Annotated in this window: 52 protein-coding genes and 2 pseudogenes (2 of these 54 running past the window's edge); 36 read left to right on the forward strand and 18 right to left on the reverse strand. The window is 72.4% G+C overall.

All coding sequences use genetic code 11. From position 1 onward, the window contains the following. Positions 1-573, reverse strand: a pseudogene (locus AC069X_RS13200) (APC family permease) (it extends 1,024 nt beyond the left edge of the window). A 108-nt stretch (positions 574-681) separates the two neighbouring features. Between AC069X_RS13200 and AC069X_RS13205 the strand changes: the two are divergent. Next, positions 682-1,278 carry a TetR/AcrR family transcriptional regulator gene (locus tag AC069X_RS13205; RefSeq protein ID WP_478728055.1) on the forward strand — a complete coding sequence of 199 codons (597 nt, stop codon included), beginning with the start codon at positions 682-684 and terminating at the stop codon, positions 1,276-1,278. 201 nt (positions 1,279-1,479) lie between these two features. After that, a complete protein-coding gene (locus AC069X_RS13210) occupies positions 1,480-2,076 on the forward strand; it encodes a dihydrofolate reductase family protein (protein ID WP_478728057.1) in 597 nt (198 codons plus the stop codon). 87 nt (positions 2,077-2,163) lie between these two features. Here the strand turns inward: AC069X_RS13210 and AC069X_RS13215 are convergent, their stop codons facing one another. Continuing rightward, positions 2,164-5,151, reverse strand: coding sequence for a bifunctional [glutamine synthetase] adenylyltransferase/[glutamine synthetase]-adenylyl-L-tyrosine phosphorylase (locus AC069X_RS13215; RefSeq protein WP_478728059.1), 2,988 nt, complete (start codon positions 5,149-5,151; stop codon positions 2,164-2,166). Between the two features lie 193 nt (positions 5,152-5,344). Between AC069X_RS13215 and AC069X_RS13220 the strand changes: the two genes are divergently transcribed. From AC069X_RS13220 to AC069X_RS13230, 3 genes are all read left to right on the forward strand, one after another. Then, positions 5,345-7,762, forward strand: coding sequence for a PIG-L family deacetylase (locus tag AC069X_RS13220; RefSeq protein WP_478728061.1), 2,418 nt, complete (start codon positions 5,345-5,347; stop codon positions 7,760-7,762). Between the two features lie 203 nt (positions 7,763-7,965). Beyond that, the gene (locus tag AC069X_RS13225) at positions 7,966-10,044 is read left to right on the forward strand and encodes a PIG-L family deacetylase (protein WP_478728063.1); all 2,079 of its coding nucleotides are present in this window, start codon (positions 7,966-7,968) and stop codon (positions 10,042-10,044) included. 56 nt (positions 10,045-10,100) lie between these two features. Continuing rightward, positions 10,101-10,775 (forward strand): hypothetical protein, encoded by a 675-nt coding sequence (locus AC069X_RS13230; RefSeq protein ID WP_478728064.1) that lies wholly within the window; start codon positions 10,101-10,103, stop codon positions 10,773-10,775. Between the two features lie 55 nt (positions 10,776-10,830). Here the strand turns inward: AC069X_RS13230 and AC069X_RS13235 are convergent. Then, positions 10,831-10,917 (reverse strand): annotated as a pseudogene (locus AC069X_RS13235) (glutamine synthetase); the annotation flags it as partial. 323 nt (positions 10,918-11,240) lie between these two features. Between AC069X_RS13235 and AC069X_RS13240 the strand changes: the two are divergent. Then, positions 11,241-12,596, forward strand: a complete 1,356-nt coding sequence (locus tag AC069X_RS13240; RefSeq protein WP_478728066.1) for a hypothetical protein — start codon at positions 11,241-11,243, stop codon at positions 12,594-12,596. A gap of 187 nt (positions 12,597-12,783) precedes the next feature. On the opposite strand, the gene AC069X_RS13245 is transcribed toward AC069X_RS13240, so the two are convergent. From AC069X_RS13245 to AC069X_RS13260, 4 genes are all read right to left on the reverse strand, one after another. Beyond that, complete coding sequence (locus AC069X_RS13245; protein WP_478728068.1) at positions 12,784-13,236, reverse strand: cytidine/deoxycytidylate deaminase family protein; 453 nt, start codon at positions 13,234-13,236, stop codon at positions 12,784-12,786. After that, complete coding sequence (locus AC069X_RS13250; protein WP_478728070.1) at positions 13,233-13,916, reverse strand: RibD family protein; 684 nt, start codon at positions 13,914-13,916, stop codon at positions 13,233-13,235. Before AC069X_RS13250 ends, AC069X_RS13245 begins: the two co-directional genes overlap by 4 nt. A 42-nt stretch (positions 13,917-13,958) precedes the next feature. Beyond that, positions 13,959-15,401, reverse strand: coding sequence for a helix-turn-helix domain-containing protein (locus AC069X_RS13255; RefSeq protein ID WP_478728072.1), 1,443 nt, complete (start codon positions 15,399-15,401; stop codon positions 13,959-13,961). Between the two features lie 228 nt (positions 15,402-15,629). Next, positions 15,630-16,007 carry a GntR family transcriptional regulator gene (locus AC069X_RS13260; RefSeq protein ID WP_478728074.1) on the reverse strand — a complete coding sequence of 126 codons (378 nt, stop codon included), beginning with the start codon at positions 16,005-16,007 and terminating at the stop codon, positions 15,630-15,632. 779 nt (positions 16,008-16,786) lie between these two features. Here AC069X_RS13260 and AC069X_RS13265 point away from each other — a divergent pair. The 17 genes from AC069X_RS13265 (at position 16,787) to AC069X_RS13345 (ending at position 29,977) form a co-directional block, all read left to right on the forward strand. Next, entirely contained in the window at positions 16,787-17,257 is a 471-nt protein-coding gene (locus tag AC069X_RS13265) for a transcriptional regulator (RefSeq protein WP_478728076.1), read from the forward strand. Between the two features lie 81 nt (positions 17,258-17,338). After that, positions 17,339-17,635 carry a hypothetical protein gene (locus tag AC069X_RS13270; RefSeq protein ID WP_478728078.1) on the forward strand — a complete coding sequence of 99 codons (297 nt, stop codon included), beginning with the start codon at positions 17,339-17,341 and terminating at the stop codon, positions 17,633-17,635. Next, on the forward strand, positions 17,632-18,231 hold the full coding sequence (locus tag AC069X_RS13275) for a hypothetical protein (protein WP_478728080.1): 600 nt from the start codon (positions 17,632-17,634) through the stop codon (positions 18,229-18,231). Before AC069X_RS13270 ends, AC069X_RS13275 begins: the two co-directional genes overlap by 4 nt. Further along, positions 18,228-18,872, forward strand: coding sequence for a GGDEF domain-containing protein (locus tag AC069X_RS13280; protein ID WP_478728081.1), 645 nt, complete (start codon positions 18,228-18,230; stop codon positions 18,870-18,872). The genes AC069X_RS13275 and AC069X_RS13280 overlap by 4 nt, the downstream gene beginning before the upstream one ends. After that, positions 18,872-19,975 (forward strand): conjugal transfer protein, encoded by a 1,104-nt coding sequence (locus AC069X_RS13285; RefSeq protein ID WP_478728197.1) that lies wholly within the window; start codon positions 18,872-18,874, stop codon positions 19,973-19,975. The genes AC069X_RS13280 and AC069X_RS13285 overlap by 1 nt, the downstream gene beginning before the upstream one ends. Before the next feature lie 100 nt (positions 19,976-20,075). Further along, entirely contained in the window at positions 20,076-22,268 is a 2,193-nt protein-coding gene (locus tag AC069X_RS13290) for a cell division protein FtsK (protein WP_478728083.1), read from the forward strand. Positions 22,269-22,408: 140 nt separating this feature from the next. Continuing rightward, positions 22,409-22,660 carry a hypothetical protein gene (locus AC069X_RS13295; RefSeq protein ID WP_478728085.1) on the forward strand — a complete coding sequence of 84 codons (252 nt, stop codon included), beginning with the start codon at positions 22,409-22,411 and terminating at the stop codon, positions 22,658-22,660. A 27-nt stretch (positions 22,661-22,687) separates the two neighbouring features. Next, entirely contained in the window at positions 22,688-22,885 is a 198-nt protein-coding gene (locus tag AC069X_RS13300; RefSeq protein WP_285542273.1) for a hypothetical protein, read from the forward strand. Positions 22,886-23,046: 161 nt separating this feature from the next. Further along, positions 23,047-23,235, forward strand: coding sequence for a hypothetical protein (locus tag AC069X_RS13305; protein WP_478728087.1), 189 nt, complete (start codon positions 23,047-23,049; stop codon positions 23,233-23,235). A 10-nt stretch (positions 23,236-23,245) separates the two neighbouring features. Next, positions 23,246-23,695, forward strand: a complete 450-nt coding sequence (locus tag AC069X_RS13310) for a hypothetical protein (protein ID WP_478728089.1) — start codon at positions 23,246-23,248, stop codon at positions 23,693-23,695. Positions 23,696-23,717: 22 nt separating this feature from the next. Then, complete coding sequence (locus tag AC069X_RS13315; RefSeq protein WP_478728091.1) at positions 23,718-24,188, forward strand: hypothetical protein; 471 nt, start codon at positions 23,718-23,720, stop codon at positions 24,186-24,188. Positions 24,189-24,272: 84 nt separating this feature from the next. Beyond that, positions 24,273-25,010 carry a DNA methylase gene (locus AC069X_RS13320; protein WP_478728092.1) on the forward strand — a complete coding sequence of 246 codons (738 nt, stop codon included), beginning with the start codon at positions 24,273-24,275 and terminating at the stop codon, positions 25,008-25,010. After that, complete coding sequence (locus tag AC069X_RS13325) at positions 25,007-25,636, forward strand: methyltransferase domain-containing protein (protein ID WP_478728093.1); 630 nt, start codon at positions 25,007-25,009, stop codon at positions 25,634-25,636. The genes AC069X_RS13320 and AC069X_RS13325 overlap by 4 nt, the downstream gene beginning before the upstream one ends. Beyond that, the gene (locus AC069X_RS13330) at positions 25,633-26,475 is read left to right on the forward strand and encodes a bifunctional DNA primase/polymerase (protein ID WP_478728095.1); all 843 of its coding nucleotides are present in this window, start codon (positions 25,633-25,635) and stop codon (positions 26,473-26,475) included. Before AC069X_RS13325 ends, AC069X_RS13330 begins: the two co-directional genes overlap by 4 nt. Continuing rightward, a complete protein-coding gene (locus AC069X_RS13335; protein WP_478728097.1) occupies positions 26,476-27,951 on the forward strand; it encodes an ATP-binding protein in 1,476 nt (491 codons plus the stop codon). A 487-nt stretch (positions 27,952-28,438) separates the two neighbouring features. Then, positions 28,439-28,642, forward strand: a complete 204-nt coding sequence (locus tag AC069X_RS13340) for a helix-turn-helix transcriptional regulator (RefSeq protein ID WP_478728198.1) — start codon at positions 28,439-28,441, stop codon at positions 28,640-28,642. Between the two features lie 69 nt (positions 28,643-28,711). After that, positions 28,712-29,977 carry a tyrosine-type recombinase/integrase gene (locus tag AC069X_RS13345; protein WP_478728099.1) on the forward strand — a complete coding sequence of 422 codons (1,266 nt, stop codon included), beginning with the start codon at positions 28,712-28,714 and terminating at the stop codon, positions 29,975-29,977. Between the two features lie 75 nt (positions 29,978-30,052). Here the strand turns inward: AC069X_RS13345 and AC069X_RS13350 are convergent, their stop codons facing one another. Continuing rightward, positions 30,053-31,414, reverse strand: a complete 1,362-nt coding sequence (locus AC069X_RS13350; protein WP_007263785.1) for a glutamine synthetase family protein — start codon at positions 31,412-31,414, stop codon at positions 30,053-30,055. 173 nt (positions 31,415-31,587) lie between these two features. Between AC069X_RS13350 and AC069X_RS13355 the strand changes: the two genes are divergently transcribed. From AC069X_RS13355 to AC069X_RS13365, 3 genes are all read left to right on the forward strand, one after another. After that, the gene (locus AC069X_RS13355; RefSeq protein ID WP_478728101.1) at positions 31,588-31,962 is read left to right on the forward strand and encodes a hypothetical protein; all 375 of its coding nucleotides are present in this window, start codon (positions 31,588-31,590) and stop codon (positions 31,960-31,962) included. A gap of 72 nt (positions 31,963-32,034) precedes the next feature. Beyond that, entirely contained in the window at positions 32,035-32,685 is a 651-nt protein-coding gene (locus AC069X_RS13360) for a DUF3105 domain-containing protein (protein ID WP_478728102.1), read from the forward strand. Then, a complete protein-coding gene (locus AC069X_RS13365) occupies positions 32,682-33,341 on the forward strand; it encodes a DUF305 domain-containing protein (protein WP_478728104.1) in 660 nt (219 codons plus the stop codon). The genes AC069X_RS13360 and AC069X_RS13365 overlap by 4 nt, the downstream gene beginning before the upstream one ends. Positions 33,342-33,353: 12 nt before the next feature. On the opposite strand, the gene AC069X_RS13370 is transcribed toward AC069X_RS13365, so the two are convergent. Then, positions 33,354-34,208, reverse strand: a complete 855-nt coding sequence (locus AC069X_RS13370) for an alpha/beta fold hydrolase (RefSeq protein WP_478728106.1) — start codon at positions 34,206-34,208, stop codon at positions 33,354-33,356. Next, the gene (locus AC069X_RS13375) at positions 34,205-34,942 is read right to left on the reverse strand and encodes a DUF998 domain-containing protein (protein WP_478728108.1); all 738 of its coding nucleotides are present in this window, start codon (positions 34,940-34,942) and stop codon (positions 34,205-34,207) included. The genes AC069X_RS13370 and AC069X_RS13375 overlap by 4 nt, the downstream gene beginning before the upstream one ends. A 359-nt stretch (positions 34,943-35,301) precedes the next feature. Here AC069X_RS13375 and AC069X_RS13380 point away from each other — a divergent pair, with 359 nt between their 5' ends. After that, positions 35,302-36,927, forward strand: a complete 1,626-nt coding sequence (locus tag AC069X_RS13380) for a hypothetical protein (RefSeq protein WP_478728109.1) — start codon at positions 35,302-35,304, stop codon at positions 36,925-36,927. A 91-nt stretch (positions 36,928-37,018) separates the two neighbouring features. Further along, complete coding sequence (locus AC069X_RS13385; RefSeq protein WP_478728111.1) at positions 37,019-38,773, forward strand: NAD+ synthase; 1,755 nt, start codon at positions 37,019-37,021, stop codon at positions 38,771-38,773. Positions 38,774-38,851: 78 nt separating this feature from the next. On the opposite strand, the gene AC069X_RS13390 is transcribed toward AC069X_RS13385, so the two are convergent. Continuing rightward, a complete protein-coding gene (locus tag AC069X_RS13390; protein ID WP_478728113.1) occupies positions 38,852-39,880 on the reverse strand; it encodes an endonuclease/exonuclease/phosphatase family protein in 1,029 nt (342 codons plus the stop codon). 306 nt (positions 39,881-40,186) lie between these two features. Between AC069X_RS13390 and panB the strand changes: the two genes are divergently transcribed. The 3 genes from panB (at position 40,187) to AC069X_RS13405 (ending at position 43,114) form a co-directional block, all read left to right on the forward strand. Then, positions 40,187-41,047, forward strand: coding sequence for a 3-methyl-2-oxobutanoate hydroxymethyltransferase (gene panB, locus AC069X_RS13395; RefSeq protein WP_478728115.1), 861 nt, complete (start codon positions 40,187-40,189; stop codon positions 41,045-41,047). 190 nt (positions 41,048-41,237) lie between these two features. Then, on the forward strand, positions 41,238-42,269 hold the full coding sequence (locus AC069X_RS13400; protein ID WP_478728117.1) for an ATP-binding cassette domain-containing protein: 1,032 nt from the start codon (positions 41,238-41,240) through the stop codon (positions 42,267-42,269). Further along, the gene (locus AC069X_RS13405) at positions 42,266-43,114 is read left to right on the forward strand and encodes an ABC transporter permease (protein WP_478728119.1); all 849 of its coding nucleotides are present in this window, start codon (positions 42,266-42,268) and stop codon (positions 43,112-43,114) included. Before AC069X_RS13400 ends, AC069X_RS13405 begins: the two co-directional genes overlap by 4 nt. Positions 43,115-43,177: 63 nt before the next feature. Here AC069X_RS13405 and AC069X_RS13410 read toward each other — a convergent pair whose 3' ends face one another. Further along, positions 43,178-46,846 carry an AfsR/SARP family transcriptional regulator gene (locus tag AC069X_RS13410; protein ID WP_478728121.1) on the reverse strand — a complete coding sequence of 1,223 codons (3,669 nt, stop codon included), beginning with the start codon at positions 46,844-46,846 and terminating at the stop codon, positions 43,178-43,180. Between AC069X_RS13410 and AC069X_RS13415 the strand changes: the two genes are divergently transcribed. Further along, positions 46,845-47,648: a site-2 protease family protein gene (locus AC069X_RS13415; RefSeq protein ID WP_478728123.1), complete on the forward strand. Its 804-nt coding sequence runs from the start codon at positions 46,845-46,847 to the stop codon at positions 47,646-47,648. The genes AC069X_RS13410 and AC069X_RS13415 overlap by 2 nt on opposite strands. Before the next feature lie 31 nt (positions 47,649-47,679). On the opposite strand, the gene AC069X_RS13420 is transcribed toward AC069X_RS13415, so the two are convergent. Continuing rightward, on the reverse strand, positions 47,680-47,865 hold the full coding sequence (locus tag AC069X_RS13420) for a hypothetical protein (RefSeq protein ID WP_478728125.1): 186 nt from the start codon (positions 47,863-47,865) through the stop codon (positions 47,680-47,682). Between the two features lie 209 nt (positions 47,866-48,074). Then, positions 48,075-48,779 (reverse strand): NADPH-dependent F420 reductase, encoded by a 705-nt coding sequence (gene npdG, locus AC069X_RS13425; RefSeq protein WP_478728127.1) that lies wholly within the window; start codon positions 48,777-48,779, stop codon positions 48,075-48,077. Between the two features lie 61 nt (positions 48,780-48,840). Between npdG and AC069X_RS13430 the strand changes: the two genes are divergently transcribed. Next, entirely contained in the window at positions 48,841-49,446 is a 606-nt protein-coding gene (locus AC069X_RS13430) for a hypothetical protein (protein ID WP_478728129.1), read from the forward strand. Positions 49,447-49,529: 83 nt separating this feature from the next. On the opposite strand, the gene AC069X_RS13435 is transcribed toward AC069X_RS13430, so the two are convergent. Beyond that, positions 49,530-49,772 (reverse strand): hypothetical protein, encoded by a 243-nt coding sequence (locus AC069X_RS13435; RefSeq protein WP_478728131.1) that lies wholly within the window; start codon positions 49,770-49,772, stop codon positions 49,530-49,532. A gap of 108 nt (positions 49,773-49,880) precedes the next feature. On the opposite strand from AC069X_RS13435, the gene map reads away from it, so the two are divergent. Continuing rightward, positions 49,881-50,738 carry a type I methionyl aminopeptidase gene (gene map, locus AC069X_RS13440; RefSeq protein ID WP_478728133.1) on the forward strand — a complete coding sequence of 286 codons (858 nt, stop codon included), beginning with the start codon at positions 49,881-49,883 and terminating at the stop codon, positions 50,736-50,738. Between the two features lie 158 nt (positions 50,739-50,896). Continuing rightward, positions 50,897-51,544 (forward strand): biliverdin-producing heme oxygenase, encoded by a 648-nt coding sequence (locus tag AC069X_RS13445; protein ID WP_478728134.1) that lies wholly within the window; start codon positions 50,897-50,899, stop codon positions 51,542-51,544. A gap of 156 nt (positions 51,545-51,700) precedes the next feature. On the opposite strand, the gene AC069X_RS13450 is transcribed toward AC069X_RS13445, so the two are convergent. From AC069X_RS13450 to AC069X_RS13460, 3 genes are all read right to left on the reverse strand, one after another. Beyond that, entirely contained in the window at positions 51,701-52,351 is a 651-nt protein-coding gene (locus AC069X_RS13450) for a PhzF family phenazine biosynthesis protein (RefSeq protein ID WP_478728136.1), read from the reverse strand. A gap of 53 nt (positions 52,352-52,404) precedes the next feature. Next, positions 52,405-53,892: an HtaA domain-containing protein gene (locus AC069X_RS13455; RefSeq protein ID WP_478728138.1), complete on the reverse strand. Its 1,488-nt coding sequence runs from the start codon at positions 53,890-53,892 to the stop codon at positions 52,405-52,407. Positions 53,893-53,953: 61 nt separating this feature from the next. Then, on the reverse strand, positions 53,954-55,387 hold the full coding sequence (locus tag AC069X_RS13460; protein WP_478728140.1) for an HtaA domain-containing protein: 1,434 nt from the start codon (positions 55,385-55,387) through the stop codon (positions 53,954-53,956). A 156-nt stretch (positions 55,388-55,543) separates the two neighbouring features. On the opposite strand from AC069X_RS13460, the gene AC069X_RS13465 reads away from it, so the two are divergent. Continuing rightward, positions 55,544-56,560 carry the 5' portion of a heme/hemin ABC transporter substrate-binding protein gene (locus AC069X_RS13465; protein ID WP_478728142.1) on the forward strand. Its footprint extends 21 nt past the window's final position, so only the first 1,017 of its 1,038 coding nucleotides appear in the window; the start codon lies at positions 55,544-55,546; its stop codon lies beyond the right edge, outside the window.

Genomic DNA, 56,560 nt, shown 5'->3' on the forward strand with positions numbered 1-56,560 from the left:
GGTTTCGGCGACGAGGAGGACGCCGAGGAGTTTCGCGCCGAAGTCGATGGAGCGGTAGCCGCCGTACCAGATGAGGAGGAGGCCGGCGAGGGAGACGGGCAGCCAGGGGGTGTCGGTCCCGGCGAGGGCGCGGCCGGTGTCGGCGGTGGTGGTGCCGAGGAGTCCGTAGACGCCGATCTCCATGCCGTTGTAGCCGATGAGGGCGAGGAGGGCGGCGCCGATGCCGACGCGCTTGCCGAGGCCGCGGGTGATGTAGGCGTAGAAGGCGCCGCCGCTGCGGACGTGGCGGCTCATGGTGGTGAAGCCGACGGCGAAGACGGCGAGGGTGATGCCGGCGAGGAGGTAGCCGGCGGGGGCGCCGGTGCCGCCGAGGAGGATCGCGATGGGGGCGACGCCGGCCATGACGGTGAGGGGGGCGGCGGCGGAGACGACGAAGAAGGAGATGTCGGCGGTGCCGAGGGCGGCGCGGCGCAGGTCGGGGGCGGCCGGGGCCGCGTCGGGCGCGGGTGAGGCGGGCGCGGGTGAGGGCTCGGGTGCTGCGGGCGCGGGTGAGGGCTCGGGTGCTGCGGGCATGGCGGGGCCCTTCTGCTGGGGAGGCAGAGAAACCTAAAGGCTTTCGGTTCGCGGCAATGTAGCCTCCGGTTCTGGCGTACGGGAAGACCTCACCGCGGGAGAGAACCGATGGCACGGCCACGCACCCCCCTGATCGACCGGGAGCGGATCGCTGCCGCCGCCCTGCAACTGGTGGCGGAGCAGGGCGAGTTCAGCGTTCCCCAGGTGGCCCGGGCGCTGGGGGTGCAGACGGCTTCCCTGTACCACCACGTGGACGGCCGGGCGGGCGTGGTGGAGCTGATACGGGAGCGGGTGTGCTCCGCGATCGACGATTCCACGCTGGCGGGCTCACCGTGGGACCGGGCGCTGGAGGAGTGGGCCCGCTCGTACCGGTCGGCGTTCGCCGCCTATCCGCGCGCGATCCCGCTGCTGATGACCACCCCGGTCCGGGCCCCGAAGGTGCTGGCGCACTACGAGCGGGCGGTGGGTCTGCTGCGTGCGGCCGGGTTCGCCGAGCCGCAGGTGATGCCGCTGCTGACGGGCCTGGAGAACCTGGTCCTGGGCTCGGCGCTGGACCTGGCCGCCCCGGAGGCCATGTGGGAGCCCTCGGAGCGGACTCCGCTGCTGGCCTCCGCGCTGGCGAGCGTCGGCCCGCGCCGCGCGGACGCGGCCTTCGACATGGCCCTGGAGGCGTTCCTGGCGCACGCGCGGACCCTGCTGGGGTAGGGGCGTGCGTTCACCTGCATTCATTGCAATGACCTGCCCGCCGCGGACTTGCGTTCAGTGCAGATCCGTTGCAACGATTTTCGCCATCTGACCAGCATCTTGGGTCACTTGAGAGGTTCTTTCGATTGCCTGGAGCCTGAACGCTCCATAGCTTTCCCCTGTCACACACGCACCCGAGGGATCAGGAAGCGAGGCATTCCCATGCGCATCGTGCTGGGTGAGTTCATCAGCCTGGACGGAGTCGTCCAGGCACCAGGTGGCCCGGAGGAGGACACCGACGGGGGCTTCGCCCACGGCGGGTGGACGCACCCGTTCTTCGACCCGGAGGTGATGGGCGGGGCGATGGCCGAATGGGCCGCCGCCACCGACGCCCTGCTGTTCGGGCGCCGCACCTGGCAGGTCATGGCCGGGGCGTGGCCGGGGCGGACCGGCGACCCCTTCTCCGACCACATGAACGCCGTCGCGAAGTACGTCGTGTCCGACACCCTCGGCGAGTCCGACCTGACGTGGAACAACACCACGCTCATCCCGGCCGACGAGGCCCTCGCGCGGATCCGCAAGCTCCGCGAGGGCGAGGGACGCGACCTGGTGGTCATGGGCAGCGCCTCGCTCGCACGGACCCTGCTGGCCGAGGACCTGGTCGACGAACTCCGGCTGATGATCATGCCGGTGCTGCTCGGCGGCGGCAAGAAGCTCTTCCCGGACGACGGCGTGCTGCGCACGTTCGAGCTGGCCTCGACGGTCACCACCGGCACCGGCGTCCACGTCTCCACCTACCGCCGGGCGGCGGAGGCGTAAGGCGGCCGCGGCCGGCCGCCCCCCGGCGGGGGCGGCCGGCCCGCACCGGGGCCCCGCACCGGGGCCCCGCCCGCGTCGGGGCCGGGCCTACGACCCGTAGAAGAGGTCGTCCACCACCGCGCGGGCGCGGCGGGTCGTGCGCCGGTACTCCTCCAGCATCTCGCCGACGCGGCCCTCCGGGTAGCCCAGGTAGCGGCCTACGGCGGCCAGTTCGCGGGCGTCCGAGGGGAAGGTGTCGCCGGCCCGGCCGCGGACCAGCATGACGGCGTTGCGGACGCGGGTGGCGAGTACCCAGGCCTCGTCGAGGATCTGCGCCTCCTCGGTCGGGATCAGCCCGGCGGCGTGGGCGGCGGCCAAGGCCTGGCGGGTACGGGTGGTGCGCAGGCCCGGTTCGGCCCAGGCGTGCCGCATCTGGAGCAGCTGGACGGTCCACTCGACGTCGCTCAGCCCGCCGCGGCCCAGCTTGGTGTGCAGGGTGGGGTCCGCGCCGCGCGGCAGGCGTTCGGACTCCATGCGGGCCTTGAGGCGGCGGATCTCGCGGACGGCGTCCTCGCCGAGGCCTTCGACGGGGTAGCGCAGCGGGTCGATCAGCTCGATGAAGCGGCTGCCGAGGTCGAGATCGCCGGCGACGGGCTCGGCGCGCAGCAGGGCCTGGCTCTCCCAGGTCAGGGACCAGCGCCGGTAGTACGCGGCGTAGGAGGCCAGGGTGCGTACGAGGGGTCCGGAGCGGCCCTCAGGACGCAGGTCGGCGTCGATGAGCAGCGGCGGGTCCGCGGTGGGCAGCTGGAGCAGCCTGCGCATCTCGGCGATGACGGTCTGGGCCGCCTTGGCGGCCTCCTGTTCGTCGACGCCCTCGCGGGGTTCGTGGACGAAGAGGACGTCGGCGTCGGAGCCGTAGCCCAGCTCGTGGCCGCCGAAGCGGCCGACGCCGATGACGGCGAAGCGGGTGGGCAGGGTCTCGCCCCAGTGGTCGCGCACGGCGGCGCGCAGGGCTCCGGCGATGGTGGCGGCGGTGAGCTCGGAGACGGCGTCGCCGACGCGGTCGACGAGGGCGCCGCAGTCCTTCTCGGCGGGGCTGTCCTCGGTGCCGTAGGAGGCGATGATGTCGGCGGCGGCGGTGCGGAAGAGTTCGCGGCGGCGGACCCCTCGGGCGGCGGCGACGGCGGCTTCCCCGCTGTCGGCGCGGCCGACGGCGGCGAGCACCTCCTGTTCGAGGGCCTCGTGCGTACGGGGCTGGAGGCCTTCGGGGTCGCCGAGCAGGGCGACGGCCTCGGGCGCGCGCATGAGGAGGTCGGGGGCGAGGCGTCCGGCGGAGAGCACGCGGGCGAGGTTCTCGGCGGCGGCTCCCTCGTCGCGCAGCAGGCGCAGGTACCAGGGGGTCTTGCCGAGGGCGTCGGAGACCTTGCGGAAGCCCAGGAGTCCGGCGTCCGGGTCGGCGGAGTCGGCGAACCAGCCGAGGAGGACCGGCAGCAGGGTGCGCTGGATGGCGGCCTTGCGGCTGACGCCGGAGGCGAGGGCCTCCAGGTGGCGCAGGGCGGAGGCCGGGTCGGCGTAGCCGAGGGCTTCGAGGCGCTGGCCGGCGGCGCGGGGGGAGAGCCGGGTCTCGCCGGGGGCGAGCTGGGCGACGGCGTCGAGCAGGGGCCGGTAGAAGAGCTTCTCGTGGAGGCGGCGCACGACGGAGGCGTGCCGGCGCCAGGCCTTGTTGAGTTCGGCGACGGGTTCGGTGCGCAGGCCCATGGAGCGGCCGAGGCGGCGCAGGTCGGCGTCGTCCTCGGGGACGAGGTGGGTGCGGCGCAGCCGGTAGAGCTGGATGCGGTGCTCCATGGCGCGCAGGAAGCGGTACGCGTCGTGCAGCTGGGCGGCGTCGGCGCGGCCGACGTAGCCGCCCGCGGCGAGGGCGTGCAGGGCGTCGAGGGTGGTGCCGGAGTGCAGGGTGGCGTCGGTGCGGCCGTGGACGAGCTGGAGCAGCTGGACGGCGAACTCGACGTCGCGCAGGCCGCCGGGGCCGAGCTTGAGTTCCCGGTCGACCTGGGCGGCGGGGATGTTGTCGACGACGCGGCGGCGCATCTTCTGGACGTCGGCGACGAAGTTCTCGCGTTCGGCGGCCTGCCAGACCAGGGGCGTTATGGCCTCGACGTACTGGGCCCCCAGGTCGGGGTCGCCGGCGACGGCGCGGGCCTTGAGGAGGGCCTGGAACTCCCAGGTCTTGGCCCAGCGCTGGTAGTAGGCGAGGTGGGAGGAGAGGGTACGGACGAGGGGGCCGTTGCGGCCCTCGGGGCGGAGGTTGGCGTCGACGGGCCAGATGCTGCCCTCGACGGTGGTCTCCGAGCAGATCCGCATCAGGTGGGAGGCGAGGCGGGTGGCGGCCTGGAGCGCCTTGTGCTCCTCCGCCCCGCCGACGGCCTCCCCGACGAAGATCACGTCGACGTCGGAGACGTAGTTGAGCTCGTTGCCCCCGCACTTGCCCATGGCGATGACGGCGAGGCGGCACTGGACGGCGTCCTCGGGGGCGGCGGCGGTCGCCATGCGCAGGGCCGCGCGCAGGGTGGCGGTGGCGAGGTCGGCGAGTTCGGCGGCGGTCTGGGCGACGTCGGTGGTGCCGCAGACGTCGCGGGCGGCGATGGAGAGCAGGCAGCGGCGGTAGGCGATGCGCAGCGCGACGGGGTCGTGGGCGTCGGCGAGGCCCTGCTCGAACTCGGCGAGCCCGGGGTGCAGGTCGGCGGCCTCGTAGGTGACGAGGGCCTGCCAGTCGCGGGGGTGGCGGGTGAGGTGGTCGGCGAGGGCTTCGGAGGCGCCGAGCACGCCGAGGAGCCGGTCGCGCAGGGGTTTGGCGCTGACGAGGGTGTCGAGGAGCAGGGGCAGCTCCTCGGGCGGCTGGGCCTCTGCGAGGCGGACCAGGCCGTGGAGGGCGAGGTCGGGGTCGGCGGTGGCGCCGAGGGCGTCGAGGAGGACCGGGTCGGCGCGTACGGCGGCCAGCGCGTCGGCGTCGAGGAGCCGGGCGGCGTGCGTGGGGTCGGTGAACCCGCTGCGCAGCAGCCTGATGAACGTGCTGCTCCTGCGTCCCGGGACTGTCATCCCGCCGCCTCCCGAGTGTCTCGCGCCCGCCGGTGGGTCTGGCCGGCCTGGGGGCGAGCCTAGCCGGAGCAGGCGTTCGACTCACCGGGCACCGTGGCCGATATCATGAGGCGGATTATCGGATTATCTGCTTACTTGTAGATCTATGCCTGAGGGGGCCCGGTCCCCACCCGACCGGCCGCGAGGAGCCCCCATGTCCGACGGACCCGTCCGCTCCGCCGCGACGCCGTCCCCCTCGCCAGAACCCGACCTCCCCTCGACCGGGCCTGCACGCGTCCCCCAGCAGCGCGCGTCCTCCGCCCTCCCCGAGGCCCCGGAGGACGGCACCGACGCGGCGGCGGAGCGCGGGACCGCGGCGGCTGCGGAGCCCGGGACCGCGGCGGAGGAGCCCGGTCCGGCTGCGGAGGGGCCCGGCCCGGCGGAGGGGCCCGGCCCGGCTGCGGAAACCCCCGCGGGCGGGGCCGTCGCGGCGACGGCCCGGCCGGCTGCGGCCGCCCGTCCGGCCGGGGGCCACCCCACCGCGCGGAAGGTCGTCAAGGCCGTCGGCTTCGTCGCCGCCACCGTCGCCGGCAGCATGCTCATGATCCGCGGCAACGAGGCCCTCGCCGCCCTCGGCACACCCACCACCGCCGACTCCAGGGCCACCACGGCCACCGCCGTGGACGCCCCCGACCCCGGCCGGGTGCTCCAGATCGTCGCCCACCCCGACGACGACCTGTACTTCATGAACCCGGACCTGCGGTACTCCATAGCCGCCGGCCACCCCGTCACCACCGTCTACCTCACCTCCGGCGAAGCCGACGGCATCAACGCCGGCGCCGCCAAGCACGCCTCCACCCCGCCCGACAAGCCCGCGTACGCCGAGGCCCGCCAGAACGGCATCCGCGCCGCCTACGCCAAGATGGCCACCGGCGACCGCACCAGCGCCTGGAAGCGCACGGTGGTCCCGACCAAGGGCGGCGGACACGCCGAGGTCGACATCCTCGTCGCCAAGCCCGAGGTCAACCTCGTCTGGCTCCAGCTCCGCGAGGCCGGCAACGTCTACGCCGACGTCCCCGACAGCCTCCACGGCCTGTGGGACGGCCGCGTCCCGCACCTGGAGTCGGTACTCGCCTCCGGCTCCCCGGTCCGGCACGGGTTCACGTACACCAAGGACCAGGTCGTCCGGACCATCGAGGGAATCCTGGAGCGGTACCGGCCCACCACCATCCGCGCCCAGGACCCGACCCCCGGCCGCTTCCCGGACACCAAGCGGTACACGGACCACCAGGACCACTTCTACGGCGCCCGGTTCGCGCAGCTCGCCACCGCCGCCTACGCGGAAGAGGTCAAGGACCGCCCGCACTTCACCGTGCAGAACTACATCGGCTACTTCAACGGCTCGCTCCCCAGCACCCTCGACCCCGGCGAGGCCAAGGAGAAGCTGGACATCCTGGACACCTACGCCTGGCTCGACCAGCAGAACCACTGCGGCAGCGAGGCCGGCTGCGGCGACCTGAAGGTCGCCGACCGCCCCTCGGGCAACCGCTGGACGCAGACCGTCAACTACGCGCGCGGCACCAGCACCTCATGGCTGGCCTCCGACGGCGACCACGGCCTGTGGGCCTTCAAGGTGCTCGACGGCCAGGTCGCCGTCTGGCACCGCAGCGGCCTCATCGGCAGCTGGACCGGCCCCCGCCTGCTCCCCGGAACCGGGATGGACCAGGGCATATCCACCGTCACCCTGAAGGACGGCCGGATCGCCGCCTTCGGCACCCGCACCTCCTTCGGCGACAAGCCGGCCGACTACCGGCGCGAGGTCGTGTACGCGGTCCAGCACGCCCCCGGCTCCGGCGAGTTCGGCCCCTGGCAGTCCCTCGGCACCCCGGAGGGCGCCGACGACACCTGGACCTCCGACATCAGCGCCCCCGCCGTCTCCGTCGACGGCACCGGCGCGCTCGCCGTGTACGTGCGCGACGGCGCCGCCACCCTGCGCGGCCGCGTCCAGCGCCCCGACGGGGAGTGGGGCCCCTGGGACAGCCTCGGCGGCTCCGACCTGCACGGCACCCCGGCCACCGCGACCGACGCGGCCGGGCGGCGGATGGTCTTCGCCGCCACCACGAAGACGGTCACCGCCTGGGCGCAGCCGGAACCGGGCGCCCCGCTCGGCCCGGCCACCCCCACCGGACTGCCGGACACCACGCTCCCGCTGACGGCGCAGGGGCGCGAGGGCGGCGTGCGGCTGCTGTTCCGCAAGCCGGGCTCGGGCAACGTGCGCTCCGCGCTGGTGACCGCCGACGGTGGCCTGAAGGTGACCAACCTGACGGACCTGGGCGGGCTCCAGGGCTTCGGCCCGGTGACGGCGAGCGGGCACGTCCTGGCCGGCCGCTCCTCGGGCGGGCAGCTCGGCTCCGACGTCGGCCCCGACGGGGCGTGGCAGCGCTCGCCGCTGATGTTCGTCGGGGCCCCGTCCAGCACGATGACCGGGAAGAACCTGGTCAGCCTGGCCGTGGTCGGCCTCGACGCACGGCTGTACGTGACCTCCTCGGCGGACGACTCCGACGCGCACCTCGCGCCGTGGCAGCCGGTGGGACCCCGCAACACGGGCACGGCGCCCGCGCCCTCGTCCTGAGCCCCGTCGGCCCGGGCGCCAACGGGGTCCACGATCCGGACGGTTCGCCCCCGGCGGGACCTGCGCGGGGCACCATCACATCCGGTCGTTCTCGGAAAAGCGCGCGTCATCGGCGAATTCGGTGAACCAACTCCCCCGATTCGGCCTCTCAGTGACTGCACAGCGCTTCTTCCTGCCCGAAGCGACCTCAAGAGGCCGTGACCATGCCCCTTTCCCGCCGCCGCTTCCTCCTCGCGGCCGTGCTGCCCATGCTCACCGTGGGCGCCTCCGGTGTCCTCTCCCTCGCCTCCGGCCAGCAGACCGCGGCCGAGACCGGCGAGGGGAAGAACCCGGCCGCCGCCCTCCCCGCGAGCACCACGTCCGGCACCGTCGTCCAGATCGTCGCGCACCCCGACGACGACCTGTTCTTCATGAACCCCGACCTCAGCCGCTCCCTGCTCGCCGGGCTCCCCGTCACCACCGCCTACCTCACCTCCGGCGAGGCCGACGGCCGCAACGAGGCGCGCGGCGGCGAGGCCAAGGACCCGGAGCAGCCCGCCGACCGCGCCCAGTACGCGGAGGCCCGGCAGAACGGCATACGCTCCGCCTACGCCCAGATGGCCACCGGGGACCGCACCAGCGCGTGGAAGCGCACGGTCATACCCACCGCCGGCGGCGGACAGGCCGAGCTCGACGTCCTCGTCGCCCGCCCGCAGGTCAACCTGGTCTGGTTCCAGCTGCGCGAGGCCCGCAACCCGGCCGCCGAGAACCCGGACAGCCTGCGCGGCCTGTGGAACGGGCGGATACCGGCGCTGGAGTCGCAGCTCACCACGGGCACCCCGGTCAAGCAGCAGTTCTCGTACACCAAGGACCAGGTGGTCCAGTCGATAGCCGGGATCCTGGAGCGGTACCGGCCGACGACGATACGGATGCAGGACCCGACGCCCAACCGGTACGCGGACACCGGCAAGTACACCGACCACCAGGACCACATGTACGGGGCCCGCTTCGTGCAGGCCGCCACCGCCCTGTACGCCGAGCGGGTCGCGGACCGGCCCCGCTTCTCCGTCCAGAACTACCTCGGCTACCACAACGGCACCCTCCCGCACGCGCTGGACCCGCAGACCGCCGAGACGAAGACCGGCTTCCTGAGGACGTACGCCTGGCAGGACCGGGCCGACTACTGCGGCGGCTCCCCCTCCGGCTGCGGCGACCGCAAGGTGGCGGGCAGCCCCACCGGCCGCCACTGGGCGCAGTCGCTGCGCTACGCACGCGCCGACACCTCCGCCTGGCTCACCGAGGGCACCCCCGGCCGGCTCTGGGCCTTCGCCGCGCTGGACGGCCGGATGGCCGTCTGGAACCGCGACCCGGCCGGCGCCTGGACCGGGCCCGCGCTGCTCCCCGGCACCGGCATCGACCCCGGCGCCACCACCGCCCGCCTCCCCGACGGCCGCGTCGCCGTCCTCGCCACCCGCACCACGCTCGGGCCCCGCCCCGCCGACTACGGGCGCGAGGTGGTGTACGCGGTCCAGTCCGCGCCCGACGGCCCGTTCGGGGCGTGGATCCCGCTCGGCACCCCGGAGCCGGACGACGACTCCGGCACCTCGGCCATCAGCGCCCCCTCGGCCGCCGTCGACACCGAGGGCCGCCTCACCGTCTACCTCCGCGACACCCGCCGCACCCTGCGCGCCCGCGTCCAGCAGGCTTCGGGGGCCTTTACCGACTGGCAGCGGCTGGGCGGCGAGGACCTCCAGAGCGACCCCGTCACGGCGGTGGACTCCGCCGGCCGGCGCCACGTCTACGCCAGCACCACGAAGTCCGTCCTGGCCTGGACGCAGCCCGCCCCCGGCGCCCCGCTCGCCGGCCCGTTCCCCACCGGACTCCCCGCCACCACGGTCCCCCTCTCGGCGGCCCGGGACGGCGCGGGCATCCGGCTCTACTTCCGCCGCCCCGACTCCGGGGTGGTCCGCAGCGCGCTCGTCACGGCGGGCGCGGGCGCCCCGCAGGTCTCCAGCGTCTCCGAGTCCGGGGGCCGGGCGGGCTACGGCGCGGTCGGCGTCGCGGGCCGCACGGTGACGGGCCGCGCGGACACCGGCACCGTCGCCGCGACCACCCTGGGCGGACCGCCCGCCTGGACGGAGTCCCGGATGCTGTACGCGGGCGCCCCCTCCGCCGTCCTCGACCCGTCCGGCACCACGACCACGGCGGTCCTGGGCCTGGACGCCCTGCTCCACACCACGACCACCCGCCCCGCCTCCGCCCACCCCACCTGGCACCCGGCCGTCCTCCCGCCGACCGCCTGACCCGCCGATATCCTGGGAGGAGCATCGAGGGCTTTCCCACCACGGAGGGCAGCACGATGAACCGGCACCGCCACCTCACGCTCCTCGCCGCCCCGCTCCTCCTCACCTCGGCCGCCGTCGCCTTCGCACCCCCGGCCGCCCCGGCACCCCTGCCGGCCGCCTCGTGCGAGCTGGTCGCCACCGGGAAGGGCGGGGGCGGCCCGTACACCCTGGTCCTGAAGGGCTTCGAGCCGAACCAGTCCGTCACCGTCAACGGTCCGCAGGGCAGCCAGCGCACCCGGGTCGGCGACGAGGGCACCCTCGACAAGCAGGGCGCCCGCTACGGCAAGTACAGCGTCAGCTCGAAGGGCCACCGCATCGGCTGCCTGACCCCGCCGCGCGGCCAGCAGGGCAAGGTGCAGGTCACCAAGGTCGAGGTCATCACCCTCACCAAGCCGGGCACGGTCGTCGACTGCACGAAGCCGAGCAGGGCCGAGTTCGACGGCAAGATCACCGCGACGGGCAAGGGCCAGGTCCGCTACCACTGGACGTACGCGTCCAGCTCCGACCCCATCGACGCCGGCACGGTCACCTTCACGGGCACCACCCAGAGCCACTCCCTCCTCAAGGTGGTCACCTTCCCCGCGTCCGTGAACAACGTCTCGCCGAGCGTCTTCATGACCCTGCACGTCCCGTCCGCGAACCTGTCCGCCCGCAGCGACCAGGTCACCCTCACCTGCGCGAAGCCCTGAAACACCTCCGGGCCCCGGTCGAAGACCGGGGCCCGGAGGAACGACGCGGGATCCGCTACAGCACCGGCAGGTTCTTCCGGAGCTCGAAGGCGGTGACCTCGGAGCGGTACTCCTCCCACTCCTGCTTCTTGTTGCGCAGGAAGTCACGCCGAGCACGGGCCACCTGCGGCCCGCACCATCTAGCCTGTGCCCAACCGGGTTTCAGAGGTCGCAGTTGGTCAATGCGGGCCGTGCCTGGGCGCCCTCCGACGGCCCAGGCACGGCCCAGACCGTGGTCCAGTTCGGCTGCAAGCATGTCGCCCCGCACCCTCTATCGAGAGGGTCGGACGGTGAGCCACTCGTCGATCGACGGGACGGTTCCTCCTGCCCTGCGGGCATGCTCCGGCGCCCCCGGCCAGCTCAACATCCATATCCCGTGCATGGATAGCGAATGACTAGTAGAGTCAAGCAATCACATTCATAGGGGTGGAGATGGAAGAATCAATTCCGACAACGTCTGACCTCGTGGCATCCCTGACCGATGACGATGCACGAGTCGAACTGAAAAAGAGATGCGACGAAGCCGGGCTCGAAGCCGAATGGACTTCCCCCGCCGGTAGAGCCTCCCTTCACCTCTCCTTTCCAAACGGAAGAGCGAAACGCAAGTTCCCCGTACTCCCGCTCCAGGCTCACGCCCTTCTGAGATACGACATTTCAAGCGCAACATTCCTCGGCGACTTCGATGCAATCCTATTTAGAGACACTCAAATGATCGAAGCGTCGATCGTACACTTCGGCCCACCCGGGCCGACAAGATGGCCCTCCTATTTTGAACTTCCCGGGGTTGAACGCCACGAGACCGACGGATTCGACCCCACAAGCGATGAGGCATCTCTAAGCTATGGAAACCACGGCGATTGGACTCTGCAACTAACACCCAACGAAGGCGATCTACACGGCATTGAAATTGGCTCCAGCAGCGAAAAATTCGAAGCCTTCAGCACTCGCAACTCGATGTTTTCGCGCCCGGCGTCCCGTAATCGAATGATAACCCTGCGCCTGAGCAACATCACATCTAAGCGCCACGACGACGCACTCGAAATCCTCAAGAGGATCTCAGACGCATCATTCTTCGAGCTCGATCTGAGATTTGGCATACCACCCAGACTCGCACCAGCGCGTTTTGCCCGTCGAGGGCAATACAGGCGCCCGGTCGGCGCTGGTTCAAACTCGCCAATCAGGTCTCCACGAAATCGCTACGCAGAGAAACCTCTAAGTTTGTACTGGTACGCGAGGTCGGCACAAGGGACGCCCTTGCTGGAATACCTCGCCTACTATCAGGTCCTCGAATACTACTTCCACACGTACAGTCGACGCGACATACTAGACAAACTCCGACGAGAACTGATAGATCCCAGATTCAATGCCGGCGACGACGAACATCTCAGCAGACTACTCTCCCTTTCATCGCAGCAGGGCAGCGGTTTCGGAACCGAGCGCGAGCAGCTGCAAGCGACGGTCAGTGGCTGCGTGAACGAGGCCGACGTCCGCGACTTCATCCTCAGCAACCCTTCCCTCGCCGAATATTTCGCATCAAATCCGGTAAAGGGTGCAGCCCCAATTGGACTGCAAGACAAAAGGGCGAATCTTTTGAGTCAGGTCGCCAACCGGACGTACGACATTCGATGCCGAATAGTACACACCAAGGGAGACTCCGGAGGTGCCACAGAAAGCCTCCTACCGTTCTCCGCCGAAGCCGAGATAATGGGGCCAGACATTGAATTGATCAAGTTCTTGGCGCAGAAATGTCTGGTTGCCGGCTCCACTCAGGCATCGACCTAGCCCACTTTGAGGTGTTCGGAGGAAGTAGCCAGCGCCACAGGCCCCGGGGATAACCCCACCCAGTCCGCAAGTTCGTATCGTCCGACGCAAGGAACGTGGGGCGGGGTCTGAACACGCACCATCCTGCAATGTGGTTCCAATCTCCCTACTCCAGGGCACTGAGCTTAAACGCCCAGAGGATTTGAGCTCAGGGCAGCAGATGAGAGTTTACTGTGCGGGCTTGGCCCGCCAGGGTCGCGAGTTCCGTTACCTCAACACCTTCGGCGCGAAGAGTTTCAACTCCCACGCAGTCAGCCACCAGCAGGCTCGGCTCCCGCCAGGCGATAACAACTCGGCGGATCGGAGAGCGGAGGATCAGCTGCGTGCAGGTGAGGGGGCGGGAGCGGCGTTCGGAGCAGGGCTCCAGGGTGCTGTAGATGGTGGCGCCGTCCAGACGCGGGTCGTCCACCGGGAGCTTGGCCAGGGCGGATTCCTCGGCGTGGACGTGGGCGTCCGTCTCGCGGGAGTAGCCGTTGGCCAGCTCCTCGCCTTCGGCGCTCACGATGATGGCGCCGACCGAGAACGCGCCCTCCGCCGGCGGGCACTTGCGGGAGAGCTCGATGGCCCGCTCCATCCACATCACGTCATCGGCGTGCGTCACGCGGATCCCTCCTGCTTGGGCAGGTAACGGAGCAGGACCACATCGCCGATGGTGGTGGCCTCGGCGAGGTGCATCCGGCGGGTGGAACCGCCCGGGTAGCTGGCGGGGTTCAGGAAGCGGGGGGCACCCGGGTCGCCGACGACCAGGGGAGCGATGGCGAGGTGGATCTCATCGGCCAGGCCCTGGGAGAGGAACGCCGTGTGGATCTGGCCTCCGCCCTCCACCATCAGCCGCTCTATGCCGCGGGCGCCGAGGTCGTCCAGCAGGGCCCCGAAGTCGATGGTCGAGCCCGTGGAGACCACGTCCGCGAGGCCGGCAAGCCGCTCGCGGAGCTTCTCCTCGCCCGCGTCCGTGGTGTAGGCGAGCTTCTCCCCGCCGTGGTGCCAGAACTTCAGGTCGGCGTCCAGGTCCCCGCTCGCGGAGATGGTCACCTTGAGCGGGTAGGCCGGCTTCCCCGCGGCCATCCGGGCCTCGCGCCGCTCCTCGCTGTTCACCAGCAGCCGCGGGTTGTCTGCCCGCATGGTGCCTGCGCCGATCAGGATGGCGTCCGACTCGGCCCGCACCTGGTCAACGCGGTCGAAGTCCTCGCTGTTGCTCAGCAGGAGCCGCGTGGTGCTGGTGTCATCGATGTAGCCGTCCACGGACGTGGCCACGCTCAGCAGGACGTACGGGCGGGGCATCGGGGTTCTCCTTCGATCGCTGGTCAGTACAGAGGAGTCAGGTCAGGCCTGGCGCAGTACGGCGTCCGTCAGCGAGTCCTTGAAGTCGGTCACGCCAGGGACCGTACGCCATTGATCAAGAACACCGTCGAGCTGGGCCAGCTCCCGCGAGATCCGGTCCGAGCCGGTCTCCTTCGCGATGCTGAGGGCTTGCAGTCCGACCGTCGCCGCCTGCTCCGCCTCCCCCGCCCGTGCCAGGGAGACGGCCTCGCGCCCTAGGTACACCCCTCGGTCGCGGTGGAAGCCGGCGGGCAGACGACCGATGGCGTTCCGGAAGCCCTCGGCGGCGCCCCGGTGGTCGCCCAGCGCAGCGAGGCTGTGCGCCCTCTGCACGTCGATGTACGCCGCGTCCAGCCACACACCCCAGGGGGAGCGCGGATCCGGGTCCATGGCGGCGTGGAGCTCCAGGGCGTGTTCGTACGCTCGCTGGGCTGACAAGGGATCGTTCCTCAGGGCGTGGCCGTGCGCCCCGTACGTCGCGGCCACGGCGGCCAAGCGGCTCCTCGGAGCGGCGCGGTCCTCGGCCGCCTCGGCTACGTCCACCGCCTCGATCGGGTCGTTCATGTCCCCGGCCAGCTGGCTGCGGCGCGCCAGGATGTAGGTGGTGAGTTCGTCGTCCCCCGCCATGTGCGAGGCCTCTAGCGCCTCCCGCATCCAGTGCTGGGCGGCGCGGAAGTCCCCGAGGTCCTGGTAGAGCCAGCCGCAGAGTTCGGAGTACTGCGTCTGTAGCTGGAGGAGCTGCCGACGGTCGGTTCCACGGCGGTCCGCCCGGAGCTCCTTGATGGCGGCGATCTGCTGCTGGACGGTCGGTATCACCTTGTGGGGCCCGAACAGGTTGTCGTTGTCGATCAGCACTCTTCGGGTGGCCTGGAGAAGCTCGATCGGGTCGGCCCCGGATGCGACGAGATCGGCGCGTGGGGCGGGGCTCGCCGCAGCCGAGAGGTCGGAGGTTGCGGCTATGGCTGCGCCTGCGCCGAGCGCGCCGATCAGAGCCCTTCGGGAGAGCGACACGAAGATGATCCTTCCGTCATCGGAACGTACGGGGACGGACATCCCCTCCTCCGACGGTGCCTGAATGCCCGATTCGCCAGCCAGGGCCACAGAGCCATTGGCCACATGGGGCTCTCGATTAGCCACATCCCCCCGGGGAAGGGCGTCCAGGCTGACCCCTTCGAGGATCGAGGCGTGGAGCCGGACCAGCGACCCGCTCGCGCCGAGCGCGTCGTCGTACGCCCGGACCAGATCGGCGGATGCGGCTTGGCCCCCGCGCTCGACGCGGGCCATGTAGCTGGCGTTGAACAGGATGGATCCGCTGAGCTTGCCCAGGGATAAGCCCCGGTGCGTGCGCCAGGCGCGCATCTCGGCACCGAGGTAGTGCTGAGGGCTTGCATGCGGTGTCAGATCGTTCGGACGCTGCCCCACTCCATCCCCCCTCATGCGGCTCATGTGGCCGCCCTCGGGCGGCCACATGACAGGTCTGCCGAACAGTCAATTGCCCTCGCTACAAAGGATGCAGAAGAGCGGCGACCAGCCTAGCGACGCAGGTCGGAGCCCTCCATCCGATGCCGGCGAAAGGACGGGATTGTGACAACGGCAGCGACTCGGCGACCGATGAACCAGCGTGCGCAACACCCGCTCGGCGGCCATGGCGTCGGGGAGGGCGCACGCCAGGAATCACTTCTCCTCCAGCTCCGCGACTCGCTCACGAAGCTCGACCACTTCGCCCTGGAGTCGAGTGAGCTGGTCGCGAAGTTCTGCGATCGCGCTCTCGGGGCTGGCGAGCTTGGCAGCGTCCGAGGCCGCCGCGGTCAGGAACGCCCCCTTGCCCTGGTGGCTCACCACGAGGCCGTCCGTCTTGAGCTGACGGATGGCGTCGCGGGCCACGGTCACCGTGACGCCGTACGTCGCCTGGAGGTCTGCCAGAGACGGCAGCTTGCCGGTCTCCGCGAACTCGCCGGCCGCGATCCTCCCCCGCAGCTGCTCCGCAACCTGCTGATAGGCGGGCTTGCCCGTCCACTCGACCATCTGCACCTCAAGTCTCTTCGCGGTCACTGCCTCAGTGTGCCTAAGCGGCACAGGCAGGACCAGCGCTCCCGCGGCTCTTACTCCGAGGGGACTTGCGCAACTCTGCCTCACAGTGCACTCTGAGGCAGAGCCGAGATTCGCCCTGAAGCTCGGCCCAACCGGCCGCAACTGCCCTGCGGGCAGCCGCGATCGGGCCTGCACTGCCGCGCCCGGAGGGCCCTCGAAAGGGGTCTGAAGGAAGCACTCGTTCCTTGAGAACTGAACAGCGTGCCAAGCAAGACGAGACGGGGCGTGATCCCCGTCCCCATGACGACGGGTTGTCGTCGGCGGCCACTTCTTCCGCGTGCTGGCTCTGGAGAACACCCCTCGGGGTGCCACCCGGTGCGCGCCGCCCTGCTGGCGTCAGAGCAGTGACGATGACGCGCCCGATTCTCAGGCTCGGGGCCGGAGCGCCGTGGCAACGGCGTGCCGGTGAAGCCTCGCCCCTCCGGCTTGGAGGCTGCCTTGTTCCTTCGACATCTGTGGGCGCCCGCCGTACTGGACCGGCACGGCCGGCCGCGCCCTTCGCGTCACCGCACGACGGCCGTGCGGGGCGGCTCCGGACTTCGCACCCGGCCCCGCTCGCACGGCCCGTTCACCCTTCCGCAGCGCTGACTGCGCTCCGGCCGGCTGCCTCCTCCACCCGTCACGTACGGGTGGGGTCGCAGGGAGCCGCGACGCTCGCGCTTCCCCCCGGGCTGGTCGCCTCTCGCCAAGGACCGCGACCACCCCCACCACCACTTCCCTTCGGTACCGAGGAGCCCCTCGTGGATGCTGGAACGTTCGCCGCCGTGTTCGCCGCCCTGTACGTCGCTCACAGCGTGGGGGACCACTGGGTGCAGACCTCCCGGCAGTCGGCCGACAAGGGCAAGGCGGGGTGGACCGGCCGTCTGGCCGATGCCCGCCACGTCGCCACCCTGACCGCCACCAAGCTCGCCTTACTCCTTCCCGTCGCGCTGCTGCTGGGCCTGGACCTCTCGGTCCTGGGGCTGGCTGCCGGGCTGGGAGTGGACGCGGTGACGCACTGGTGGGCGGACCGCCGCAGCACCCTCGCCTGGCTGGCCGAGGTCACCGGCCAGACGGAGTTCTACCGGCTCGGCACCGGCGCCCACCCGCTGCACCCGGTCACCGCCGAGGGCAAGCCCGCGGCCCACCTCGGCACCGGCGCCTACGCCCTGGACCAGTCCTTCCACCACCTGTGGCTGCTGGTCGCTGCCTTGCTCATCGCCACCGTCTGAGCTGCTCCACCCCGGGGCGGTCGCCTCTCGCCAAAGACCGTGACCGCCCCGGGCCGTCCCTTCGACATCAGGAGAGAGCACGTGCGTACCTTCATCGGCGGCCACGAGGCCGTCAGCACCGACGAGTTCATCGAACTGGCCCTGGGCACCCCGCTGGAGCTGTGGCTCAGCGTGGAGGGCGAGAGCGAGGAGGAGCGCGCGGCCCGCCTGGACGCGGCCCGCGACATCCTCGCCGAGTACCCGAACCTCCCGGACGACGTCAGCCGGATCGCCGCCCAGGTGATCGAGGCCCACGCCCCCGAGCTGTTCAACATCGTCCCGCTCCCGCCCCGCCCCGCCTCCCGCCGGCGCAACAGCATGGGTCGGGTGGCGGCATGAACTCCCAGATGCCCCGACCGGAGCACCTGCTCGACCACCGGGGCGAGCCCCTGACCACGGTGCCCATGCCGACTCTCACCTACGAGCAGATGCGGCTGGGCCTGGCCTTCCACGAGGCGGGACACGCGGTCCTGTCCATGGCCTACGGGATGCAGGTCATCGAGAGCCGGGTGATCTCCTGGCAGGCCGCCGACGGGACCGTGTCCGTCACGGGGAAGACCCGGCACGTGGCCGCCGGGGTGTCGCCCTGGCGGTACGCCGCCCAGTGCGCGGCCGGCGAACTCGCCCACGTCCGCTACCTGAAGCAGGACGGGCTGTGGACGCCCGAGCTGGAAGCGGGCTGCGTGGCCCTGCACGACCGCGAAATGGCCATCGACGTCCTCGCCCAGTTCGGCTACCTGCTCGGCCGCGGCCACGCCCCGCTCGGCGGGAAGTCCTGGCCCTACATCCAGCGCATCGCCGACCGCACGGTCTCGCTGCTGTGGCCGCACATCACCACCGTCGCCCACGCCATGGACCAGCGGACGAAGCTGACCGGCTCCGAGATCGCCGAACTGACCGGGCTGACCAACCCCGACCTCGGCGGTGAGGCATGAGCCAGACTTTCACCGCCCTGTCCGCCGCACTGCCGATCGCGGCGGGCTGGTCCTTACACAGCCTGCGCCTGCGGCGCCGTATCGAGGCCGCCCGCCGCGACCCGCTGACCGGCCTGTGGACGCGGGACCCCTTCGAGGAGCGGGCCCGCAAAAGCCTGTCCCAGAAGTGCCAGCGCGCCGTACTCGTCCTGGACCTCAATCGGTTCAAGGAGATCAACGACACCCTCGGCCACGCGGCCGGAGACGCGGTCATCCACGCGACCGGGCAACGCCTGGGCCAGTGGGCCGAGGAACACGCCGGCGTCGCCGGGCGCCTGGGCGGGGACGAGTTCGCCGCCGTCGTCCCCGGATACGGCATCGACAAGCTGCGTGCCGACCTGTTCACGCTGACCGGCCGACTGGACCAGCCGGTGCCGTTCGAGGGCCGTCCCATCGAGGTCCACACCTCGATCGGCGCCGCCTACTACCGCACCGGCACCGGCGACCTGTCCACCCTGCTGCGCCGGGCGGACGAGCAGATGTACAAGGCCAAGCAGCGGGGCGGGGGATGGCGCATCGCGCAGCGGTTGAGCGTCCCGGCGACGGGGACGGTCAACGGTCGCCGGGACGGCCGCCGGGGCACCAGCGGGGAGGCGGCGTGATGACGAACCGCGGCTCGCTGACCAAGGTGCAGAAGGCCGTCCTTACGGCCGCGTTCGTGCCCATGCTCGCCACCGGTATCGCCGGTGGCGTCGGGACGTTCAGCAACATCAGCCGCGCCTACGGCTCCGGTACGGCGCTGGGCGCGGTGGCGGCCGGCGAGGGCGCGACCGCCGTTCTGGCGCTGGTGCTGCTCGGGCTGACGATGCTGGGGCAGTCCTCCCCCGGGATCATCCGGGCGGGCTTGTGGGCCCTGCCCGCTGCCGCATCGGTGATGGCCGCGATGGCCGCCGACGACCCGGGCCGCACCGTGATCTACGCCGTGACGCCGATGGGCATGTGCGTGTCGGCCGAGGGCATGGCGTTCCTGGCCCGCCGGATCGTCGTCCACCAGGACGGCCGCGACGTCGAGGCCGAGGCAAAGGCGGCGGCTGTGGTGCGGGCACTGGCGTATCACCGGGCCCGCGCTGCGAACCACCCGCAGGCGTGGGTGCGGAAGTCGTCCGACCGGACTTCGTGGAGGCTGGCCCGCAGGGTCGGGCTGGGGGACGCCTCGTTGGGCGCCCGACTCCTGGACGTCCAGCGCGACCGGCTCACCAGCGGCGCGGATGCCGCCCTGGCCGCCATGTTCACTACCCCCGCAAACCAGCATGGCATGGTGCAGTACGCCACAAATCGGTTGGGGTCTGACCTGCACGAGTCGACCATCGAAGCCCCGACCGAGGCTGCCGAGCTGCCGCCCTCCGAGTCGGCCGACCCGGTACAGGCCATCGAGCCGATTGGGCCGACCGAGCCAGTTCCGGCAGTCGAGCCGGTCGGGCTTCCTGCGTCGACTCCACTGAAGTCGGTCACCGCCACCGAATCCGCTCCGCGCCGGGCGACCGGCCGGGTGCCGCGGTCGGCGCGCACGCCCCGCCCCACCCGCACTCCGGACGAACTCCTCGACCAGGCCCGGTCGGCAACCGCCGACTGGGCGGAGGAGGAACTGACCGCCGAGGCGATCCGCAAGGCAGTCCGTACGTCGTCGGCCAACGGCCGCACCCTGCGCGACACGCTGAAGGCGGAGCGCGCCCAGGAGCCGACCGCAGTTGAGGCAGCGGCCTGATGGCCCACCCTCAGCCCTCTTACGACGGGCCCGACCGCTCACCTCTCACAGCAGTCGGCCGGGCCCGTCTCAACCCCCCTCGCACGGAAGGGAAGCACCAGTGAACCACCGCGATGAGCGCGACTTCTTCAGGCGGCTGGAAGCCGAGCTGTCTGCCGACTTCGGCGCGGACGTGGTCGACCTCGACAAGGCCCGTACCGCCCGGAACACGGCCGCTGACCCGACGGCCCACCCCGCCCCCGCCGAGGACGAGTCGGGGGACCCGACGGCCCGGCGTCTGGTCGACGGACCCGCGCTCGCCGGGCCCGGCTACCTCGGCCGACTCCTCGGCGCGAAGCGGCGGGCGATCGTGCCGCCGTGGCTGCGGTCGACCGAGGAGCTGAAGACGGCCGCCCTGTGGGTGGCCCGGCACTACACGCACCTGGCCGGGTATCACGCGCTGCGCTCCCCGGTCTACGCCGCCCGCCTCGCCCTCCAGTCGCCCCGCGGGGCCGCAAAGGTGATCGGAGGGACGATGCGGTGGCTGACCGACCGCGAGGGCGACCCGGTCCGTGCGGCGGCCGTCCGCCGTGAGGACGCGATCGAGTACCTGACCCTGTCCCGCCAGCGCGACGGCCGGGTCAAGCTGCGCGCCATCATCGCCGGACTCTCCCTGTTCGTCGGCTCCATCACCGCGCTCGCCATCTACATCCTGGCCCCCGGCTGGGTCCACGCTCTCTCCCTCAGCGCTCTGGTCCTCGCCCTGGGGGCGGCCGGCCGCCGCCCTGATGCCCCGGTCATCAACCGGGCGGTCGAGGTGGTGAAGGCCCCGAAGCTGACCTCGGACATCATCCTGCGGGCCCTCGGCGCCCTCGGTATCGCCCCGATCAACCAGGCGCAGTCCAAGGGCCGCGACGGATTCACCTTCACCGCCCCCATCACTCGCGACGGCCCCGGCTGGCGCGCCGAGGGAGACCTCCCCTACGGCGTCACCGTCACCGACGTCATCGAGCGCCGCGACAAGCTCGCTTCCGGCCTGCGCCGACCGCTCGGCTGCGTCTGGCCCGAGGCCGTACCGGACGAGCACACTGGGCGCCTCGTGCTCTGGGTCGGCGACCAGGACATGTCCACGGCCAAAAAGCCGGCCTGGCCGCTCCTGAAGTCCGGCTCGGTGGACCTCTTCCGGCCGGTGGCGTTCGGGACCGACCAGCGCGGGCGCTGGGTGGAGATCACCCTCATGTACATCGCGGCCGTCATCGGCGCGATCCCCCGCATGGGCAAGACCTTCCTCCTGCGCCTGCTCCTCCTCATCGCGGCCCTCGACACCCGGGCCGAGCTGCACACCTACGACCTCAAGGGCACGGGTGACCTCGACCCGGTGGGCGAGAAGGTCTCCCACCGTCACCGCGCCGGCGATGAGGACGCCGACATTGACTACGCCCTCGCCGACCTGCGCGAAGTACGCGAGGAGCTCCGGCGCCGGGCGAAGATGATCCGCTCCCTGCCCCGGGACATCTGCCCCGAGTCGAAGGTGACCTCGGAGCTGGCCAACAAGCCCAAGCTCGGCCTCCACCCCATCGTGATCGGCGTGGACGAGTGCCAGGTCTGGTTCGAGCACCCCAAGCACGGTGCCGAGTTCGAGGAGATCTGCACCGACCTCGTCAAGCGGGGCCCCGCCACCGGCATCGTCCTGCTGCTGGCCACCCAGCGCCCGGATGCCAAGGCCCTGCCCACCGGGATCTCCGCGAACGCCTCAGCCCGGTTCTGCCTGAAGGTCATGGGCCAGCTGGAGAACGACATGGTCCTGGGCACGTCCAGCTACAAGCGGGGCGTGCGGGCCACGATGTTCTCCTGGAAGGACAAGGGAATCCACTACTTCGTCGGTGAGGGAGCGGACGCCCGCATCGTCTCCTCCGTCTACGTGGACGCCCCCACCGCCGAGGCCATCGGCAACCGGGCCCGCGCCGCCCGCGAAGCCGCCGGCACCCTCAGCGGCCACGCCCTCGGCCAGGAACCCGAGCACAACGAGCGGTCCTCGTACGACCTGCTCTCCGACATCCTCGCGGTCGTCCCCGCCGAGGAGCCCAAGGTTTGGTCCGAGATCGTCGTCGCACGTCTCGGCGAGTTGCGGCCGGACGTCTACGGCGGCTGGGACCCCGAGGGCCTCGCCGCCGCCCTCAAGCCTCACGGCGTCCCCACCGGGCAGGTCTGGGGCAAGACCGAAGAGGGCAAGGGCGCCAACCGGCGCGGCATCGAACGCGCCCGGATCGTCGCCGCTATCGCTGAGCGTGACGGAAAGCGGGACGCGAGCTAGTCGCCGACGGCCGCTAGACCTAGCACCACACCCCGCTAGGTCTAGCGGCACCGCTAGCACCCCATATACCACCTGATCAGCCTGCTAGCCCCTAGCAGGCCTGCCCCCGCACGCCCTGAATCCGGCCTGGGAGGCCCCGCGTGACCCTCGTCCTCACCGCTAGCACCCTCACCCTGATGCTCACGCTCAGCTACATCGCGATGTGCGTGGTCTCGCCGTTCGGGGACTGCCGCAAGTGCCGCGGCTTCGGCTACCGCGCCCGGACCGACCGCAAGGGCCGCCCCAAGCGCGGCAAGGCCTGCCGCCGCTGCCAGGCCACCGGCAAGCGCATCCGCGTCGGCCGCTGGATCTACAACCGCGCCGTCCGCGTCCACCGCGCCGGCACCCGCTGACCCAACACCCCGAAGGAGCACACAGTCATGGCCCGCGAAAAGTACGCGTTCACCGACAAGGACCCGCACAGCCTCGGCGAACTCGCCCGGGTCCTCTACCTCGGCACCAAGGCCGTCCGCCGCCAGCAGCGCGGCAAGTCCACCAAGGCCATCGAGAACGAGATCGCCCGCATCCGCGAGGAGGCCCAGGCCCGCGAGGACGCCCGCAACAAGCGCCGCAGGTAGCCGGAGCGAGCGGATCGGCGGCCGAACGCCATGAGGCGTATCCCCCGCCTAGCTGGCGGCAGACCGGCTCGGCCGCCGGTCCTCACTCGAAACCCGGCTCCCGAAGGAGCCGAACCACCCCGAACCCTACTCGCTCCCAACCCCAAGCAAGGAGGCCCGCCTTGGCCATCACCGTCTCCCTCGTCGCCCTCTTCGGACTCGTTCTCTTCTTCCTCCTGCGCTCCCGGACCGTCGGGTACGGCAGCGCCTTCATCGCCGCCGGATTCGGGTTCTTCCTCGCCTCCACCGGCGCCGCCACGCCCATCAACCAGCTCGCCCAGGCAGTCATCAACGCCATCCCCAACATGTAGGAGGCACCCCGTGAACGACGACCTCATCCACCGGCAGACGGCGGTCCACCGCCCCGTCCCCCTGACACCGCCCGTCCCCACGCCGGCGACCGCCCAGCAGCCGCTCGCCATCGCGGACGTCCAGACGATCCAGCTACCCGACGGCCGCATCATCACCGGCTACGCCATCACCCCCACCAAGGCCCCCGAGCCCATCCGGGAGCGGCCCGCCATCAACCCGCTCGCGGTCAACATCGCCCTCGGCGGCATCGGCTTCGCCGCCGCCTGCGGCGGGCTGATGCTGCTGACCACCTTCATCGCCGCGGTCGCCGCGCTCATCCAGCAGCTCATCATCCTGGCCGCCGTCATCTTCGGCGGCTTCATCGCCACCCAGCTCCTGGGCAACCACGACCAGGGCAAGACCGGGACGGTCGTCAACATCCGCCGGGCCGTCTTCAAGCGCAACCACTTCCACAGCTGAAGCCATCCGAGAGGAGAGCCACGTGTTCGAGATCCGCGTCATCTGCACCAAGCCCGAGGCCCCCGACATCCGCCGGGCCCTGTCGGAGACATTCATCACCGGCCCGGTCCGCCAGCACCTCACCCGGGAGGGCGACCGCGTCCGCCTCTACGTCACCGCCGAGCAGGCGGTGAACCGGTGGCCGGCCCCCGAGATCGCGTACGCCAAGGCCCCGAGCATCATCAGCGAGATCGGCTGGACCGCCCGCGGGGCCCGCGACTGCCTCCACGGCGTCCACGTCCGAGAGTTCTGGCTCCGCAAGGCCGCACTCCTGGACCGGATCGCCCTCACCGACGACGACCCCGTCAACGGCGACGCCGCGACGCTCGCCACCGAAGCCGCCCGCCGCCTCATCGACCTCGACGGCGCCCGCGCCCTGGACCACCCGGACAGCACCCGCCAGCCCCGCGGCTACGTCCGCCAGGAGTACGCCGCCTGGATCGGCAAGCAGTAGCTATGCCCGGGGCGGTCGCCTCTCGCCAAAGACCGCGACCGCCCCGGTTCTCCACGCCCTTCGACAGAACTGGAGACCACCAGCATGACCTACCCCCCTGGCATCCGGCGAGGCCACCGTCCGGACCGGCCCTTACTGCTCGATCTGTTCTGCTGCGCCGGCGGTGCCGCCATGGGCTACCACCGCGCCGGGTTCACGGTCGTGGGTATCGACATCATCGATAGGTCCGACCACTACCCGTTCACCTTCCAGCAAGGCGACGCCCTGACCGTCCTCGCCAACCTGATCGAGTCGGGGGAGATCGGCGCGTACTCGGCGATCCACGCCTCCCCGCCCTGCCAGGACAAGTGCGCTCTGACCGTCGGCACCAATCGGTCCCAGGGCTGGGGCGGCCAGCATGCCGATCTCGTCGCCCCCACCCGCGGACTCCTCGACGCGTCCGGGCTGCCGTACGTGATCGAGCAGCCCGACGGGAAGGCCGACGTCCGCAAGGACATCACCTTGTGCGGCGAGATGTTCAGCCTCGGGGTGCTCCGCCACCGCAACTTCGAACTCGGCGGCTGGACCACCGCCAAGCCCCGGCACGTACGGCATCGTGGCTACGTCCGGGGATGGCGCCACGGCGTCTACCGCGACGGCCCGTACGTGGCGGCGTACGGCGCCGGCGGCGGCAAGGCCACCATCGGCGAGATGCAGCAGGCGATGGGCATCGACTGGACCGACGTCCGCGAGGAACTGACCGAGGCCATCCCGCCCGCCTACAGCGAATGGCTCGGCCGGGCCTTCCTCGCCTGCATCTCGACGCAGGCGGTGGCAGCATGACCGCGACGGTGGCGCCGCTCAGGCGCCCGCACGGGCTGCGGGTCCTGGACCTTTGCTGCGGCGCCGGCGGCCTGTCCATGGGCTACCACCTCGCCGGGTTCAACGTCACCGGCGTCGACATCAACCCCCAGCCCAACTACCCCTTCACCTTCCACCAGGCCGACGCCCTCACCTTCCCCCTCGACGGCTACGACCTCATCCACGCCTCCTGGCCCTGCCAGCACTTCGCCCGCGTCACCGCCTGGCGCGGCAACCGCGAGCAGCACCCCGACCTCCTCACCCCCGGCCGCCAACGCCTCCAGGAATCCGGCATCCCCTGGGTCATAGAGAACGTCCCTGAAGCACCCCTTCGCCCCGACTACCTGCTGTGCGGATCGCAGTTCGGCCTGAACGTCCGCCGGCACCGCACCTTCGAAACCTCCTGGGGCGGCGGAGGAGACCTCCTTCCCCCCTGCTGGCACCACAAGGGACTCCTCGCGTTCGCGCACAAGGGCGAACGCGCCTACGCCGACGCCATGGGCTGCACCTGGATGAACAAAACCGAAGCCCGCCAAGCCGTCCCCCCGGCCTACACCCACTGGATCGCCACCCAGCACCTCACCCACGAAGCGAGGGCAGCCGCATGAGGACCGCAACCGGGCACCTGCGTACCGCGCTCTGGCTCGCCGAAATCGGCCTGCCCGTACTCCCGCTGCGCGAGGGCAAGCAGCCGTTCGGGAACTGCCGCTCCTGCACCCGCTCGGCCTGCGGGAACCGGCCGAACATGAAAGCCGCAGGCCCCTGCCAGTGCCCCGCCCCCTGCCACGCCTGGGCCGCCGCAACCAACGACACCGACGTCCTCGCCTCCCCGGCCTGGGCCAAGGCCTGGCAGCAGGCGGCGGCCGTCGCCTACCACCCCGGCGGCGCCGGCCTCACCGTCGTCGACCTCGACAACGCCGACGCCGTCGCCTGGGCCCGCCAGAACCTCCCCGCCACCAAGGTCGTGGCGACCACCCGGGGCGAGCATTGGATCTACAAGGGCACCATGCACTCGCCCAACGGCGTCCGCGAGGGCATCGACATCAAGTCCCTCATGTCCTACGCCCTGTGGCGCAGCCTCGGCACCGGGCCCATAGAGCCCCTCCCGGACGCCGTACGCGCCCTCGCCGTCAAGGAGCCCAGCGCCATCCGGCCGGAGCCCTACACCGCGCCCGCACTGGCCGGGGGCGGGGAGTGCCCGCACCGCTCGCCCGCCTACCTGGAGCGCGGTATCGCCATGGCGGAGCAGCGCATCACCGGAGCCGACAGCATCATCCACCGCACGGTGTACCGGACGTTCCTCGCCGTGCTGTCCGCGCACGGCCGGTGCGGCTGCCTGACCGAGGCGCAGATCGGCCGCCTCTTCACGGCCGCCCAGGGCAAGGGGGAGTCCCTGCGGCACTGCGAGCTCGCCTGGGACAACGCCCGTACGAAGTTGGGACTGTAGATGTCCGACGACGAGAAGACCCCGGCCCGCGAGATCATCACCGACTACGCGCAGCAGCACTTCCGGTACTTCCGCACTGCGGACGGGACCGTGTTCGCTCAGAAGAACGGCCACCCCGTGGCCCGTCCGATCCGCTCCCAGGGCACCTCCGGCAGCCACCGGCAGGAACTCATGGTCGGGCTGTTCAACGACGGGGGCGGAGTGTTCAACGGGACCGCTTTGAAGGAGGCTCTGGACCTCATCGAAGCGTTGGCGATGAGCCAGCCGGTGCAGCAGGTACACATCCGGGTGGCGCCGGGGTTCGACGGGGCAACGTGGCTCGACCTGGGCCGCACCGACGGCCGGTCGATCCGCATCCACCCCACCGGGTGGGACATCATCACCCCGGACCCGGAGGAGGTGTGCTGGCGGCGGACCCAGCTCACCGGGGAGCTGCCGCTACCGGCGAAGGACACCGACGGCAAGGGCATCGATCTCCTGTTGAGGCTGTGCAACTTCGCCACCGCCGAGACGGAATGCCTCGCCATCGCGTGGCTGATCGGCTGCCTCGGCCCGTCCGTGCCGGTCCCCGCGCCTTTCCTCACCGGCCCCCAGGGCGCCGGCAAGTCGACCGGGGGCCGGATGCTGGTGCGGATCATCGAGGGCATGAGCGGCGACCTGCGCCGGGCCCCGAAAGACGAGGAGAACCTGATCGCGGCCGTGGCCGCCGGATGGGTCACCGCCTTGGACAACCTCTCCCACCTGGCCCCGGACCTGTCCGACCTCATGTGCTGCATCGTCACCGGCGCCGAGACCATCAAGCGCGCCCTGTACACCGATGGCGACGTCGTCCGGGCCCGCTACCGCCGGCCGCTGCTGCTGACCGGCATCGACGTGGGCGTCATCCGACCCGACCTTGCCGAACGCCTGCTCCCGCTCCGTCTGGAGCGGCCGAGCGTGCGGCGGACCGAGGCGGAGCTGTGGGCGGAGTTCAAGGAGGCCCTGCCGGTCATCCTCGGCTCCCTTCTCGATCTCACCGCCAAGGTCCGGGCCGCGCAGGCCGACATCCCCACCGACCTGCGGATGGCGGACTTCGCCCACCTGTGCGCGCAGCTCGACGCGGCTACCGGCCTCGGCTCGCTGACCGCCTACCGGGCCGCCCTGGACGACCTCAACGACGACGTCATCGAGGGAGACCTCCTCGCTCAGACCGTCCTGAAGCACGCCGCCGGCTCCGAGCCTGGCGAGGAAGTCCGGATGACATCCGCCGAGTGGCTGCACGCCCTCACCCAGCTCTACACCGGTGAGGACTTCCGCTCCCTGCCCAAGGGCTGGCCCACCACGGGCAAGGTCTTCTCCGACCGCCTCAAGCGCCTTCAGCCGACCCTCGCGGCACGCGGTGTCCGCGTCGACTGGGGCCGCACCAAGACCGCTCGCTACATCGAGATGACCCGCCCGGCCACCCCGCCGCCTGAGGATCCGGACCCGATGTTCTGACCAGCGCCGCCACGACCGCTCCGCACAAGCAAGAAGAGCACCCGTCCCCGGGGGCGGCGTGCTCCTCTTGTAGTTCCGGCGGCTCGCCGCCGCTGCAAAGGACGCGCCGCGCAGCGGCTCCCTCTTCACGCCCTAAGGCACGTACACAACAGACACCCCCCTTCTCTTTGTCCTAAGAGAAGGAACGCTGCGTCACCTGCGTCACCCCAGGCCCGGAAACAGCCTGTGATCTGCGGTGACGCGGGTGACGCAGACGGCCCACCACTGCGTCACCCCGCGTCACCCGCGTCACCGGCCTGCGTCACCCGGCGACGCGGTGACGCAGGCCGGTGACACACGACCGCGCCCCTGCGTCACCGAATTCCGCAGGTCAAACGGGCGAATGACGCAGGTGACGCGGTGACGCAGGAATCCGAGCCTCGGACAGGACCGGACCCCCAGGAACTCCAGTCCGGCCCCGAGGACCCAGTCGAATCGAGGGATCACGCTGAACGCACTCCCTGCCCAGTTCCTCACCCCGGTCGACGTGGCAGCCCTCTTCAAGGTCCCCGTCGAAACCGTCTACCAGTGGCGCAAGAAGCGCACCGGCCCGCCCGGCTTCCGCGTCGGCAAGCACACCCGCTACGACCCCCAAGCGGTCCTCGACTGGATCGCCCAGCAAATGGCAGACGACATCAGCGCTGCTGCCTGATCACACCCCACCACGAGGGCGGGCCCACCCCGGGCCCGCCCTCTCCCCATTCCTCAGGAAGGCTCCTCAGTGGCAGGGCACATCCAAGACCGCTGGTACAAGACCGAAAACGGCCCCGACGGCAAGACCCGGCGGGTCAAGACCGACCGCTACGGCAGCGGCATGCGCTATCGCGCCCGGTACATCGGACCGGACGGCACGGAAAAGTCGAAGAGCTTCCCCGACCGGCAGAAGCGACTCGCCGAAAAGTGGTTGGCGCACATCGAGGCTGACATGTCCCGGGGGCAGTACATCGACCCTGCCGCCGGACGGATCACGTTCCGGGAGTACGGCGAGAAGTGGCTCTCGTCGCTGACGACGGACGTGACCACGCGATCGTCCGTCGAGGTGCAGATCCGCAAGCACGCGTTTCCGTACCTCGGCACGCGGCCGCTCGACTCGTTCCGGCCGGAGCACATTCGCGACTGGCTCAGCGAGCTGGAGCAGGTACTGCCGGTTTCCTCGTACCGGCGCGTCATCTTCGCGAGCGTCTCCGCCGTACTCGCCGCCGCTGTGGATGACGAGCTGCTGGCAAAGAACCCGTGCAAGGCCCGTACGGTCCGGGCGCCCGCTCCGGTCCCTCCGCGGGTCCGACCGTGGACGCCCGAGCGGCTCTTCGCCATCCGGGCCGCGCTGCCGAAGCGGTACCGGGCGATGGCCGATGCCGGCGGAGGGCTGGGGCTCCGGCAGGGGGAGATCTTCGGTCTGCCCGACGACCCCGACGACTTCCGCGGTGAATGGCTCCGGGTGGCCAATCAGGTGAAGGTGGCGAACGGGCACCTCGTCTTCGGTCCGCCCAAGCGGGAGAAGGAGCGGGACGTGCCGCTCCCCCGTCGCATCGGTCAGGTGCTGCGGGAGCACCGCGAGGAGTTCCCGCCGGTGGACGTAACGCTGCCCTGGCTGAAGCCGGACGGGCCGCTCGTCACCAAGCGGCTGCTGTTCTCCCTCCCCGGCGGGGGCGCGGTGCGGCGAACCGACTTCAACACGCGGGTGTGGAAGTTCGCCCTCGTACAGGCCGGCGTAATCCCGGAGCCTCGGCCGGGCGAGCGCCACCAGGCCGCGCGCGAGCACGGGATGCACGCGCTGCGGCACTTCTACGCGTCCGTGCTGCTCGACTCCGGGGAGAACATCAGGGCGCTCAGCACCTACCTCGGACACGGCGACCCCGGGTTCACGCTCCGGGTCTACACGCACCTGATGCCGAGCAGCCACGAGCGCACGCTGAGGGCCGTGGACGAGGTCTACAAGGTCGCCGATCCGACGGCCGACGGCCCACAGACGGCCCAGGAGGGGTGAGACGGGTCCGGGCCGGCGGCTGAGTGCCGCCGGCCCGGAGTGCCGTCTGACTGGGGTACCGCTGCTGACCTGCGGTTACAACACCGGGAGGTTCTTGCGGAGCTCGAAGGCGGTGACCTCGGAGCGGTACTCCTCCCACTCCTGCTTCTTGTTGCGCAGGAAGAAGTCGAAGACGTGCTCGCCCAGGGTTTCGGCGACCAGTTCGCTGCGCTCCATCAGGGAGATGGCCTCGCCCAGGTTCTGCGGGAGGGGTTCGATGCCCATCGCGCGGCGTTCGGCGTCGGAGAGGGCCCAGACGTCGTCGTCGGCGCCCGCCGGGAGTTCGTAGCCTTCCTCGATGCCCTTCAGGCCCGCCGCCAGGAGGACGGCGTACGTCAGGTACGGGTTGGCGCCGGAGTCGATCGAGCGGACCTCGACCCGGGAGGAACCCGTCTTGCCCGGCTTGTACATCGGGACGCGGATCAGCGCCGAGCGGTTGTTGTGGCCCCAGCAGATGTACGAGGGGGCCTCGCCGCCGGAGCCGGCGGTGCGGGAGGAGCCTCCCCAGATCCGCTTGTAGGAGTTGACCCACTGGTTGGTGACCGCCGCCGTCTCGGCGGCGTGGCGCAGCAGGCCCGCGATGAAGGACCGGCCGACCTTCGAGAGCTGGTACTCGGCGCCCGACTCGTAGAAGGCGTTGCGGTCGCCCTCGAAGAGGGACAGGTGGGTGTGCATGCCCGAGCCGGGGTACTCGGAGAACGGCTTCGGCATGAACGTCGCCTGGACGCCCTGTTCGAGGGCGACCTGCTTCATGACCAGGCGGAAGGTCATGATGTTGTCGGCCGTCGAGAGCGCGTCGGCGTAGCGCAGGTCGATCTCCTGCTGGCCCGGGGCGCCCTCGTGGTGGCTGAACTCCACGGAGATGCCCATGGATTCGAGCATGGTGATCGCCTGGCGGCGGAAGTCCATCCCGACGTTCTGCGGAGTGTGGTCGAAGTAGCCGGAGTTGTCGGCCGGCACCGGGCGGGTGCCGTCCAGCGGCTTGTCCTTCAGCAGGAAGAACTCGATCTCCGGGTGGGTGTAGAAGGTGAAGCCCAGGTCGGAGGTCTTGGCCAGGATGCGCTTGAGGACGTAGCGCGGGTCCGCGAAGGACGGGGAGCCGTCCGGCATCAGGATGTCGCAGAACATCCGGGCCGTCCCGGGGGCCTCGGCGCGCCACGGCAGTATCTGGAAGGTGCCCGGATCCGGCTTGGCGATCATGTCGGACTCGTAGACCCTGGCGAAGCCCTCGATCGCGGAGCCGTCGAAGCCGATGCCCTCGTCGAAGGCCTGCTCCAGCTCGGCGGGGGCGACCGCGACGGACTTCAGGAAGCCCAGCACATCGGTGAACCACAGGCGCACGAAGCGGATGTCGCGCTCCTCGAGCGTCCGGAGGACGAATTCCTGCTGCTTGTCCATGCCTTCATCCTCGCAGTTCAGACGATCTGTGCACCACCGCCCGAAAGGGACGGGGGGCGCAGTCGGGCCCGTCCAGTATCGCCAGTGGTGGTTTCCGCCACATTACGCACCCCCCAAGGCCGATGGCACCCCCGCTCTGACCTCGGCGCCGTCATGAGCATTACCATCGCGCCATGGGGGGCTGGGAGCACACGCGGAGCGGGCGCCACGGGCGTCCCCTCCGGCACGCCGTCCTCGTCCTGCTGATCGCCTTCGGCGTGGCGGCCTGCGTGGCCTTCCTGTGCGTACGGCCCACGACTGAACCCGGACGGGTGCACGCCGGGCACGGGGCGCACGCCACCTGCGTCTCCCCGTACGACCCTCCGGGCTGCTCCCCGCACTCCCAGGTGACCCCGGCCGTGCTGCCCGCCCCGACGCCCGTCGCGGCCCTGCCCCCGAGCGGACCGGCGCCCGCCGCCCGCCCCGGCGCGGCCTCGGGGCCGGTGCGGCCGCACGGCACCCTCGCGCGCGCCCCCGGCCTGCACGTCCTGCAAGTGCTGCGGACCTGAGCGCTCCGGCGCACCAGACGGCACCACCGGCTCCACACCCACCACCCCCCTCACCAGAAGGAACCAGGGCACATGGCCAGCAGGACGTCTCAGCAGAACTCCCGCCAGCAGCGCATAGCCGAGATGCGCCGCGCGGAGCAGTCGCGCGAACGGCGCAACAAGATCCTCGCGATCAGCATCTCGACGGTGATCGTCGCCGGACTCGTCGGATTCGGCGGCTGGGTGCTGATGGACCAGAAGCAGAAGGAGAAGGACGCGGAGGCGGCCCGCAAGGCCCCCGTCTCCGGCGAACAGACCTGGGACGCGAAGAAGCTCGGCCGCAACCACGTCGAGACCCAGGTCAAGTACGAGATGACCCCGCCCGTCGGCGGTGACCACCACCCCCGCTGGATGAATTGCGACGGGAACGTCTACAAGAACCCGATCCCCGAGGTGAACGCCGTCCACTCGCTGGAGCACGGCGCGGTCTGGGTGACGTACAACGACAAGGCCGACAAGGCCGAGGTCGACAAGCTCGCGGAGAAGGTCGGCAAGACCCCGTACACCCTGCTGAGCCCCGTCAAGGAGCAGGCCGGAGCGATCATGCTCAGCGCCTGGGGCACGCAGCTGACGGTGGACAAGGCGGACGACCCGCGCGTGGCGCAGTTCTTCACCAAGTACGTGCAGGGCGCGCAGACCCCCGAGCCGGGAGCGGCCTGCACCAACGGTCTGGCCGAGAAGTGACCCGGACGTACTGGGCGGCGGGCGCGGCCGTCGTGCTGGCCGTGCTGTTCGCGGTGGGGGCCACGGTCGCCACCGCGAACGGCCCGGACGGCGACCGCCCCGCGGGCGCCGCCGCTCCGGCCCTGTACTCGCCGGACGCGGGCTTCGCCCGGGACATGGCCGTGCACCACCAGCAGGCGGTGGAGATGTCCTTCATCGTCCGCGACCGCACCCAGGACGAGCCGGTGCGCACGCTCGCGTACGACATCGCGAACACCCAGGCCAACCAGCGCGGCATGCTGCTGGGCTGGCTGGACCTGTGGGGGCTGCCGAAGGTGCTGGCCGACGAGCCGCCGATGTCCTGGATGCAGTCCGGGAACGGGCACGGCGGGCACGCCGGGCACGCTGCGGCCAAGCCGGGGGCGCTGATGCCCGGCATGGCCACCAAGGAGGAGCTCGCGCAGCTCGGCGCGGCGAACGGCCGGGACGCCGAGGTGCTGTACCTCCAGCTGATGACCGACCACCACAAGGGCGGCGTCGCGATGGCCGAGGGCTGTGCCCGCCAGTGCGTCACCCCGGCGGAGAAGGCGCTGGCCCAGGGCATGGCCGAGGCGCAGCAGTCGGAGCTGAAGCTGATGGAGGACATGCTCGGCAGGCGCGGGGCGGCGCCGCGATAGGGCGCCCCGCGGCTATCCGGCCGCGCGGAGGACCGCCCGTGCCACCTGGTGCGGGCGGTCCAGCATGACCAGGTGCCCGGCGGGTTCGGCGATCTCGAAGCGGGCGCCGAGCGCGGCCGCCAGCGCTTCCTGGCGGGCGAGCCAGCGGAGGGCGGCGTCACCGGTCGAGCCGTCGTGGCCGGCCAGGACGGTGGCGGGGGCCGTCAGCGGGTGCCGCTCGCGCAGGGCGAGCACCTCGGCCGCGGTGTCGGGGTAGCGGGAGTTCTCCAGGAGGGCCCCGCGCCAGACCCGGCCGGTGCGGTAGCAGCGGCGTACGAGGTCCCGCGCGGCCGGGTCCGCGGCCCGGTCCGCCCGGGAGGCCCGTACGGCCGCGCTCCGCAGGGCGGGCCCCAGCGCGGCCGGGAGCCCGGCGGCGGTGACGGCCCGGCCGAGGGCGCGGGCGGCGCCGGTGCGCAGGGCGGCGGGCAGCACCGTGCGGGGGGCCTCCTCGACGCTGGAGTCGACGAGGACCAGGGCGGCGGTGCGCTCCGGGTGGAGGCGGGCGAAGGCCTCGGCGTGGAACCCGGCGATGGAGTGCCCGACGACGGTGACGGGGGCGGCGTGGCCGAGTGCGTCCAGCAGGCCGGCGATCCGGCGGGCCTCCACGGCGGCGCCCTGCGGCCCGGCGGCCGGGGCGCTCAGGCCGTGCCCGGGCCGGTCGAAGCGGATCACGGTGCGGTCGTGTGCGGCGAGCAGGGCCGCGACGGGGTCCCAGTCGAACCAGGCCATGGCGAGTCCGGCGCTCAGCACCACGGCGGGCCCGCCGCCCTCGACGACCACGTGCAGCGGGACCCCGTCCACCCGGACGAAGCGGGCCGGGGGGTTCACGTACGGCGCTCCTCGTAGACGGAGTGGGCCAGCAGCCCCAGCCAGAGCGCGACCAGCAGCACCTGGAGCCGCTGCCCCGCACCGAGCGCCCAGGTGCCGTGCCCGGCGGTGAACAGGGCGATGGAGGTCAGGGTCCAGGCGGTGGCGAGCAGTTCCAGGACGACGAGAGCGGGGCCGTTGCGGGCGAGGCGCGCGTGCCGTCCGTACCGCCGGGCGGCGACGGTGAGGGCCACGATCCCGATCAGGGCGCCGATCATGGCGAGGCTGCTGCTGACGGCGTGGGCCTGGTGGGTGGCCGGGACGAGGCCGGCGGTCTCGCGGGCGGCGCACTCCGGGTCGGCGGTGGGCTGGCAGCTGAGCGGGAGCCAGGCGTCGGCGGCGGTGGCCGCGCCGAAGAGGGTGACCCCGGACCAGCCGGTGACCGCCCAGAAGCGCCGGCACCCGGGATGGCGGACCAGACGCGCGAGGGCGAGCAGGCCGCCGAGGAAGACGAGCAGGCCGGCGGTGAAGTCGGTGGCCCGGAAGAGGCCGCCGAGGGGCTGGTCCTGGGCGGCGAGCTCGCTGACGTACGTCTCGATGGGGTTGAGGCCTGTGGAGAGGACGACTTCGAGCACCCAGGCGGTGTACGCGGCCGCTCCGAGCCCGACGAGGAGGGCGACGGGCCAGGCCCTGGGCTGCGGCTCGGGCTCCTCTCCTCCGGGGCGGTACGGGTGGTTCGGGCGTTCTGTACGCATATGGTGAATGATCCTCAGCAGATCCGGCGTCGGCGCGCGGTATCCCCGGACGGCGGCGCCGCCGGGATCGCCGGGATGCGCACCCTGGGCCATCCGGCCGAGGTCCTCGGGGGGGAGAACGCATGCGCGACCCGTCGCGTTCCCGGGACGGGGGCGGTCGGGCCGGGGTTTCGGCGGGGCCGGGCGGAAGTCTTGATTCCGGCGCATCGGCCGATATCCGCCGGCCGGGGGGTGGGGCGGGGAGTGGGCGGGGCCGAAACGGGTTGGAGGGGGCCGGAGGGCATGGCAGGCTGCCCGCATCGTCCGTACACCGGGTTCCGCGCGGTGTACGCCCGCACACTCCGAGGACGCCGCCAGCCATGAGCACGCCGCCGAACCCGCCCGAGCCCCCGTACGAGCCCATACCCGGGCCGGGGCAGCCGTCGGCCGCCGAACAGCCGGGCCCGTCGCTACGGAAGGCCCCGCAGGGCGAGGCCCCCCAGCCGGAGACGCCCCGGGCGGAGGCGCCCGCGCAACAGGCGCCCCAGCAGGGGACGACCGCGCCCGAGGCGGCGAAGCCGTCACTGCGGAAGGAGGCCGCCGGGCAGCCGGAGGCACCCTCGGAGCAGGCGCCCGCACCTGAGCCCCCGCAGCAGGCCGTGCCCGCCCCCGAGGCGGCGAAGCCCTCGCTGCGGAAGGAAACCCCGCAGCCGGAGGAGCCCGTACAGCCGGCACCCGCCCCGGCGGACCCCGCGTCCGGCGCCGTGCAGCCGGACCCCTCGCTGCGGAAGGCCGCTCCGCAGGGCCAGGCCCCCCGGCCGGAGGCCCCGCAGGGGGAGGTGCCCGCACAGCAGCAGGCCCCGCAGGCGGCGGCCCCCCAGCCGGACGTACCGCAGCCGGCCCCGCAGGCGGCCGCTCCGCAGGCCTGGGCGCCGCAGCCCGAGTCGGCCCAGCCCGGGGTGCCCCCGGCCGCGGCTCCGCAGGCCTGGGTGCCGCAGTTCGGTGCCGCGCACGCGGGTCCGGCGGCGGGCGGGATCCCGCCCGGGCCCGCCCCCGTGGCCCCGCCCGCCGACTTCGACCCCTGGGCCACGCCCGCCCCCGGGGCCGTCCCGCCGCCGTACGTGCCGGGCGCCCCCACCCCGCCCGCCGCCGCCTGGGGCCCGCCCTCGGCGCCGTACCCCGGCTACCCCGGCTACCCCGGCCACCCCGGGTTCCAGCCCGTGCCCGCCGCGCCCTCGAACGGCATGGCCGTCGCCGCGCTGGTCCTGGGTCTCGCGGCCGTCCCGGTGTCCCTCATACCCTTCGCGTTCTGGCTCGGCCCGGTCCTCGGCGTGACCGCGATCGGCATCGGCGTCGCCGCCTTCGTCCGCGCCCGGGCCGGCGCCCCGCGCAAGGTGATGTCCCTGGTCGGCGCCTTCCTCGGCGTGCTCGGCCTCGGCGCCGCCGTCGGCGGGTGGTTCATCACCGCGGGGCTCGTCGAGGGTGCCATCGACCGCGCCGGCCGCAGCATCCGCGTCGACCCGGACCGGGACGGGGGCGGCAGCGGGTCCGACGACGAGTTCCGGCTCCCCGAGGACGTGGACCCGGACCTGGACCCCACGCCCCCGGCCGGCCCCGGCATGACCAGCCCGCTCGCGTTCGGGCGTACGTACACCTACCCCAACGGCGTCGCGGTCAGCGTCGACGAGCCCCGGAAGTACACCACCGCCAGCGACTGGATCGAGGTGGGCAACGCGGTGCAGGTGCGCTTCACCATCACCAACACCTCCGACACCCCCCTCCGCGTCGTCCACGTGATCCCCGAGGTCCGCGACGACCGGGGCAACCCCGGGAAGCTCGTCTTCGACGGCCGGATGCCGAAGCGCATCGGGATGACGATCGAGCCGGGCCACACGGCCTCCGGCAGCGCCGCGTTCGAGGTGCCCGAAGGCACCAGGAGCATCAGCGCGGAGCTCTCCCCCGGCGTCCTGCTGCCCCCGGCGAAGTTCAGCGGTCCGGTCGGCTGACCCCCCTGTCCCGCCCCGGCCGCCCCCGGTTTCCGTGCCGGAACGGCCGGGGCCCAGGACATCGCGTCAGAAAGACGATTACACTGGGCCCGTGCCTCAACTTCGCCTCGCTCTGAATCAGATCGACTCGCAGGTCGGCAACATCGCCGCCAACTCCGACTCGGTCGTGCACTGGACGCGGCACTCCGCCGAGCAGGGCGCCCACCTGGTGGCGTTCCCGGAGATGACGCTGACGGGCTACCCCGTCGAGGACCTGGCCCTGCGGGCGTCCTTCGTCGACGCGTCCCGCACCGCCCTGGCCGCGCTCGCCCGGCGGCTGGCGGACGAGGGCCTCGGCGGGCTCCCCGTCGTCGTCGGCTACCTCGACCGCAGCGAGAGGGCCACCCCGCGCCTGGGCCGCCCGGCCGGCTCCCCGCAGAACGCGGCCGCCGTGCTGTACCGGGGCGAGGTCGTGCTCCGGTTCGCCAAGCACCACCTCCCCAACTACGGGGTCTTCGACGAGTTCCGCTACTTCGTGCCGGGCGACACCCAGCCCGTCGTCCGGGTGCACGGCGTCGACGTCGCCCTGGCCATCTGCGAGGACCTCTGGCAGGACGGCGGCCGCGTCCCGGCCACCCGCTCCGCCGGGGCCGGGCTGCTGATCTCGGTCAACGCGTCCCCGTACGAGCGCAACAAGGACGACGTACGCCTCGAACTGGTCCGCAAGCGCGCCCAGGAGGCCGGCTGCACCCTCGCCTACGTGGCGATGATCGGCGGCCAGGACGAGCTGGTCTTCGACGGCGACTCGATCGTCGTGGACGCCTCCGGCGAGGTCGTCGTCCGCGCCCCGCAGTTCTCCGAGGGCTGCGTCCTCGTCGACCTGGACCTTCCGGCGGCGCGGGCCGACGCCCCCGAGGGCATCGTCGACGACGGCCTGCGCATCGACCGGGTGATCCTCTCCGAGGAGCCCGTCGAGGCGTACGAGCCGGCCGTGACCGGTGGCTACGCCGACCGGCTGGACGACGACGAGGAGGTCTACGACGCCCTGGTGGTGGGGCTGCGCGCGTACGTCCGCAAGAACGGCTTCCGCTCCGTCCTGATCGGGCTCTCCGGCGGCATCGACTCTGCGCTCGTCGCCGCCATCGCCTGCGACGCGGTCGGCGCGCAGAACGTGTACGGCATCGCCATGCCCTCGAAGTACTCCTCCGAGCACTCCAAGGGCGACGCCGCCGATCTGGCGGCACGGACCGGGCTGAACTTCCGCACCGTCCCGATCGAGCCGATGTTCGACGCCTACATGGGCGCGCTGGGCCTGACCGGCCTGGCCGAGGAAAACCTCCAGTCCCGGCTGCGCGGCACCATGCTGATGGCGGTGTCCAACCAGGAGGGCCACATCGTGCTGGCGCCGGGCAACAAGTCCGAGCTGGCCGTCGGCTACTCCACCCTCTACGGGGACTCCGTCGGCGCCTACGGGCCGATCAAGGACGTCTACAAGAGCGACGTCTTCCGCCTCGCCCGGTACCGCAACCGGGCGGCCGTCGAGCGGGGCGAGACCCCGCCGATCCCGGAGAACTCGATCGTGAAGCCGCCGAGCGCCGAGCTGCGCCCGGGCCAGGTGGACACGGACTCGCTGCCGGACTACCCGGTGCTCGACGCGATCCTGGACCGGTACGTGGACCGGGACCAGGGCCTGGAGGAGATCGTGGCGGCCGGCTTCGACCGGCAGCTGGTGGCGAAGACGCTGCGGATGGTCGACACGGCGGAGTACAAGCGCCGCCAGTACCCGCCGGGCACCAAGATCTCCGCGAAGGGCTTCGGCAAGGACCGCCGCCTGCCCATCACCAACGGCTGGCGCGAGCGGCCGTAGCCGGACCGGACGCCGGCCGGCCCCGGCCGCCCCCGGAGGCGGCCGGGGACGGGCCCCGTCCGCCCCGCGCCGCGGCCGCTACTTCCGCACGGTCACCCGGGCGGCGACCGGGAGGTGGTCGCTGCCGGTGCGCGGCAGCGTCCAGGAGGCCTCCGGCTTCACCCCGCGGACCATGATCTGGTCGATCCGGGCCATCGGGAACTGCGCGGGCCAGCTGAAGCCGAAACCGTCGCCGGCGGCGCCCTGGGTGGAGCGCATCTGCGAGGTGACCTCGGACAGGGCGCGGTCGTTCATGGTGCCGTTGAGATCGCCGAGCAGGATGACGTTCTTCAGCGGTTCGGAGGCGAGGGCCGCGCCCAGCGCGTCGGCGCTGTTGTCGCGCTGGTTGGCGGTGAAGCCGGCGTTGAGCTTGACGCGGACCGACGGCAGGTGGGCGACGTACACGCCGATCTCGCCGAAGGGGCCGGCGACGGTGGTGCGCATGGCGCGGGTCCAGCCGAGCCGGATGTCCACGGGCTTGCTGGAGGTCAGCGGGTACTTGCTCCACACGCCGACCGTGCCCTCGACCGCGTGGTACTTGTACGTGTTCTCCAGGGCCTTCTCGTAGACCGGGACGGCGCTCGCCTTGAGCTCGGTCAGGGCCAGTACGTCGGCCCCCGACTTGGCGACGGCCTCGGCGGTGCCGCGCGGATCGGGGTTGTCTGCGTCGACGTTGTGGGTGGCGACCATCAGGTTGCCGCCGGAGCCCGACTTGTCGGTCACCAGGCCGCCGAAGAGGTTCACCCAGACCGCGGCCGTCAGCAGTATCGCGATCAGCGCGGTGGCGGACTTGCGGATCACCGCGATGGCCAGCAGCACCGGCACGAACAGGCCGAGCCAGGGCAGGAACGTCTCGGTGAGGCTGCCGAGGTTGCCCACGTCGTTGGGCAGCTCGGCGTGGAAGATCATGATCAGCGAGATCAGCGCCGCCGCGCCGGCGGTGACGATCCCGCGCTTCCAGATGCCCCGGTCGCCGCGCAGCCCGGCCAGCCGGCGCTTCAGGCCGGATCCGGAGGGGCCGGGCTCGGAGCCGCCGTTCCCCGTCTCCGTCATGTACGCCTGTGCCATGCCATGTCCTCGCTGCCGTGCTCGCGCTCCGTCCCCGTGCCTTGACCCTAGGCGATGTCGGGAGCCTTCCGTGCCGTCCTCGCGGCCGTACAACCGGGAGGACGAACGGCCGTGCGGCAAGGGTTCCGCTTGTCACGAAACGCGCACATTGGCTGTGGCGCGCCTGGAGGCGGGCCGGGAGTGTGACGGACGGGTCAGTGCCGCGCCGCCGTGCCACTTCCGTCCACGGCCGGACGGGTGCCACCATGGTGGGTGAGTCCGGGGACGCCGTGAGGGCGCCTCGAGATGACACAAGGAGCAGTTGCAATGACGCATGCCGTTTCGCCTGCCCGCGAAGCCGCCTCCCCCACCCTGTACGGAGGCTCGGGCACCCGGCGGATCACCGTCCGCGACCTGATGCTCGCCAAGGAGCGCGGCGAGAAGTGGCCCATGCTCACCGCCTACGACGCCATGACGGCGTCGGTGTTCGACGAGGCCGGCATCCCGGTGATCCTCGTCGGTGACTCGATGGGCAACTGTCACCTCGGCTACGACACCACCGTCCCCGTGACGATGGACGAGATGACCCTGCTGTCGGCGGCCGTCGTACGGGGCACCAGCCGCGCCCTGGTCATCGGCGACCTGCCGTTCGGCTCCTACCAGGAAGGCGCCGTACAGGCGCTGCGCAGCGCGACCCGGCTGGTGAAGGAGGCCGGTGTCGGGGCGGTCAAGCTGGAGGGCGGCGAGCGCTCGCTGCACCAGACCGAGCTGATCGTGCAGTCCGGCATCCCGGTCATGTCCCACCTGGGCCTGACCCCGCAGTCCGTGAACGCGATGGGCTACCGGGTGCAGGGCCGCACCGACGAGGCCGCGCACCAGCTGCTGCGCGACGCGAAGGCGGCGCAGGACGCGGGTGCCTTCGCGGTGGTCCTGGAGCTGGTCCCGGCCGAGCTGGCCGCCGAGGTCACCCGGTCCCTGCACATCCCGACGGTCGGGATCGGCGCCGGCTCGGAGTGCGACGCGCAGGTGCTGGTGTGGACCGACATGATGGGCCTGACCGGCGGGAAGATGCCGCGCTTCGTGAAGCAGTACGCGAACCTGCGCCGCACCATGGGTGACGCGGCGAAGGCCTTCGCCGAGGACGTGGTCGGCGGAACGTTCCCGCAGGAGGAGCACGCCTTCCACTAGTCACGACCGGTCCGAAGGCCCGTCGGCGTCCTCGCCGGCGGGCCTTCGGCCGCAGGTCGGCCGCCCTGTCGGCCGCCCTGCTGGTTGTCCTGCCGGCCGCCCTGTCGGTTGTCCCCGCCGGCTGCGCGTCGGCCGGCTGTCGGCCGCCTGTCGGTCGGCTGTCGGAGCTTTGTCAGTGGCGGCTGGTCCCATGGTGGACATGACGCGAAACGACAAGAACTCCCACGCCGTGGAAGTGCGGGGGCTGGTCAAGCACTACGGCGAGACCAAGGCCCTGGACGGGGTCGACCTGGACGTCCGCGAGGGCACCGTCCTCGGCGTGCTCGGCCCGAACGGCGCCGGCAAGACCACCCTGGTCCGCTGCCTGTCGACCCTGATCGTCCCCGACGCGGGCACCGCCACGGTCGCCGGCTTCGACGTGGTCCGCCAGCCCCGGCAGCTGCGCCGCACGATCGGCCTGACCGGGCAGTACGCCTCCGTCGACGAGAAGCTCTCCGGCTGGGAAAACCTCTACATGATCGGCCGGCTGCTGGACCTGTCCCGCAAGGACGCCCGGTCCCGCGCGGACGAGCTGCTGGAGCGGTTCTCCCTCACCGAGGCCGCGAAGAAGGCGGCGATGCACTACTCCGGCGGCATGCGCCGCCGGCTCGACCTGGCCGCCTCGATGATCGGCCGCCCGGCGGTGCTCTACCTGGACGAGCCGACCACCGGCCTGGACCCCCGTACCCGCAACGAGGTGTGGGACGAGGTGCAGCGGATGGTCGCCGAGGGCGCCACCGTCCTGCTGACCACCCAGTACATGGAGGAGGCCGAGCAGCTCGCGAACGAGCTGACGGTCATCGACCGCGGCAAGGTCATCGCCAAGGGCAAGGTCGACGAGCTGAAGGCCCGCGTCGGCGGCCGCACCCTGCGGATCCGGCCGGTCGACCCGGCCGACCTGCCGGGCATGGCCCGCGCTCTGGCGGAGACCGGCCTGGACGGGGTGACCGGTTCCCAGGCCGTGCCGGACGAGGGGCTGCTGCTGGTCCCGATCCTGAGCGACGAGCAGCTGACCGCCGTGGTCGGCCTGCTGGCCGCCCGCGGGTACCCGATCGCCGACCTCGGCACGTACCTGCCCAGCCTGGACGAGGTGTTCCTGTCCATCACCGGCCAGAAGCCGTCCTCCGTCGAGGACGCCGTACCCGCCCCGAAGACCGAGACGGATCAGGAGGTCGCGGCATGAGCACCGTAACCACGACGAAGCCCGGCACCACTCCGGCCGCCACGGCCGCCCCGTCGCCGGCCGGCGAGGGCCGGATCGGCCTGCGGGCCAACCTGCGGCACATCGGCGCGCTCGTCCGCCGCAACGCCCTCCAGATCAAGCAGGACCCGGAGTCGATGTTCGACGTCCTGTTCATGCCGATCATCTTCACGCTGCTGTTCGTGTTCGTCTTCGGCGGCGCGATCTCCGGCAAGGGCAACCAGGACGACTACGTCAACTACGTCGTCCCGGGCCTGATGGCGATGATGGGCATGAACATCGCGATGGGTGTCGGCACCGGCGTCAACGACGACTTCAAGAAGGGCGTGATGGACCGCTTCCGGTCCATGCCGATCGCCCGCTCCTCGGTCCTCATCGCGAAGATCGTGGTCGAGCTGGGCCGGATGATGGTCGCCATCGCGATCCTGCTGAGCGTGGGCTTCATCCTGGGCCTGTCCATCAAGTCCTCGGTGCTGGACCTGTTCCTCGCCATCGGCCTGTCGGCCGTCTTCGGCGCCTCCCTGATGTGGATCTTCATCCTGCTGGGCCTGACCCTGAAGACCGCGCAGGCCGTGCAGGGCATGGCGATGATCGTCCTGATGCCGCTGCAGTTCGGCAGCTCCATCTTCGCCCCGCCGACGACGATGCCCGGCTGGCTCCAGGCCTTCACCGACTACAACCCGCTGTCCAACCTGGCCGACGCCGCCCGCGGGCTGATCAACGGCACCCCGCTCGGCAACTCGGTGTGGATCACCCTGGCCTGGTCGGTCGCCATCACGGCGGTCACCATGCCGATCGCGGTCCGCAAGTTCCGCCAGAAGACCTGATCCCGGGCAGGCCGGTCCGTCCGGATCGCGTCCCGGACGGCACCGCACGGGCGGCCCGCCGGATCAGATGAGGGCGGTGGCCTCCTCCAGGGTGAGGCCGCCGCCTTCTGCGTGCGCCGCCCCGTACGCCGCGTCGCCCAGCGCCGCCCTCGCCGCTTCCTCGGCGCGGGCGGCGTCCGCGCGTTCCGTGGAGGCGGGGACGTGCCCCGGGGGCAGGTGGGCGCGGTAGGCGCCGATCAGCCGGGCGGCCTCGTACGCCTGCCCCCGGCCGCCCAGGCCGAGCCGGGCCACCGCGGCCGTCAGCAGGTACAGGGCGGGCATGTACGGGGCGACCATCATCGTCAGCGGGTGCCGGACGGCCCCCGCGGCCTCGCGGGCCAGCGCCAGGGCCTCCTCGTACGCACCCTCCTGGTTGTCCAGCCAGGCGGTCGTGGAGAGGAGGAACACGTCGAAGACGGCGAACGCGCCGAACGCGAACTCCTCGCGCAGCAGCCGGATCTGTTCGCGGGCCTCGGGGATCCGGCCGGTGCGGCCGTAGATCCCGGCGAGGAACATCCGGGCGGCGGGCACGGACTCGTTGGTGAGCCGCACGCCGGTGGTGAGGGTGTCGGTGAGGATCCGCTCGGCCTCCTCCATCCGGCCGCTCTCGGCGAGGGAGCCGGCCATCCGCACCCGCATCACCGTCACCTGCGCCTTGGCTCCGAGGCGCTCGGCGTGCTCGATGGCCGCGAGGTAGTCCTGCGCGGACAGGGCGTAGTCCCCGCGCTTCTCCCGGGCCTCGGCGCGGGCCGACAGGGCCTCGGCGCAGCCCCAGTCGTCGCCGAGCTCGCGGAAGAGGGCCAGGCTCTCGTCCGCGTCGCGGGAGGCGTCGCCGGCCCAGTCGGCCCGGTTGGCGAGGATGTTGGCCCGCAGCTGGAGGCCCGAGGCGAGCTCCCAGCGGTAGCCGAGTGCGCGGGCGGTGTCGACGGTGGCGTCCACGACCCGCTTGAGCATCCCCGCGTCCCCCGCGATCATCACGGCGTAGATCCACAGGGAGGCCGGGGTGCGGCAGGTCTGCGGGAGGCCCGGCCGGTAGGTGGCGAGCACCCCGGCCACCTGCTCGCGGACCTCCGGGCTGTCCCAGTCGGTGCTGGACTGGTCCCGGGCGGCGAGCCGTACGAGGTGGAGGGCGCGCCAGCCCTCGGCGAGCACCTCGCCGGAGTAGGGCGGGGGCGAGTCGACGAGCCGCTCGTGGACGGGCTCGGCGGGGGTGTGGGGCGGCCGGAAGGGGTCGGGGCCCAGTTCGGCGGCGGCGTCGGACCAGTGCCGGGACTCGACGCGCAGGTCCTGCATGTGCCAGTACCAGCCGAGGGAGTGGACGAGGCACAGCACTTCGCCGACGTCCCGGGTGGCGACGGCCCGGCGCAGGGCGGTACGGAGGTTCTCGTACTCGGTGGCGATCCGGTCGGCGGCCGCGCGCTGGCCGTGGCCGCGGAGCAGGGGCTCGGCGGTGCGGGCGAGTTCGCGGTAGTGGACGAGGTGGCGCCGCTCGGTGGCCTCGCGATCGTCGCCGGGGCCGGAGCCGGAGCCGGAGCCGGCCTCGGCGAGGCGTTCGGCGGCGTACTCGCCGACGGTCTCCAGGAGGCGGTAGCGCATGTCGCCGCCGGGGCCGGGCGCGGCGACGACGAGGGACTTGTCGACGAGGGCCGCCATGACGCCGGCGACGTCGGCGGCGGTCCCGTCGTCCGCGCAGACGGCTTCGGCGGCGTCCAGGTCGCAGCCGCCGGCGAAGACGGACAGCCGTCTGAGCACGGCCCGTTCCGGCGCGTCGAGGAGGTCCCAGGACCAGTCGACGACAGCGCGCAGGGTCTGCTGGCGGGGCAGGACGGTACGGGCGCCGCCGGTCAGCAGGCGGAACCGGTCGTCGAGCCGGTCGGCGATCTGGCGCGGGGTGAGCAGGCGCAGCCGGGCGGCGGCCAGCTCGATGGCGAGGGGCAGCCCGTCCAGGCGGCGGCAGATCTCGGCGGCGGCCTCCGGATCGTCGTCGACGCGGAACCCGGGCCGGGCGGCGGCCCCCCGGTCGCCGAGGAGCCGCAGCGCGACCGGGTCGGGCAGCGGCTCGACGGGGCGCAGGAACTCCCCGGGCACGCCGAGGGGTTCCCGGCTGGTGGCGAGGATCCGCACGCCGGGGCAGTGGGTGAGGAGCCGCTCCGCGAGGTGGGCGGCGGCGTCGATGACGTGCTCGCAGTTGTCCAGGAGCAGCAGGAGGCGGCGGCGCGAGCAGTGCTCGGTGAGCCGGTCGAGGGGGTCGTCCCCGGCCCGGTCCGTCAGGGCGCGCAGCTCCTCGGCGGCGGCGCCGCGCAGCTTGGTCTCGCGGGCGCCGAGCGCGGTGAGGGCGGCTTCGGCGACGTCTTCCGGATCGTCCACGGGCGCCAGCTCGACGAACCACACCCCGTCGGGCCACGCACCGGCGGCGTGCGCCTCGGCGGCCTCCTGCGAGAGCCGTGTCTTCCCGGCCCCGCCGGGCCCGAGCAGCGTGACGAGCCGGGCCCGGCCGAGGTCCTCGCCGATGATCCGGATGTCCTCCTCCCGCCCGACGAAGGTGGTGAGCCGGGCCCGCAGGTTCCCGGCGACGTACGGCTCCGCGGCGGCGGGTGCCGCGTGGGCGGGCCACGCGTCCGGCGCGGAGGGTGCCGGGGCGGCCGGATGCCCGGCGCCGGACCCCGGGCCCACGGGGGCCGGGGCGGTCGGCCACGAGGCGGGAGCCTGCGCCTCCGGCCACGGGCCGGGAGCGGGGGCTTGCGGAGCCGGGGCCGGGGCGGGCCCGGCCGGGTGCGGGGCGCCGGGCTGCGAGCCCGCGGGGGCCGGGGCGCCGGGCCCCGGGGCGGAAGCCGGGGCGGGACCCGGGCGTGGGGGCGCCGGTGCGGGGGCGTGCGGGGCCGGGGCGGGCGGGGCCGGGGACGCAGGGGCTGGGGCGGGGGGTGGGGTGAGGAGTTCCGTGTGCAGGGCTCGGAGGGCCGGGCCCGGGTCCGTTCCCAGGCGGGCGGCGAGGTCCCGGCGGACGGCCTCGTACGCGGCCAGCGCCTCCGCGGGGCGGCCCACCGCACGCAGGGCCCGGATCCGCAGCACCTGCGAGGACTCGTCCAGCGGCTGCCGCGCACACAGCTCGGTCAGCTCCGGCAGGACCTGTTCCGCTTCGCCCAGGGCCAGGGCCGCGCCCAGCCGGCCCCGCCGCGCGTCCATCCGTACGGCCTCCCAGCGCGCGGACTCGGCCGCCGGATCGGGGAGGGAGGCCAGCGCCGGGCCCCGCCACAGGGCGAGCCCCTCGTCGTACAGGGCCGCCGCCCGGGCCGGGTCCGCCTCGGCCGCGGCGCAGCGCACGAGCCGCTCGAAGCGGTACAGGTCGACGTCGTCCCGCTCCGCCTCCAGCAGGTAGCCGCCCTCAGCGGAACGCACCGCCGCCCGCCCGAGCGTCCGCCGCAGCCGCCCCACCAGCGCCTGGAGCGCCGCGACGGCGTCGGCCGGCGGGTCGGCGTCCCAGACCTCGGCGACGAGCAGCCCCGCCGGGACCGCACGGCCGGGCCGCAGCGCGAGCGCGGTCAGCAGCGCACGCAGGCGCGCTCCGCCGACGGCGACGGGGGTCCCGTCGTCGCGGATGGCCTGGGCGGTGCCGAGAATCGTGTAACGCACCGGCCCATTCTCTCCGGCCCCGCGCCCCCGGCCGCGCGGAGCCCGGGATAGGTTTCGCCGCATGGGTCATCAGGGCGGCCGCGGCGAGCGGCAGATCAGTTCCGTGTTCCTCGGCATCGTCGCCGTGATGGCGGTGACCGGCTGGGCGGTGTGGACGGGCTACGCGGCGAGCCCGGGGCTCGCGGTGTTCCTCTTCGTCACGGCGGCGTGGGTGGTGTCGCTGTGCCTGCACGAGTACGCGCACGCCCGTACCGCCCTGCACGGCGGTGACATCACGGTCGGCGCCAGGGGTTACCTGACCTTGAACCCGCTGAAGTACACGCACCCGCTGCTGAGCATCGTCCTGCCGGTGGTGTTCGTGATCCTGGGCGGGCTGGGCCTGCCCGGCGGGGCGGTCTACATCGAGCGCGACCGGATCCGCGGCCGCTGGAAGCACAGCCTCGTCTCGGCGGCGGGACCGCTGACGAACGTGGTGTTCGCCGTCGTCTGCACCGCGCCGTTCTGGCTGGGCGCCCTCGACGGGGTCCCGTTCCCCTTCCGCTTCGCGCTGGCGTTCCTCGCGCTGCTCCAGGTCTCGGCGGCGATCCTGAACTTCCTGCCGGTCCCGGGCCTGGACGGCTACGGGGTCATCGAGCCGTGGCTGTCGCACCGGATCCGCCGCGAGCTGGCGCCGCTGGCGCCGTTCGCGCTCATCGGGGTGTTCGTGCTGCTGTGGATCCCCGAGGTGAACGCCGTGTTCTTCGACGCGGTCCGGGGGATCCTGCGGGCCCTGGGCGTCTCGGACCTGGAGACGTACTGCGGGCGCGACCTGTACCGGTTCTGGCAGGATTCCGAGGGCTTCTTCTGCACGGCCCCGGCGGACTGAGCCTCCCCCGGGCCGCGGAGGACCGGGACCCCTAGGCGGCCTGCTGCCGCTGCTTCTCGGCCTTGGCCTTGCGGATGTAGAACCAGGCCATGTTGGACGTGACGCCGGCCAGCAGCACCCACACGATCCCGAGGAAGCTGCCCTCCACGAAGGCGACCACGGCGGCGGCCACGGCAAGGACGCAGACGACAACGGCGAACACGGCAAGGCGGGGCATCCGGAACAGCTCCTCGGCAACACGGGACGGGGTCGAGCCCCTCCAGTGTCCCCCATCCCGCCCGGGACCCGCCGCCGGAGCGGGGCCCGGGGGTGGTGGGGCCCGTCGGCCGGGCCCTTCGGCCGGGCCCGGGCGCCCGCCCGGAGGCCCCCGGACACCGGCCCGTACGCCCACCGGGTACCGCCCCCGGTACCGCCCGGGACACCGGCTCAGACGTCGGTGAGGCGCAGGCCCGCGTGGGCCTTGTAGCGGCGGTTGGTGGAAATGAGGTTGGCCACCATCGCCTCGACCTGGTGGGCGTTGCGCAGCCGTCCCGCGAAGACGCCGCGCATGCCGGGGATGCGGGCCGCGAGGGCCTGGACGACGTCGGTGTCGGCGCGGGACTCGCCGAGGACCATCACGTCGGTGTCGATCTCCTCGACCGAGGCGTCCTGGAGCAGGACGGCGGAGAGGTGGTGGAAGGCGGCGGTGACGCGGGAACCGGGGAGCAGGGCGGCTGCCTGCTGGGCGGCGCTGCCCTCTTCGACCTGGAGGGCGTAGGCGCCCTGCTTGTCGAAGCCGAGGGGGTTCACGCAGTCCACGACGAGCTTCCCGGCGAGGTCCTCGCGCAGGGCTTCCAGGGTCTTGGCGTGGCCCTCCCACGGCACCGCGATGATCACGATGTCGCTGCGGCGGGCGCATTCGGCGTTGTCGGCGCCCTCGACGCCGAGGCCCAGTTCCGCCGCGGCGGTCTCGGCACGGTCGGCGGCGCGGGAGCCGATGATCACCTTCTGGCCCGCGCGGGCGAGCCGGTAGGCGAGGCCGCGGCCCTGGTCGCCGGTGCCGCCGAGGACGCCGACGACGAGGCCGGAGACGTCCGGGAGGTCCCAGGGGTCCTTGGCCGGCGGCTTCTGCGTGCTGTCTGAGGAAGTCATGGGGGCGAGGGTACTGCCGAGTAGCCCGGACGTGGAGGGTCCGATGGTGCAGGATGCCGCCATGGATGCCGTGAGGGTGGCGCTGCTGCGCGAGGTCCTCGCCGGGACGCGGTGGCCTGCCGACGCCCGGCGGTTCGCGGGCTCGCTGCGGCGGTCGGTGGCTCCGCCGGGCGGAAGCCTGCTGCTGGTGGGCACCGAGCAGTACGAGCCCTGGCACCTGGCGGCGCACCTGGTGGACGAGGCCGCCTGGTCGGGTCAGCCGGAGCTGGCGCCGACGCTGGTGCGCCACCACGTGCGGCCGGGTGAGCCGCCGCACCTGTCGGTGGGGCTGGGCCGGCTGGAGGCCGCCCGGCGCGGGCACACGCTGCTGGTGGTGGCTCCGGAGCGGCCCGGCGGGGGGCTGCTGGAGCGGGTGCACGACGCGCGGCGCGCGGGGGCGACCGTACTGTCCCTGGACGGCGGGGACCCGGACCTGGCGGCGCTCGCGCACGACGCCCTGTCGGTGCCGGCCGCCGGCTCCGAGCTGGACCTGGACACCGTGCAGCACCTGGTCAGCGCGGCGGCGGGGGAGAACGGCCCGCCGGAGCGGCGCGGGCCGCGGCGGCTGCGGGACCGGCTGGCACGGCTGGCCGACCAGCTGACCGCTCCCCCGCCCAGCCGCTGGTAGGGCGGGCCCACGGGAGGGGCGGCACGGCTGCGAGCGGCGCGCGCGGCGGGCGCCGCGTCAGGGCGCCGCGTCAGGAGGCCGCGTCAGGGGGTGGCGCCGCCGCCTTCCTCCTCCTCGCGGGTCTTGTCGTTCCACTTGGGGTCGTTCTGCCATTCGAGGTTGCGCTCCTGCGCCGTCTGCATGGCGTGGGAGGCCTCCTCGCGGGTCGCGTAGGGGCCGAAGCGGTCCTTGGCGGGGCACTCGGGGCCCTCCTCGACCTTCTGGTGGACCAGGCAGTAGTACCACTCACCCGGTTTGCCCACCTGACGCTTCTTGAACAGGGCCATGGCCTTCGGGTTCCTCTCGACGCCGTCCGCGGGTACCGCCGCCCGACGGCGTCCGGTACCGCTCCTCGTCGCCATGCTGCCCCATGGCCGCTGGATACACTCGCATGCATGTCTGGCCAGTCGCTGCTCGTACCAGGCGAGCTCTCTCCCGTCCGTTCCGTCCCCGGAAACATCCGCCGGCCCGAATACGTGGGCAAGCCCGCGCCGGCTCCGTACACCGGACCGGAGGTGCAGTCGGCCGAGACCATCGAGGCCATGCGCATCGCCGGCCGGATCGCCGCGCAGGCGATGGAGGAGGCCGCGAAGCACATCGCCCCGGGGGTGACCACCGACGAGCTGGACCGGGTCGCGCACGAGTACATGTGCGACCACGGCGCCTACCCCTCGACGCTCGGCTACCGCGGGTTCCCGAAGTCCCTGTGCTCCTCGCTCAACGAGGTCATCTGCCACGGGATCCCGGACTCGACCGTCCTGCGGGACGGCGACATCGTGAACCTCGACGTGACCGCGTACATCGGCGGGGTGCACGGCGACAACAACGCCACCTACCTGTGCGGCGAGGTGGACGAGGAGTCGCGGCTGCTGGTGGAGCGCACGCGCGAGGCGCTGAACCGGGCGATCAAGGCGGTCAAGCCGGGCCGGCAGATCAACGTGATCGGCCGGGTCATCGAGTCGTACGCGAAGCGGTTCGGGTACGGGGTGGTCCGGGACTTCACCGGGCACGGCATCAACTCGTCGTTCCACTCGGGCCTGATCATCCCGCACTACGACAGCCCGCACGCCACCACCGTCATCGAGCCCGGCATGACCTTCACCATCGAGCCGATGCTGACGCTGGGCACCCACGAGTACGACATGTGGGAGGACGGCTGGACGGTCGTCACGAAGGACCGCAAGCGCACGGCGCAGTTCGAGCACACCCTGGTGGTGACGGACTCCGGCGCGGAGATCCTGACCCTGCCGTAGGGATCCGTCACCGAGGCGGGGCGGCACGTTTTTGCCGTCCGGAGGGTTTTTACCGACAACGCGTCGGGAACACATTGACTTAGGTAAGCCTAAGCAGGAGGATCGGGTGTGGCGGCGGCGTGCCGCCACCGCCCTTTCCTCTCCTCCGGAGGTCAGTCTTGGACGCGTTCTCCACGGTCATCCGTGTCGCCTCGCACGAGCAGCACACCGAAGCCGAGACCTCCTCGTTCATGAGCGACCTGCTCGGCGGGCGGCTCGGCGTGGACGCGTACACCCGCTACACCGAGCAGCTCTGGTTCGTGTACCGGGCCCTGGAGGACGGCGCCGAGGCCCTCCGGGACGACCCGGTGGCGGGCCCCTTCATACAGCCCGAGCTGATGCGCGTCGCCGAGATCGAGCGCGACCTGGCGCACCTGCTGGGCCCCGGCTGGCGCGACACCGTCAGCGCGCTGCCGGCGACGGAGGCGTACGCGGCCCGGGTCGCGGAGTGCGCCGCCTCCTGGCCGGGCGGGTACGTGGCCCACCACTACACGCGCTACCTGGGCGACCTCTCCGGGGGCCAGATCATCCGGGACAAGGCCGAGCGCACCTGGGGCTTCGAGCGCAAGGGCGACGGCGTGCGGTTCTACGTCTTCGCGGACATCTCCAACCCGGCGGCCTTCAAGCGGGGGTACCGGGAACTGCTGGACGGGATCGCCGCGGACGACCTGGAGAAGCAGCGCATCATCGACGAGTGCAAGCGGGCCTTCGACTTCAACGGCGCGGTCTTCCGCGAGCTGGGCGAGGAGTTCCCGCTGACGGCGTAGGCCCTGGCCGGGCGGCTCGGGCTTCGGGCTCCGGGCTCGGTCTCGGGCTCCGGGCTCGGGCTCCGGCTTCGGGCTTCGGCCTCGGGCGAGGGGGCCGGGCTTCGGGCGAGGGGGGCCGGGTGGGTGCGGACGCACCTGCCCGGCCCCCTTTCGTCGCTACGAGGCGAAGCGGACGCGGCCGCCCATCTCGATCGTGCCGTCGGGGCCGGGGGCGGTGAGGATCTGGGAGCCGGCGCCCTGGGTGATGTTCAGGGCGCGGTTCAGCTGGGCGGTGAGGAGGATCGCCGCCGAGCCGGTGGCCTCGTCCTCGGTGATGGCTCCGTCCGGGCGGCGCGGGAAGCCCCGGGCGCGGACGCGGCCCGCGGTCTCGTCCTCCCAGGCCCACGCGTAGAGCCAGCCCTCGCCGGGCGGCGGGGCGGGCAGGGCGTCGACCTCGGCGGGGGTGGCGTACTGCTCGGTGCGCTTGCCGGTTACCCACTCGGGGCGGGCCGTGATCCAGGTGAACTCCCCGTCGTCGCGCGCCCATACGGATCCGGCCGGCGGCTGGAGCTCCTCGATGTCCAGCAGCCAGGCGACCCCGACCAGCGGGTGTCCGGCGAAGGACATCTTCGTGCCGGGGGTACGGATGTCGACGACCCCGCGTTCGGGGTCGTCGACGAACACCGTCTCGCTGTAGCCCAGTTCGGCGGCGAGGGCCTGCCGGGAGGCGTCGTCCGGGCAGGTGCGGCCGTCGCGGACGACTCCGAGCAGGTTGCCGAAGCGGCCGTCACCCGCGCAGAAGACCTTGATCACATCCAGATCGTTCACGCTGGCATTCAAACACGCTGCGGTGTTGGGGCCCGGTCAGCTTTCCGGGTCCGTCAGCTCTGGGCCGCACGACGGCGGCGCCCGAGGAAGACGGCTCCGGCTCCGGCCGCGACCACGCCGGCGGAGGCGCTGAGCAGGGCGCCGGCCGGGACCTCGGCCCCGGTGGCGGCGAGGTTGCCGCCCGCCGAGCCGCCCGCCGAGCCGCCGGCCGTGCCTCCGGCCACGGAACCGCCGCCGACCGAGCCGCCCGTGCCGCCGGTGGTGGCGGTGCCGCCGGTGGTGCTCCGGGTCGCGGTGGGGCCGGGCGTCGGGAGGACCGCGTCCTTGTCCACGGTCACGGAGAGGGTGATCGGGTCCATGGGCTTGCCCGGCTTGTACTTGTCCAGGACGGCGTTGTCGTTGGCGAAGACGGCCGAGCCCTTCTCGGTGAAGAAGGCGGGGACGGACGCGAGGCTCAGCAGGCCGCCCTTGGTCTTGTAGTCGCCCTTGGACAGGTCGAGCGTGGCGAAGGGGATGTCCTTGGTGGTGCCCTTCGGCGTCTTCGCGTCGAGGATCAGGGTGCCGGTCTTGCCCGCGGCCTCGATCCGGACGTTGCCGAAGGTCAGGTCCAGGCCGTGGGCCGGGTATTCGAAGCGCACGGCGCCGTCGAAGGAGGCGTTCAGCTTCTGCTTCTTCGCGTCGAGTTCGCCCTTGCCGAAGGAGAAGTCGAAGGTCTTGCCGTTCTTGGTGGCACCACTGCCGGCGGTGACCCCCTTGTCGCCGACGTAGTCGTGCAGGGAGGCCATCACCCCCCAGGTCAGCTTGCCCCTGAGGATCTTCTGCGGGCCGTCGGCGGGCGGGGTGGGGGCGGAGGAGGTGGGCGCCGAGGGGGTCGGGGCGGGGGAGGTGGAGGTGGACGTCGAGGGGGACGGCGACGGGGACGGCTTCTGGAACTCCAGGGCCGCTGTCAGCTTGTCGCCTTCGCGGCCCTCGTACTGGGGCGCGCCGAGCTGTTCGGCGAGCTCCTTGGTGAGGGTGGTGGTCAGGCCGCTCATGTTCGTCCCGGCGAAGGCGACGGTGGCCGCCGGGACGTCCTTGGTGAGGGTGCCGTTCTTGGTGATGTCGACCGTCAGCTTCTTGGTGCCGGTGTCGAGGCGGAAGTTCTCCAGCGTGATGACGAAGCCGTGCGCGGCGCTTTCGAACGTGACGCTGCCCTTGAAGGCCGCCTTCACGACGTGGCCGCCGTCCTTGTCGTACTGGCCCGTGGCCGAGCCGAAGCGGAAGGTGCCGTCCGCGTTCTGCACGGCTCCGCCCGCCGGGATGATCTTGCCCCGCGCCATGCCGGTGACGTAGGTGCGGAAGCTCGCCAGCACCCCCCAGTCGAGGGTGCCGCCCACGACGGGTATCGGTGCGGCGGCGGCCTGGGCGGCCCCGGCGGCGGGAACGCCCTCGGCTGCGGGGACGCCCTGGGCGGCGGCGGGGAGGGCGAAGGTGGTGGCGCCGAGGGCGGCCGCGGTGAGTACGGCGGCCGCGACGGCGATCGGGCGACGGTGGGAGGACATGGCTGAGAACTCCTGGAGGTACGTGACGAACAGGAAGGAACGGGAAGAGGGGTCTCGGGGGTTACGGCGCGGGCTCGGACGGCGCCCCGCGGCGCCTGCGCACCACCAGCAGCCCGGCCCCGCCGGCCAGGACCAGTACGGCCACGGCGACGGCGGCGTACAGGCCGGCGTCGGCGGACTCGGCCGCCTGGGCGGCGGACGCGGGAGCCGGGGCGGCGGCGGAGGACGGGGCGGCCGGGGTCGCGGGGGCCGGAGAGGCGGTGGAGCCGAGGTCGGGCAGGGCCGGCAGCCGCGCACCGGCTTCGAGGGCGACGGCGAGCGAGACGGGGTCCATCCCGGTGCCCGCCTTGTACGAGGACAGCGGGGCCATCGAGCCGAAGGCCTGGGCACCGCCTTCGGTGAGGGTGGCGGGGGCTTCGGTCAAGGTGGCGAGCTTCCCCTCGGTCTTGAGGCCCTTGGCGTCGAACTCGACGAGCGCCACGGCCGGCCTGGTCTGCCCGCCGGTGGTCACGTCGGCGGACAGCACGCCCTTGCCGTTCTCCACCCTGACGGCCACCTTGCCGAGCCGGAGGTCGAGTTGGGCTCCGGTGAACCGGACGCTACCGGCGAACTCCGCGGCGAGCGCGCCGCTCTGGCTGTCGTACGTCCCCCTGCCCTGCGGGAAGCGGAACAGCGCGCCGCCGTCCTGGGCGCCTTCGGCGAGGGTCCACCCGCCCTGGCCGACGGAGCCGGTGACGTACTCGCGGAAGGTGCGGCGCACGCCCCAGTCGACGGCGGCGTCGGCGAAGTCGCCCTGGGTCCGCGGCCCGGCGGCCGGGGTGCCGGACGGCTGGGCGGGCGGGGTGGGCTGCGGGGCGGCGGGGGCCGAAGGGGCGGCCTTGACGTCGGCGGACAGGCTGACCGGGTCGAGCTGCGTGCCGGCCTGGTAGTAGCCGGCGAAGGCCCTGGCGCCCTGTTCGGTGAGGGTGGCGGGGACGTTGGTGAGGGCGACGGGGCTGCCGCCGCCCCTCATGTCGATGCCGCCGAGGCCGAGGGTGGCGAAGGGCACCTGTGACTGGCTGACGACCGCGCCGGTGTCCTTGGCCCTGCTCGACACGTCGAGGTAGAGGGTGCCGCTGCCGCCGGAGATCCGGACGGTGGGGCGGCTGACGGTCATGTCCAGTTCATGGGTGCCGTCGGGCTTCCGGTGCCCCTGGAAGGTGACGCCGCCCGAGAAGGCGGCCTCGAACGCGCCGGAGGCGGGGTCGTAGGAGCCGGTCGCGGAGTGGAAGCGGAACAGGCCGCTGCCGACGGTGGCGGCTCCGCTCTTCAGCTGGAAACCGCCTTTCGCGAGGGGACCGGTGACATAACCCTGGAAGGACGATTTGAGGGCCCAGTCCAGCCGTCCGCCGTGGACGGTACGGCTCTCCGCGCGGGCGGCGGCGGCCGGGAGCAGCGCCGCGAGCAGGGCCGCCAACAGGGTTGCGGCGAACGCGCGGACGGGTCGTGCGGACATGCGGGTCCCCTCCAGGTCTGATCAGTCCAGGGGCTGGTAACTAAGGTTAGGCTAACCTAAGCTATCCCGGTCGAGCGGGGAACCCCCCGCCGCACCCCAGCCCCCGACCCAGCCCGCGCCCCGGCAGCCGGCCGGACGATCAGGACGGTGCCCCCCGTGCCCACGCCCGCCTCCTCAACCCGCCTCTCGCGCCTGGGCGTTGCCCTGAGGGCCTTCGCCTTCTCGCTCGTGCTCGCGCTCTCCGCGACCGGCTGCGCCGGCGCGGACGCCCCGGCCGGCGCCGCCGCCGGCCGCGCCGCCCCCGTCCTCCCGGACCGGGTGGAGCCCCTCGCCTCGCCCGCGCGGCCCGCGCTGCCGGTCACCGTCACCTCGGCGGACGGGGAGCAGGTCACCGTCACCTCGGCGGACCGGGTGATCCCGCTGACCGGCGGCCTCAACGAGATCGTGCAGACCCTCGGGCTGGGCGGTCAGGTCGTCGCCCGGGACATCACCGCCACCTTCGAACAGGCCGCGGCCCTGCCGGTGGTGACCCGCGGTCACGAGGTCTCCGCCGAGAGCGTGCTCTCCCTGCGCCCGACGCTGGTCCTGGCGGAGACCACCACCGGCCCCGCCGAGGCGGTGCGGCAGATCCGCGACGCCGGGGTCCCGGTCCTGGTGGTGGCGCCCGCCAAGGCCCTGGAGGACGTGCCGCGGCGGATCGACGCGGTCGCCTCCGCCCTGGGCGTCAAGGAGTCCGGCGCGCAGCTGAACCAGCGCACCGCCGAGCGGATCGCCGCCGCCCGCAAGGGCGTTCCGGCCACCCCCGGGAAGAAGCCCCGGGTGGCCTTCCTCTACCTGCGCGGCACCGCCTCGGTCTACCTGCTGGGCGGCTCCGCCTCCGGCGCGGGCTCGCTGCTGGAGGCGGCGGGCGCGGTGGACACCGGCAAGGAGTCGGGGCTCGGCAAGGACTTCACCCCGATCACCAGCGAGGCGCTGGCCGCCGCCGCGCCGGACGCCATCCTCGTCATGTCCAAGGGGCTCGAATCGGTGGGCGGCGTCGACGGCCTGGTGAAGATCCCCGGCGTGGCGCAGACCCCGGCCGGGCTGGACCGCCGGGTCGTCACCGTCGACGACGGGGTCCTGCTCAACTACGGCCCGCGCACCGACCAGGTGCTCTCCTCGCTGGTCGCGCAG

The organism is Streptomyces sp. NPDC043896 (assembly GCF_056435605.1).

Coding starts and splice junctions, on each gene's coding strand:
- AC069X_RS13300 (WP_285542273.1), top strand. CDS start 22,688: ATGGCCCGCGAAAAGTACGCGTTCACCGACAAGGACCCGCACAGCCTC.
- AC069X_RS13355 (WP_478728101.1), top strand. CDS start 31,588: ATGGGGGGCTGGGAGCACACGCGGAGCGGGCGCCACGGGCGTCCCCTC.
- AC069X_RS13460 (WP_478728140.1), bottom strand. CDS start 55,387: ATGTCCGCACGACCCGTCCGCGCGTTCGCCGCAACCCTGTTGGCGGCC.
- AC069X_RS13205 (WP_478728055.1), top strand. CDS start 682: ATGGCACGGCCACGCACCCCCCTGATCGACCGGGAGCGGATCGCTGCC.
- AC069X_RS13255 (WP_478728072.1), bottom strand. CDS start 15,401: ATGAGCCGCATGAGGGGGGATGGAGTGGGGCAGCGTCCGAACGATCTG.
- map (WP_478728133.1), top strand. CDS start 49,881: ATGTCTGGCCAGTCGCTGCTCGTACCAGGCGAGCTCTCTCCCGTCCGT.
- AC069X_RS13455 (WP_478728138.1), bottom strand. CDS start 53,892: ATGTCCTCCCACCGTCGCCCGATCGCCGTCGCGGCCGCCGTACTCACC.
- AC069X_RS13325 (WP_478728093.1), top strand. CDS start 25,007: ATGACCGCGACGGTGGCGCCGCTCAGGCGCCCGCACGGGCTGCGGGTC.
- AC069X_RS13375 (WP_478728108.1), bottom strand. CDS start 34,942: ATGCGTACAGAACGCCCGAACCACCCGTACCGCCCCGGAGGAGAGGAG.
- AC069X_RS13280 (WP_478728081.1), top strand. CDS start 18,228: ATGAGCCAGACTTTCACCGCCCTGTCCGCCGCACTGCCGATCGCGGCG.
- AC069X_RS13400 (WP_478728117.1), top strand. CDS start 41,238: ATGGTGGACATGACGCGAAACGACAAGAACTCCCACGCCGTGGAAGTG.
- AC069X_RS13215 (WP_478728059.1), bottom strand. CDS start 5,151: ATGACAGTCCCGGGACGCAGGAGCAGCACGTTCATCAGGCTGCTGCGC.
- AC069X_RS13210 (WP_478728057.1), top strand. CDS start 1,480: ATGCGCATCGTGCTGGGTGAGTTCATCAGCCTGGACGGAGTCGTCCAG.
- AC069X_RS13380 (WP_478728109.1), top strand. CDS start 35,302: ATGAGCACGCCGCCGAACCCGCCCGAGCCCCCGTACGAGCCCATACCC.
- AC069X_RS13320 (WP_478728092.1), top strand. CDS start 24,273: ATGACCTACCCCCCTGGCATCCGGCGAGGCCACCGTCCGGACCGGCCC.
- AC069X_RS13230 (WP_478728064.1), top strand. CDS start 10,101: ATGAACCGGCACCGCCACCTCACGCTCCTCGCCGCCCCGCTCCTCCTC.
- AC069X_RS13220 (WP_478728061.1), top strand. CDS start 5,345: ATGTCCGACGGACCCGTCCGCTCCGCCGCGACGCCGTCCCCCTCGCCA.
- AC069X_RS13275 (WP_478728080.1), top strand. CDS start 17,632: ATGAACTCCCAGATGCCCCGACCGGAGCACCTGCTCGACCACCGGGGC.
- AC069X_RS13350 (WP_007263785.1), bottom strand. CDS start 31,414: ATGGACAAGCAGCAGGAATTCGTCCTCCGGACGCTCGAGGAGCGCGAC.
- AC069X_RS13225 (WP_478728063.1), top strand. CDS start 7,966: ATGCCCCTTTCCCGCCGCCGCTTCCTCCTCGCGGCCGTGCTGCCCATG.
- AC069X_RS13420 (WP_478728125.1), bottom strand. CDS start 47,865: ATGCCCCGCCTTGCCGTGTTCGCCGTTGTCGTCTGCGTCCTTGCCGTG.
- AC069X_RS13430 (WP_478728129.1), top strand. CDS start 48,841: ATGGATGCCGTGAGGGTGGCGCTGCTGCGCGAGGTCCTCGCCGGGACG.
- panB (WP_478728115.1), top strand. CDS start 40,187: ATGACGCATGCCGTTTCGCCTGCCCGCGAAGCCGCCTCCCCCACCCTG.
- AC069X_RS13360 (WP_478728102.1), top strand. CDS start 32,035: ATGGCCAGCAGGACGTCTCAGCAGAACTCCCGCCAGCAGCGCATAGCC.
- AC069X_RS13335 (WP_478728097.1), top strand. CDS start 26,476: ATGTCCGACGACGAGAAGACCCCGGCCCGCGAGATCATCACCGACTAC.
- AC069X_RS13415 (WP_478728123.1), top strand. CDS start 46,845: ATGGGTCATCAGGGCGGCCGCGGCGAGCGGCAGATCAGTTCCGTGTTC.
- npdG (WP_478728127.1), bottom strand. CDS start 48,779: ATGACTTCCTCAGACAGCACGCAGAAGCCGCCGGCCAAGGACCCCTGG.
- AC069X_RS13405 (WP_478728119.1), top strand. CDS start 42,266: ATGAGCACCGTAACCACGACGAAGCCCGGCACCACTCCGGCCGCCACG.
- AC069X_RS13285 (WP_478728197.1), top strand. CDS start 18,872: ATGACGAACCGCGGCTCGCTGACCAAGGTGCAGAAGGCCGTCCTTACG.
- AC069X_RS13330 (WP_478728095.1), top strand. CDS start 25,633: ATGAGGACCGCAACCGGGCACCTGCGTACCGCGCTCTGGCTCGCCGAA.
- AC069X_RS13435 (WP_478728131.1), bottom strand. CDS start 49,772: ATGGCCCTGTTCAAGAAGCGTCAGGTGGGCAAACCGGGTGAGTGGTAC.
- AC069X_RS13410 (WP_478728121.1), bottom strand. CDS start 46,846: ATGCGGCGAAACCTATCCCGGGCTCCGCGCGGCCGGGGGCGCGGGGCC.
- AC069X_RS13250 (WP_478728070.1), bottom strand. CDS start 13,916: ATGCCCCGCCCGTACGTCCTGCTGAGCGTGGCCACGTCCGTGGACGGC.
- AC069X_RS13390 (WP_478728113.1), bottom strand. CDS start 39,880: ATGGCACAGGCGTACATGACGGAGACGGGGAACGGCGGCTCCGAGCCC.